The sequence below is a fragment of the Sphingomonas pollutisoli genome (genome assembly GCF_029167165.1).
Taxonomy (GTDB): domain Bacteria; phylum Pseudomonadota; class Alphaproteobacteria; order Sphingomonadales; family Sphingomonadaceae; genus Sphingomonas; species Sphingomonas pollutisoli.
This window is the reverse complement of the sequence record NZ_JARFNJ010000007.1, coordinates 1-57,501: the sequence shown is the minus strand read 5'-3', so window position 1 is coordinate 57,501 and position 57,501 is coordinate 1. Positions and strand designations below refer to the sequence as shown.

Here is a 57,501-nt window from a genome sequence, read left to right as displayed (position 1 = left end):
CTCGCCCGGATAGGTCATCCAGTCCTGACCCGCCCAGGGTTCGAGGTTGGAGGCGCACACGCCGCACCCCTCCAGCCGGATCCGCACCTCGCCCGCGCCCGGGGCAGGTGCGGCCACCTCGTCGATCCGGATCACGCCGGGTTTGTCCAGCACGGCTGCACGCATCATATTTCCTTTTCCTGCAACTCTTTGGCGACCTGTCGATTGCCGCCTGCATGACCAGCCCGACGCCACAGATGATCGAAACGCTGCGCGACAACATCGCGCGGCTGACCGCACGCGAACGCGCCGAGGCGCAGGCCGCGCCGCTCAGCGAACGTATCGCCGGCCAGATCACCGCCTTCACCGGCTCGATGCGCTTCGTCGCGCTGCATCTCGCGGTGTTCGGGGTGTGGATCATCGTCAATCTCGGTGTCGTGCCGGGTGTCCCGCGCTTCGATCCCAGCTTCGTCGTGCTGGCGATGGTCGCCTCGGTCGAGGCGATCTTCCTCTCCACCTTCGTCCTCATCAGCCAGAACCGGATGGCCGCCGCCGCCGATCGTCGCGCCGATCTCGATCTTCACGTCAACCTGCTCGCCGAACACGAACTGACCAAGCTCGCCGAACTCGTCGCGCGCATCGCGGCGAAGCTCGACGTACCGGTCGACCGCGCCGAATTCGGCGAGATCGAGACCGACGTCGAGCCGACCGCCGTACTCGACGCGCTCGACCAGCGCCGGCGCGAGGAAGGGCTTACCCAATGATGCCCCCGGCCCGCGCGCGTCAGTTCGCGCGCGGGTCGATGAACGCTTCGAGCGCGGCGTGCGCCGCATCATCGGGCATCTGCACCGGCGGGTGCTTGCAGAACCACGCGGCGGCCGGCAGCACCGGCCCGGCCATTCCGCGATCCTTCGCCACCTTGGCGCAGCGGATCATGTCGATCGCGACGCCCGCGCTGTTCGGGCTGTCCTCGACCGACAGGCGCAGTTCGAGGTTCATCGGCACGCCGCCGAACAACTGCCCTTCCATGCGCAGAAAGCAGACCTTGTTGTCGTTCTGCCACGCGACATAATCCGACGGCCCGACATGGATGTTCTCATCCTCCAGCCGCGCCTGCGCGACCGACTGCACCGCCTCGGTCTTCGACTCCTTCTTCGACGCGAGCCGCGTGCGGTTGAGCATGTTGAGGAAGTCGGTGTTGCCGCCGGTGTTTAGCTGATAGGTGCGGTCGAGCTTCACCCCACGCTTCTTGAACAGATCGGTCAGCACGCGGTGGACGATCGTCGCGCCGAGTTGCGCCTTGATGTCGTCGCCGATGATCGGCACGCCCGCCTTGGTGAAGCGATCCGCCCATTCGGGGTTGCTCGCGATGAAGACGGGGATGTTGTTGACGAAGGCGACTCCGGCTTCGAGCGCGCATTCGGCGTAGAATTCGCTCGCCGCCTGCGACCCGACCGGCAGATAGTTCATCAGCACGTCGGCCTTGCTCTCACGCAGCAGCGCGACCACGTCCGCCTTGCTCGGTTCGGCGGCGTCCGCGACGCGGAAGGTGCGCTCGTCGGGGTAGTCGGCCATGTGATCGGCGACGCCATCGAGCACCGGCCCCATCCGCACCTCGGCGCCGGTCGGCTCGACGCTCGCACAGAAGACGGCGGTGCAATTGGGCTTGGCGAAGATCGCCTCGGCCACGTCGCGGCCGACCTTGCGCGCATCGACATCCCAGGCGGCGACGACACGAATGTCGCTCGGCTCATAGCCGCCGAGCTCCTGGTGCATCAGTCCGACGGTGTCGTTGGCACCGGCGCGATAATGTTCGATGCCCTGGACGAGCGAGCTGGCGCAATTGCCGATGCCGGCGATGGCGACGTTGATTCCACGACGGTCGGGGGAAAGCATCAGGCGGCGCTCCGTTCGGCGGCGAGACGCTCGTCGCGGTTGAAATCGAGAGGGGTGAGTTCGGGCACGCGCGGCGGCACCGGTGGCGTTTCCGGCGCGGCGATGCCCGTGCTGGTGGCTCCGGCGGGCGCGTAGCGGTCGATCATCCACGCGCAGAAATCGGCGAACTGCTGCGGGTCGCGCGCCGGACTGGTGTGGTGCGGCGCGACGCCGAGATGCTCGGGGGTGAAGCAGAAGGTGACGGTGACGTCGAAATCGGCGAGCGCCTCCATCTGCCGGTCGAACCAGTCGACCGCATTGGGACGGAAGCTGTCCGCCCATGACAGGCCGGTGCGGATGCGCCGCGTGCCGAGCCGCTTCATCCACGCCACCGCCTCGTCGAGCCGGGGATCGTGGAAATGGAACCACTGCATCAGCCCGATGTCGGCGGCATGCTGCGCATAGGTTTCGAGCGCGGGCTTGGGCGTGCCGTCCTCGCGGATGAGGCCAAGATAGAAATGGCGGTAATAGGACGACCCTTCCGCCTCGCGGTGGCGCGTCTCGGCGCCCCAACTCATCGGCAGATCGAACAGCGAATACCAGAACACGCGTGGTGCCACACCTTTCAGCAGGCTCGCGGTGCGCTCCAGCCCGAACACCTGCACCTCCTCGGCACCGAACGAACTGACGCCGACCTCGGTCACCCACACCGGCTTGTCGGTGACGGCCGTGATCTCGGCGATCTTGTCCGGCCAGGCCGAGAGCGGCCACAGGTTCCAGTCGAGCGGGAAGCCGTGGACCGCGACCACATCGACCGCGTCGAGCGCGCCATGTCCCTCCATCTTGCCGAGCCAATGCGGGTCGATCGGCGACATGCCGCCGAGCACGCGCGTCACCGCCGGGTTGATCGCGTGGATCGCATCGCCGGCGCGCACGACATGCTCGGCGAAACGCTGCCAGTCAGGGTCGAGCGCCGGATCCCAATGCGATTTGTTGTTCGGCTCGTTCCAGAGCATCGCCGCTTCGATCATGTGAGCCCCCCCTTGGCTGGATAGACCGCCGCCGGGCCGTGCTCGGCGTACGGCACGGGCGCGGTGCGGCAGAGATAGACGTCGGCCTCCGGGTTGGCCTTGATCGTGAAGCCGGCGGCGCGCAGCATCGCCTGGCTGCACGCCGCGTTCGGCGCCCACCAATTGGTCCAGTCGTTCGCGAACGCGTGCTCGATGAAGTGCATCTTGGGATAGCCGGGATCGTCGAAATAGGCCGGCGGCGTGTAGGTGCCGGGCACGAAGAACGGATGATCCGCCGGCACCTCGGCGACCGTGTTCGCGCCTTGCTGAAGCGTCTGGAACAGCATCAAATCGCCCGCGACATGCTCGCGGATCAGATCGAGCGCGAGCAGCGGATGGCGCAGATGGTACAACACGCCCATGAAGATCACGAGATCGAAGCGTTCGCCGATCGCGGCGACATCATAGACCGAGAGATTGGCGAACTCGACGCCGTCGAAGCCGAGCGCCTCGCTCGCCAGCCGCGCCTGCGCCAGATAGCGCTCGTCGCTGTCGATACCGAGCACGCGCGCGGCGCCGCGCCGCTTCATCTCGACCGAATAGAAGCCGGCGTTGCAGCCGATATCGAGCACGGTCTTGCCGGTGAGATCGGCCGGGATGACATGCGCGAAGCGTTCGTATTTGAAGGTCGGATAATCACCGAGGAAATGATCGGGTGCGGTCGTCACGCCGCCGCCGAGATCGATATTGTGGAACCACGGCCCGAGCGCATCGATCCGCGTGCGCAGCGCGGCGGCATCCAGCGCGCTCGCGCCCTGTCGGGATAAATGATGCAACGTGCAGCCTCTCGGAAAAACTTCAGATTCGTTACGCCAACGAACATTGAACCATGCTGTTCCGCGATCAGCAACAAAGCGTCGCAACTTGATCTATGTAAACTCGCACCCTTAACTTAGATAAGGCTGAGCAGCTTTTTACAAGAACTTGGGAACCGTTACGGCTCCGCGAAGATTGCTTCGCGCATGGCGGACCGGATGGCACTTTGGGTCGCGGCGATGCGCGCGGGGGACTATGACGCCGCCTGGGCGCTCGCTGCGCGGACGCTCGCCGAACGCGACCCCGCGACCCGCGACGATCCCACGCTGCCCTATCATCTGCGCTGGGTGTGGGACGGGCGCGCGATCGACGGGCGCGACGTGCTGGTGCGCTGCTATCACGGGCTTGGCGACACCATCCAGTTCGCGCGCTTCCTGCCGCTGCTGGCAGCACGCGCGGCAAGCGTGACGGTGGAGGTACAGCCGCGCCTGTGCGATCTGGTCGCCACCGTGACGCGCGGGATCACGATCGTCCCGTTCAATGTCGCGCGTCCGCTGCCGCCCGCCGAGGTCGACATCGAGATCACCGAACTCGATTTCGCGCTTCGCCTGCCGCCGGATGCGACCCCGCACCCTTACCTCCGTGCGGCGCCCGCGTCGCTGCCGCGCGGCGCGGTCGCGCTGTGTTACGGCGCCGGCGATTGGGACGGCGAACGCTCGGTGCCGCCCGCGCTGTTCGCGCCGCTTTGCCGGCTCGCGCCCTGTTTCACGCTGATGCCCGAACCGACCCACCTCGCCGTGCGCAACCCGCAAGGCTGCCCGTTCGACATGGCGCACACCGCCGCGCTGGTCGTAGGCGCCGATCTCGTCATCACCGTCGACACGATGATCGCGCATCTCGCCGGTGCGCTGGGCAAGCCGACGTGGCTGCTGATTAAGGCGGAGCCGGATTGGCGCTGGTCGCCGCACGCACGGCGCAGCGCCTGGTATCCGACGATGCGCCTCTACGCCCAGCCGCGCGCGGGCGATTGGGGCACCGTCATCGCCGATGTCGAACGCGATCTCGCCGCGCTCGGCCTTCCCGCACTGGAGGATAGCATATGAAGCATCTGGCAAGCCCGGCGGTGCCGGTGTCGTGGGGCGAACTGCTCGACAAGATCAGCATCCTCGAGATCAAGCGCGCGCGGATCGCCCGGCCCGAAGCCCGCGCGAATGTCGAGAAGGAACGCAGCCTGCTCGGCGCGATCGGGGCGAGCGCGCTCGGGCGGGCCGATGTCGCGGCGCTGTTCGCCGAGCTTCGCGCGGTCAACGAGGCGTTGTGGGACATCGAGGACGCGATCCGCGAGAAGGAGGCCGAGGCGCGGTTCGGCGCCGAGTTCATCCAGCTCGCGCGCTCGGTCTATCGGCGCAACGACGAGCGCGCCGCGATCAAGCGGCGGATCAACGCGGTGCTCGAGTCCGATTTGGTCGAGGAGAAAAGCTACGCCGGCATCGCCGCCGCGCCACGAGCGCTCATGGCCGCACCCGCTCATTGAGCGCGATCACGCGGCCGCTATCGAGGTCGATCGTGGTGCGCGAGGCGGGGTCGCATTCCAGCGCGAACAGCCGCTCGAAGCCGATGCCGAGCTGCTGGACGACGAGGCCACGGATGACGTCGCAATGCGTCACGCACAGCGCCGGGAAACGGTCGGGCGCGAGCTGCGCCAAGTAACGCTCGGCGCGCGCACAGGCTTCGGCCATGGTTTCGCCGCCCGGGCAGCGCGCGGTGGCGCGCTCGGCATTCCAGCGGAACCATTCGGGATCGCCATCAAGATCGGCGAAGGCGCGGCCGGTGAAGGCGCCGAAATCAATCTCGTCGAGCGCCGGCGCGATCTCGGCGGTGAGGGCGCGGCGCGCGGCGAACGGCGTCGCCGTCTCCCGCGCGCGACGGCACGGGCTGACATGCAGCGAGGCGACCGGCGTCCCGTCGAGCGCCGTGGCGAGCGCCGCCGCCTCGGCCCGGCCACCCGCGCCGAGCGCGATTTCGGAGCGCCCGCTCAGGATTTGGCCGACTTCGGCGTGCGTGCCGTGCCGCACCAGGATGACGATCCGCATCGGCGCATTCCACCAATATTTTGCCAGCTAAGTTGTTGATCGTTTCCGATCGGGAACAAAGAGGAAGAAGAAGCATTGCCACTGACAAGAAAGCGCAACAAATCTTCACAATCAAGCGCATTTACCGATCTTGATCTGGATTAATCATTTTTCCTGATCTGGATCAACATCAAATTAGGAGGCCATGGCTTTGAGCGAGACAGTCCTGATTACCGGTGGCGCGGGCTTTATTGGCCGCTTCGTCTCGCGCGAGCTGTTGCGCCGTGGCAACCGTGTTCGCGTGCTCGACGCGCTGATCCCGCAGGTCCACGGCGCGGGCGAGCGCCCCGCCGATATGCCCGTCGAGGTCGAGCTGATCCAAGCCGACATCCGTAACGGCGACGCGGTGGCGGGCGCGCTGAAGGGCGTCGACAGCGTGATCCATCTCGCCGCCGAAGTCGGGGTCGGCCAGTCGATGTACGAGGTCGAACGTTATACCTCCACCAACGACGTCGGCACCGCCGTGCTGTTCGAGCGGCTGATCGACCATCCCGTGCGGCGCGTCGTCACCGCCTCGTCGATGAGCATCTACGGCGAGGGCCTGTACCGCGACGCCGAAGGCGCCCTCGTCGAGACCGCCGAGCGCGGCATGGTCCGCGACGGGCAGAAGATCTGGGATCCGCTCGACGCGCAGGGCCGCCCGCTCGCGCCGGTCGCCACGCCCGAGTGGAAGCGCCCCAGCCTCGCCTCGATCTATGCGCTCAACAAGTTCGTGCAGGAACGCACCACGCACATCATGGGCGCGCCCTATGGCATCGAGAGCGTGTGCCTGCGGCTGTTCAACGTCTATGGTCCGGGACAGGCGCTGTCGAACCCCTATACCGGCGTGCTGGCGATCTTCGCGTCGCGGCTGCTCAACGGCCAGCAGCCGATGATCTTCGAGGATGGCGAGCAGCGCCGCGATTTCGTCCATGTCAGCGACGTGGCGCGCGCGTTCGCCGATGCGCTGGTGCTGCCCGAGGCGACGGGCCAGACCTTCAACATCGGCTCGGGCGAGGACCGTTCGGTCACGCAGGTCGCCGAGGCGCTGGCGCGCGCGATGGGCAAGAACAGCATCGCCCCCGAGATCGTCGGCAAGGCGCGGATCGGCGACATCCGCCATTGCTTCTGCGACACCAGCCTCGCCGCCGAGAAGCTCGGCTTCGAGGCGCGGCAGGATTTCGAGGAGGGGCTCGCCGAACTCGCCGAATGGGTCCAGCGGCAGACCGCCGAGGATCGTGTCGCGCACGCGCGCGCCGAACTCGAAGCGCGCGGGCTGGTGGCATGAGCGCGGACCGTCGCCCGATCCTCGTCACCGGCGGCGCGGGGTTCATCGGCTGCAACATCGCCGACCGGCTCGCGCGCATGGGCCATGACGTGATCGTCTATGACGCGCTCGCCCGCGCCGGGGTGGACCGCAACGTCGCATGGCTCAAGGAGCGGCACGGCGACAAGATCGAGCTGATCGTCGCCGACGTGCGCGATGCCGACACGCTCGGCAGCGCAGCGCGGCGCGCGGGCGCAGTATTCCACATGGCGGCGCAGGTCGCCGTCACCACCAGCCTCGCCGATCCCCGCGAGGATTTCGACGTCAATATCGGCGGCACGTTCAACCTGCTCGAAGCGGTGCGGCAGACCGGCGCGCCTGTGCCGGTGATCTTCGCCTCGACCAACAAAGTGTATGGCGACCTGATCGACCTCGATTTCGACGCGACCGAGCACGGCTATCTGCCCGCCGATGCGACCTTGCGCGCGCACGGCATCGGCGAGGCGCGCCCGCTCGATTTCCACACGCCCTATGGCTGTTCGAAAGGCGCGGCCGACCAATATGTGCTCGATTATGCGCGCAGCTTCGGCGTGCCGGCGGCGGTGCTGCGAATGAGCTGCATCTACGGCGAGCGCCAGATGGGCACCGAAGATCAGGGCTGGGTCGCGCATTTCCTGATCCGCGCGCTCGAAGGCCAAACCATCACCCTGTACGGCGACGGGCAGCAGGTGCGCGACATCCTCGAAGTCCAGGACGCCGTCGATGCGTACATGGCGGTGTGGCGCGATATCGATACGGTCGCGGGCCGCGCGTTCAACCTCGGCGGCGGCCCCGGCAACGCGGTGAGCCTGCGCACGCTGCTCGACCATATCGGCGCGCTCGTCGGTGCCGCGCCGGACGTCCGGTTCGACGACTGGCGCGCGGGCGACCAGCGCTATTTCGTCGCCGATACGCGCGCGGCGCAAGCCACGCTGGGCCTTGGCGCACCGACGCCGTGGCGCGAGGGCGTCGCCCGGCTGGCGCACTGGCTCGCCGTCGAACGCGGGCTGCCGATCGACGCCGAACAGGTCGCGGCGCAGTGAGCAAGGGCGCGCGCGCGGCGGGCTTGCGGGTTCTGCTCACCGTCGATGCGGTCGGCGGGGTGTGGCAATATGGCCTCGATCTCGCGCGCGGGCTGTCGGCGCGCGGGGCGGTGCCGGTGCTCGCGCTGCTCGGCCCGGCGCCATCCACCGCGCAACGCGCGGAGGCACGCGCGATCGCGGGCGCGACGCTGATCGAAACCGGATTGCCGCTCGACTGGCTGTGCGACGGCCCCGCGCCGATCCGCGCAGCGGGCGCGGCGATCGAGGCGCTCGCGCGCGACCTCCGCTCCGATCTCGTCCAGCTCAACATGCCGACGCTCGCCGCGACGCCGCACGCCGTTCCGACCGTGGCCGTCACGCACGGCTGCGTCTCGACCTGGTGGCGGGCGGCGCGACCCGGCGAGCCGCTCGATCCGCAATTCGGCTGGCACCATGACATGATGGCGACCGGCTTGCGCGCCGCCGACCGGCTGGTCGCCCCGACCGCGAGCTATGCCGCGCTGATCGCGCGCCACTATGCGCTGCCGCGCGCGCCGCAGGTCGTCCACAACGGGCGCGCGCCGCTTGGCCAGCCCGGCGCACTCCGCGACGAAGTCCTGACGGTCGGACGGCTGTGGGACCGGGTCAAGCGCGCCGAGTTGCTCGACCGCGTCGCCGCGCGGCTGGCGGTGCCTTTCAGCGCGGCGGGCGCGGCGACCGGGCCGCATGGCGAGCATATCGACCTCGCCCATCTCCATCTGCTCGGCCAGCTCGACGCGGATGCGCTCGGGCAACGGCTGGCGGCGCGGCCGGTGTTCGTCTCGGCGGCGTCTTTCGAGCCGTTCGGGCTGGCGGTGCTCGAAGCGGCTGGCGCGGGCTGTGCGCTGGTGCTGTCGGACACCGAGGGATTCCGCGAGCTGTGGGACGGCGCGGCGGTGTTCGTGCCCGGCGACAACGAGGACGGCTATGTCCGCGCGATCGAATCCGTGATCGGCGATGCGGCGCTGCGCCGCCGGCTCGGCGAAGCCGCGCGCCGCCGCGCCGCGCGCTACGCGCCGCAAGCGATGGCAGACGGGATGCTGGCGATCTACGCTGACCTGCTCGGCGCGGCCGTCCCCGGCGGGAGGATCGCGGCATGAAGATCGTCTATTTCACCCATTCGCTCGCGTCGTGCTGGAACCACGGCAACGCGCACTTCCTGCGCGGCGTGCTGAGCGAGCTGATCGCGCGCGGGCATGACGTGCAGGTGTGGGAGCCGGCGGGCGCGTGGAGCCTCGCCAATCTGCTCGCCGATCATGGCGAGGCGGGGCTGGACGCGTATCGCTCCGCCTACCCGGAATTGTCATCGACGGTGTATCCGGCCGATGCTTCGCCCGAGGCGATGGTCGAGGGGGCCGATCTGGTGATCGTTCACGAGTGGAACGACCATGATCTCGTCGCCGCGATCGGCCGGCTGCGTGCGCGCGGCGGACGCTTCACTCTGCTGTTTCACGACACACACCACCGCGCGGTGAGCGAACCGGAGGCGATGCGCGCCTACGATCTGTCGGGCTACGACGGCGTGCTGGCGTTCGGCGAGACCTTGTCCGAAGTGTATCGCGGCTGGGGCTGGCAAGGCCGCGTGTGGACGTGGCACGAGGCCGCCGATCTGCGCCGCTTCCATCCGCCCGAGCAAGAGCGCGCGCGCGAGGGGCTCGTCTGGATCGGCAATTGGGGCGATGGCGAGCGCACCGAGGAGCTTGAGCGCTTCCTGTTCGGGCCGGCGCAGACCGCCGCGCTGCCGCTCGACGTGTACGGGGTGCGCTATCCCGATGACGCCAAGGCGATGCTCGCGCGCTACGGCGTGCGCTATCACGGCTGGGCCGCGAACGCGCGCGCGGGCGAGATTTTCGCGAACCATCTGGCGACGGTGCATGTGCCGCGCCGCTATTATGCGACGATCCTGCCCGGCATCCCGACGATCCGCGTGTTCGAGGCGCTCGCCTGCGGGATTCCGCTGGTCTCGGCACCGTGGAACGACGCCGAAGGGCTGTTCCGGCCCGGCGAGGATTATCTCGTCGCCCGCGACGGCGACGAGATGACGCGACAGCTCACCGCGTTGCGCGACGACGCCGATCTGCGCGCGAGCCTGGTGCGCAGCGGGCTGGAGACGATCCGCGCGCGGCATAGCTGCGCGCACCGCGTCGACGAACTGCTCGCCATCGTGAACCACATCACGTCATCCCAGCGGAAGCCGGGATCTCTTGAGGCCGATCGCGCGGCCGCCGCCGAAGACCCCAGCGTGCGCTGGGGTGACGAAAAAGCACAGGAACCCGCCGCATGAAAATCGCCTTCTACGGATCAAGCCTGTTGTCGTCCTACTGGAACGGCGCGGCGACCTATTATCGCGGCATCCTCAAGGCGCTCGCGGCGCACGGCTATGACATCACCTTCTACGAACCCGACGCGTTCGAGCGCCAGCAGCACCGTGACATCGATCCGCCGCAATGGGCGCGATCGGTGGTCTATCCGGCGACGGAGGAAGGCTTGCGTTCGGTCCTCGCCGAGGCGGGTGGCGCGGACATCGTCGTCAAGGCGAACGGGGTCGGCGTGTTCGATCGCGAACTGCTCGAAGGTGTGGTCGCGTTGAGCCGGCCCAATGCCTTGCGCATCTTCTGGGATGTCGATGCCGCCGCCACGCTAGACGAGATGCGCGGCGATCCGTCGCATCCGGTGCTGGCGGCGCTGCCCGATATCGACATGGTGCTGACCTATGGCGGCGGCCCGCCGGTGATCGATGCGTACACCGGCTTCGGCGCGGCCGAGTGCGTGCCGGTGTACAACGCGCTCGACCCTGAGACGCACCATCCGGCGCCGCCGCAGCCGCGCTTCACCGCCGATCTCGGCCTGCTCGCCAACCGCCTGCCCGACCGCGAGGCGCGGATCGAGGAGTTCTTCCTCCGCCCCGCCGCCGCGCTGCCGAAGCGCAGCTTCCTGCTCGGCGGCAATGGCTGGCACGACAAGGGCATGCCCGCCAACGTGCGCGCGATCGGCCATGTCGGCACGGGCGATCACAATGCGTTCAACTGCACGCCGCGCGCGGTGCTCAACGTCGCGCGCGATTCGATGGCGCATATCGGCTTCTCGCCGGCGACGCGCGTGTTCGAGGCGGCGGGCGCGGCGGCGTGCCTCATCACCGATGCGTGGGAGGGAATCGAACAGTTCCTCACCCCCGACGAGGAGGTGCTGGTCGCGCGCGACGGGCAGGATGTCGCCGAACATCTCGCCGCGCTGACCGAGGCGCGCGCACGGGCGATCGGCGCGGCGGCGCTGGCGCGGGTGCGCGCCGAGCACACCTATGCGCTGCGCGGCGAGCAGGTCCACCGCATCTTCCAGCAACACCGCCAGCGCGTGACGGAGGCCGCATGAAGCTCGTCGTTCTCGGCCTCAGCCTCGGCTCGTCCTGGGGCAACGGCCACGCCACAACCTTCCGCGCTTTGCTCGCCGCCTTCGCCGCGCGCGGGCATGACGTGCTGTTCCTCGAGCGCGAGGTGCCCTGGTATGCGGGCGCGCACCGCGACCTGGTCAATCCCGATTTTTGCCGGCTCGCATATTACCAAGACCTCGCGGACCTCGAACGCTGGCGCGGTGAGATCGCGCAAGCCGACGCGGTGATCGTCGGCTCCTACGTCCCCGAGGGCGTCGCGGTGGCGCGGTTCGTGCAGGACGCGGCGCAGGGCGCGACCGCCTTCTACGACATCGACACGCCGGTGACGCTCGCCAAGCTCGCGCGCGGCGATTTCGAATATTTGTCGCCCGAGGTGATCCCAGGCTTCGACCTCTACCTGTCATTCACCGGCGGACCGACGCTAGCGCGGATCGAGCGCGACTATGGCTCGCCCGCCGCGCGCGCGCTCTATTGCTCGGTCGATCCGCAAGCCTATCGTCCGCTCGACCTGCCCAAGCGCTGGGATCTGACCTATCTCGGCACCTACAGCCCCGATCGCCAGCCGACGCTCGAACGGCTGCTGATCGAACCCGCGCGCCGCCGGCCCGACCTGCGCTTCGCGGTGGCGGGGCCGCAATATCCGGCCGACATCGACTGGCCGGCGAACGTCGAACGGATCGAACATCTGCCGCCGGCGCAGCACGCCGAATTCTACAGCACGTCGCGGATGACGCTCAACGTCACGCGCGCCGACATGATCGCGGCGGGCTGGTCGCCGTCGGTGCGGCTGTTCGAGGCGGGCGCGTGCGGCACGCCGATCCTGTCCGACCGCTGGGACGGCATCGACAGTCTGTTCGCGCCCGACACCGAGATCGTGCTCGCCGACACCACTGAGGACGCGATCGCGGCTTTGTCGCGCCCCGCCGAGGCAATCGGCACGGCGGCGCGCGCCCGCGTGCTCGCCGCGCATACCGCCGCGCACCGCGCCGAGGAACTCGAAGCCTATTTGACCAAAAGAACGGCGCAATCAGCGCCGCACGAGAGGATCGCCACCATGTCCCCCCAGAACCCGCCCCTCACCCTTGTCGCCGGCGGCGCCGGATTCATCGGCTCGCATCTCTGCGCCGAACTGCTCGCGCGCGGCGAGCATGTCGTCTGCCTCGACAATCTCCAGACCGCGCGCCCGTCCAATCTGCGCGTGCTGGAGGCGCACCCCAATTTCACCTTCGTCGAGGGCGATATCGTCAACCCGCTGCCGGACGCGATCGTGGCGCTGACCGACCGGTTCACGCGGATCTACAATCTCGCCTGCGCCGCCTCGCCGCCGCAATATCAGGCCGATCCCGAGCACACGATGCTGACCTGCGTGACCGGCACCAGCCATTTGCTGCGGCTCGCGGAAAGCTCGGGCGCACGCTTCCTGCTCACCTCGACCAGCGAGGTGTATGGCGACCCCGAAGTGCATCCGCAGCGCGAGGGTTATCGCGGCTTCGTCAACTGCACCGGTCCGCGCGCCTGCTATGACGAGGGCAAGCGCGCCGCCGAGGCGATGACATTCGATTTCGCGCGGATGGGCCGCGCGGCGGTGCGCGTCGCGCGCATCTTCAACACCTATGGCCCGCACATGCACCCCGATGACGGGCGCGTCGTCTCCAACCTGATCTGCCAGGCGCTCTCCGGGCGTAAGGTCACGATCTACGGCGACGGCAGCCAGACGCGCAGCTTCTGCTACGTGTCGGACATGGTCGAGGGGTTGATCCGGCTGATGGAAAGCGACGCCGACGGGCTCGAGCCGACCAACCTCGGCAACCCCGAGGAGCGCACGCTCACCGAGCTGCTCGACGAAATTCTCGCGGTGACCGGCGGGCCGGTCGCGATCGACTATCTGCCGCTGCCCGTCGATGATCCGCGCCGCCGCCGCCCCGACATCTCGCGCGCGCAGGCGCTGCTCGGCTGGCAGCCACGCGTGTCGCTCGCCGAAGGACTCGCGCGGACCTGCGCGTGGTTCGCTGAGGAGATCGGTTCGGCCGATGTCGAGCGCAAGCTGACGGTCGCGGCCGAATAGCGGGGAGCGAGATGTACGACGCCCAGCATCCCGACCCGGCGACGGCGGCCACGCGCGACCAGAAGCCGGAGCGGCCGGCGCTGCTCATCATCGACATGATCAACCGCTTCGATTTCCCGCAAGCCGACCAGATCAAGCCGGGCGCGCTCGCCGCCGCGCGGGTCATCGCGAAATTGCGCGAGACCGCCGAACGCGCGGGCTATCCGGTGGTCTTCGTCAACGACAATTTCGGCGAATGGCATTCCGAACGCTCGCGCCTGATCGACAGCGCGCTCACAGACGAGAACGATATCAGCGCCGCGCTGCGGCCGAACGACGACGATTATTTCATCATCAAGCCACAATTCTCCGGCTTCTACGCGACCAACCTGCCGGTGCTGCTGCCCAAGCTCGGCGTCAACCGGCTGATCCTGACCGGAATCGCCACCGACATCTGCGTGCTGTTCACCGCCGCCGACGCGCACATGCGCGACTATGATCTGTGGATCCCCGAGGATGCGGTCGCCGCCGAAACGGCGGAGCGCGGGCGGTGGGCGCTCGAGATCATGGCCAACAGCATGACCGCCGAGACCCGGCCGACCTCGGACCTGTCGCTCGACGCGTGGGTGTCGCGCGCGCAAGCCGACGCGCCCGCGCAACCATGATGGCCGCTTACGTGTTGAACAACCGCCACAAAGGGAGTTCGACATGTCGCATCAGCCACCCGTGCCCGAAGCCAACACCTCGCCCTACCCGCTCCAGCCGCCGCCGCTCGCGGCGTTGAAGGCGACCACGCCGCGCGGGGCCTCCCCCGCCGATGAAGGCAGCGCGGCATCGGGCGGCCTGTCCACAACGGTGCTCGGGATCGGTGCGGCGCTTGGCGTCGGCGCGGTGGCCGCGATCGGCGGCGTCGTGTTCGCGCGCCGCCGGGCGGCGACGAAATCGAGCGCGCGCAGCGGCGACGACAAGAGCAAGCGCGGTGCGGCCGATCGCCGCCGCGTGGCCGCGAACCAGCCGTATGAAGTTTCCTACTTCGCGCGCAAGCACAAGATCAGCACCGCCGAAGCGCGCGACATCATCCGCAAAGCCGGCCCCGACCGCAAAGCCGCCAACGCGCTCGCCAGCAAGCGCGCCGCCGCCAGCGTCCACTGAGCCGGGGTGAACCATCCTCCGTTCGTGGCCGGGCGACCCGCAGGGTCATCCGCCCGGCACGAACGGAGGCGGTGGTTCAAACGCGGGAATACAGCCTGCCCGCGCCGCGCGGGCAGGCTGCGCGATCATCAGGCCTTGAGGCCCTTTGCCATGTTGAGGTGCGCGGTGACGATCGGCACCAGATCGCTCGCGAAGGTCTTGAGCGCAGGCACGTCGCCGCCGGTCGCATAGGTCTTGAGCGCATCGAGCGTCTGCTGGTGGCCGGCGGTCTGCGCGTCGATATACGCCTTGTCGAACTCCGCACCCGACAGCGCCTTGAGCGCGTCGAGCTTCTGCTGCTGTTCGGGCGTCAGCGTCGGGTCGGGGGTGATTGCCGGGCTGAGGCCGGCGGTGACCTTCTTCAGCTTGGCGGTCGAGTCGGTGTGGGCGTCGATCATCTTCTGCGCGAACGCCTTCACCGATGCCGATTTGGAGGTGTCGAGCGCGGCGCGCGACGTGGCGATTTCGAACGCGTCGCTCGCGGCGGCGGTGTTCGCGAAGGTCTGGCCCGCCGCCGGCGCCGTCGCCATGTCCGTGCCGTTCATCGTGTCGGCACCGTTGACGGTATCGGTCTCCGAAATGGTGGTGGTGTTGGCAGACACGGTGCTCGTGTCGGTCTTCTGGCCACAGCCCGCCAGCGCGAGCGTCGCTGCCGAAAGCAGCGTCAAGCTCTTGATCTTCATACAAGTCTCTCCTGTTGAGCGCGCCGGGCGCGCGCCTCCCCAACGGCTCGCCGCGGCAGGTGTTCCGTGCGCCGTCGGCGCCGCGATGCCAGTGCCGGCGCGGACCTTTGCTCCGCGCCTTTCGTTTCACCCCCCGGTAGCCGGCCACCGGCGATATGGAGGACCATCACACATGAGCATCTTCGGCAGCATCATGGGCAAGATCTTCGGCCACAAGACCGCCGCCCCGGCGGCGGCGAACGCCGCGCCCGCCCCCACCCCGACACCGGCGGCCGCGCCGGCACTGACCCCCGCCGCCGCCCCGCAAGCCGCGCCCGCTCAGGCGGTGGATGTCGGCGCGGTGCTGTCGGAAATGGCATCGATGAAAAACGGCGGCGGCAACTATCAGTCGTCGATCGTCGACCTGCTCAAACTGCTCGATCTCGATTCGAGCCTCGATGCGCGCAAGCAACTGGCGGGCGAACTGAACGTCCATGCCGGCGCCGATGGCAGCGCGGAGCAGAATATCGCGCTCCACAAGGCGGTGATGGCGAAGCTCGCCGAAAACGGCGGCGTCGTGCCGGACAGCCTCCGCGGCTGATTCAGGGGCGGGCGGGGCCACGGCTCCGCCCGTTCGCGCCGCTCGCGCAGCGCCGCGTCAGTGCGTGAGCGCGCTTTCGCTCCAGCCGAGCGCCTGCGCGGTCACCGCCAATTGGGTGCGGTTGCGCACGTCGAGCTTGCGCATCAGCGCGGTCATGTGCGCCTTCACGGTCGCCTCGGCGATGCCGAGATCGAACGCGATCTGCTTGTTGAGTTGCCCCGAATAGACGCCGTCGAGCACCTTGCGCTGCGTCGGCGTGAGCCGGGCGAATGGTGCCGAGCGGTCGGTCGCGGGCGCGGTGTCGGCCGCCAGTGGTTGCTGCCTCATCGTCTTCACACAGCCTCTCCCCATTTATGGCATCGCCCGGCGGGACTTTCGACCGCCGGATCGGGCCACGCACGCGGTGCTCGTGGTGAGTCTCCGCGATCCGATGCTATGCGAATTGGTTGGACAGATTCAAGCGACGATTTGCGCGACGCGCCTCCGTCTAGAGAATTTTCCATGGATGTTTGCCGATGTTGTCGTACAGATCACCATGTCCGAAGGGGTTTTGATCCTGATCGCCATCCCCTAATCTGCAACCACGGCCGCCCGCCCGGAGGCGGCGACGCGGAGAGCAATGATGAGCGAAGGGCGCCTGGCCGACCGGGCCTATGCCGGGATCGTCGAGATCATCAACGGCGATGCGCTGGCGGTCGGAGACCGCCTGCCCTCCGAGGCGCGGCTGGCGGAGATGTTCGGCATGTCGCGCACGATCGTGCGCGAGGCGCTGGTCCGGCTGGCGGCGGACGGCATCACCGAGGCGCGGCGCGGCGCCGGCTCGTTCGTCAAGAGCCGCCCGTCCGACCGGCTGATCGCCTTCATGCCGATGGATCACATGTCGGCGACCTTCGGCACCTATGAAGTGCGCTTCGTGCTCGAGGCCGAAGCCGCCCGTCTCGCCGCCACGCGCCGCTCGGCGGAGGAGATGGCCGGGATCGACGCGGCGATGCAGGCGCTGCGCACCGCGCTGCTGTCGAGCGCGCCCGCGCATGACGAGGATATGGAACTGCACCGCCGCATCGTGCTGGCGACCGCCAACCCGGCCTTCCTGATCGCGTTCGAGGCGCTGTTCGCCGATGTCGAGCGGATCATGCGCGCGGGCGTCGATATCTCGCGCTCGCGCCCGCCCGAGGTGATCGGCGCGATGTTGCGCGAGCATGAGATGCTGGTCGATGCGATCCGCGTGCAGGACGCCGACGGCGCCGCGCTGGCGATGCGCTGGCACCTGTTTGAGGGCCGCAAGCGGCTGCTGCCTTGAAGAACGATGACCTTAAGCGTTCGTGCTGAGTAACGACCTCGATACGCCTTCGGGCTACTCGGCCGTTACTCAGCACGAACGGAGCTATGTAAAGCCGCCCCCGAACTATTTCGTCGTGCTGTCCGGCGTCGCGCGCGCGCCGCCGCCGCGCACCAGCCAGCCGCCGTCGCCCAGCCAGTCGGCGAGCCGGTCGGGCCAGTGTTGCAGCGCGACGCGCTCCGAATGCATCGCGACGTTGAAGCCGTGGCCGGTGTCCGCGAACAGGTGCAGCTCTGCGGAGACATGCGCCGCGCGCAACTGCTGGTACAGCGTGATGCTCGGGTCGGCGCAGCATGCGTCGAGCGTGCCGGCGGCGAGGAAAGCGGGCGGCGCGCCGGTCGCGGCGGGCGCGGGGATGCCCAGCGGCCCCGGATAGATCAGCACCTGGAAATCGGGCCGCGCGTCGGCATGGTCGATCGCGTCCGCATCGGGGGCGAGCGGCGGCGCGGGCGCGTCCGCCACGCGCGAGACGAGTTCGCCCCCCGCCGAAAACCCCATCAGCCCGATCCGGTGCGGATCGACCCCATATTCGGCGGCATGCGCGCGGACGAAGCGCACCGCGCGCCGCGCGTCGGCCACCGCGTCGCGCTCGATCTGGAAGATTGATCCCGCCTCGCGCGCGAGCCGGTATTTGAGCACGAACACGGTGATGCCGAAGCGGTTGAGCGTGCGCGCGGGCATCACGCCTTCGTTGACCCACACCAGCATGCGGTGGCCGCCGCCGGGGATGACGATCATCGCCGCGCCGTTGGCGTGCGCGGGATCGGCGCGAAATACCGTCAGCGACGGGCGGTGGACGGCGCGGACATAGCTGTTCTCGACGATCTCGGGCGCATCGCGGCGCGGGTCGGCGCCGGGCGGACCGTTCGGCCACAGCGGCACCGCCACCGGTTCGGCGGCGGCCGCCGCCTGCCCGGCGAGGCCGAGCGCGAGCGCGATCAGGCGCCGCCGCATCATCCGCCCGCGCCGCCGGTGTAGCGCGCGGCGTCGGCGGCGCCCTCGCCTTCAAGCCAGGCGAGTGCGGCATCGCGCAGCGCGTCCGGTGGCGCGGCGGCGTCCAGCGTCGTCGCCGCCTCGTCGGGCAACGGCGGCTCGAGCGTCGCCAACTGGCTGTCGAGCAGACTGCTCGGCATATAATGCCCCGCACGCCGCGCGACCCGCTCGCGCAGATCATCGGCCCCACCGGCGAGCAAGATGAACCGGGTCGGACCGTCTATCGCGCGCACCAGCCGGTCGCGGTAGCAGCGCCGCAACGCCGAGCAGGCGGCGACCACCAGATCGTTCGCGCGCAGCTCCGCGCCGATCGCGGCGCCGAGCCGGTCGAGCCACGGCCAGCGATCCGCATCGGTGAGCGGGTGGCCGGCGCGCATCTTGGCGACCGCCGCCGCGTCGTGGAACGCGTCGCCCTCGATGAACGCGGCGCCGAGCGCCTCGGCGAGCGAAGCCCCCAGCGTCGACTTGCCGCTCCCGCTGACCCCCATGACGATGATCGCCATCGGTGCGATCCCGCTGTGACTGACTGGCCGTTCCACATGCGTTTCCCGATCCGGACGGCGCCAGGCCGGGCGGTTTCGAGTCGCTAGGTATCGCCGCGTCCGCGGCGCCGGAACTACGACCTTGGTCGCGGATGCCGCACGCCAGCAAGCGGCGTATCAAGCGATCGACCAGGCGCACAAGCGCTGGTCGGGAGGAGTCCACGTGCGGAAAACAGCGGCTCTGTTGGCGACGGCGGCGATCGGATTGGTCGCTGCTAGCGCGCGCGCCGCCGCGCCATCGAACCTCGCCACCAGCCCCATCGACGCCAAAGCTGTTAACGTTACCACCGCCAACGACGGTCGTACCGACGCGACCGCCGCGATCCAGCAGGCGATCGACGCCGCGCACGGGACCGGCGGCAACGGCATCGTCTTCCTGCCCTCGGGCCGCTACCGGCTGACGCGCAGCATCTTCGTGCCGCCGGGCGTGCGGATCTTCGGGGTCGGGCCGACCCGCCCGGTGCTGGTGCTCGCCGACGCGACGCCCGGCTTCCAGAGCGGCGTGGCGACGATGGTCGTGTTCACCGGCGGCGATCAATATGCGGTCGGCAAGGTGCCCGTGCCGGTGCCAACGGTCGTGCCGCCCCGCGACGACGTGCGCGATGCCAATTCGGCGACCTTCTATTCGGCGATGAGCAACATCGACGTCGAGATCGGCGCGGGCAATCCTGCGGCGGCGGCGGTGCGGTTCCGCGTCGCGCAGCACGGCTTCCTCAGCCACATGGACTTCCGGCTCGGCTCGGCGTTCGCGGGCGTCTATCAGGCCGGCAACGTCATGGAGGACGTGCATTTCCACGGCGGCCGCTACGGCATCGTCAGCGAGAAGACTTCGCCCGCCTGGCAATTCACGCTGATCGATTCGAGCTTCGACCATCAACGCGACGCCGCGATCCGCGAGCATGAGGCGGACCTGACGCTCGTCAATGTGGCGATCAGCGACACGCCGGTCGGGATCGACATCGACCCCGGCTATAGCGATTCGCTATGGGGCAAGCACGTGCGGTTCGAACGCGTGTCGCGCGCGGGCGTCGTCATCAGCCGCGAGAACAGCGCGTTCACGCAAATCGGCTTCGACAATGCGATAGCGAGCGACACGCCGGTGTTCGCGCGGCTCCGCGAGAGCGGCAAGACCGTCACCGGGCAAGGCCGCACCTACCGCGTGGCGGCCTTCTCGCACGGGCTGACCGTGCCGACGCTCGGCGCCACGGGCACGATCGCGACCGAGGCGCAGATCACGCCGCTCCGCACACTTCCACCGCTGCGCGCACCCGCGATCCGCGCGCTGCCGGCGGTGGCGCAGTGGAGCAACGTACGCGATCTGGGGGCCACCGGCGACGGCAAGACCGACGACACGCACGCGCTGCAACGCGCGATCGACACGCACCGCGTGCTGTATTTCCCGACCGGCTTCTACCGCGTCACCGCGACGCTCAGGCTGCGCCCCGACACGGTGCTGCTCGGGCTGCACCCGGCGCTCACCCAGATCGTGCTGCCCGACAACAATCCCGCGCACGCCGGGGTCGGCAGCGTCGTGCCGATCCTCGCGACGCCGAAGGGCGGCGACAACATCCTCTCGGGGATCGGGCTGTTCACCGGCCGCGCCAACCCCCGCGCGAGCGCGCTGCTGTGGAGATCGGGCGCCGGCTCGCTGGTCGACGACGTCAAGATCATGGGCGGCGGCGGCACACCCACCGCCGACGGCCTGCCACTCGGCGCGCTCAACGGGCACAGCGGTGATCCGGTCGCCGACAATCGCTGGGACGCGCAATATCCGAGCATCTGGGTAACGGACGGCGGCGGCGGCACTTTCGCCGACGTTTGGACGCCCAACACCTTCGCGCAGGCCGGTTTCTACGTGTCGGACACCAGCACGCCGGGGCACGTCTATGAACTGTCGGCCGAGCATCACGTCCGCAACGAGATCGTGCTCGACGGCGTGCGCAACTGGGAGTTCCTCGCGCCGCAGACCGAGCAGGAAGTCGGCGAGGGCATGGACGCGACCTCGCTCGACATCCGCAATTCGCGCGATCTGCTGTTCGCCAATTACCACAGCTACCGCGTGACGCGGACGTTCCACCCGGCGGTGTCGGCGGTCAAACTGACAAACGCGTCCGACATCCGCTTCCGCAACGTCCATATCAACGCCGAGAGCGGCTTCGCCACCTGCGACGCGAACGGCTGCGGCACCTATTTGCGTGCGAGCAAATTCCCGTTCGAGAACGCGATCCAGGACAAGACGCGCCATCTGGAGGTGCGCGAGCGCGAGTTCGCGCAGCTCGACATCCCCGCGACGCCGCCGCCCGCGCCCGCAGCCGCGCCGGTGCCCGGCATCGGGCCGGTCGCCAAATTGGAAAGTGGCTTCTTCTCGATCTCGGGCGCGGCGACCGACGCCAAGGGCGCGCTCTATTTCGTCGAGCATCGCTTCCAGCGCATCTACCGCTGGAGCGCGGCGGGCGGGCTCGAGATCGTCCGCGACGCCCCGCTCGATCCCGTCAACCTCGCGGTCGAACGGTCGGGCAAGCTCCTCGTGCTGTCCTCGCTCGGCGCGGAGGGCAGCGTCTATGCCTTCGATCCTGCCGGGCCGAAGGACGCGGTGACGGTGATCGCGCCGACCCCGGTCGCGCGGCACGACCGGGCCGATGTCCTGCTGCCGGGCAATTGGTGGAACAACGGCGAGTTCCGCGACCAATATGACGCGAAGACCGACCATTTCACCACGCTCGGCGAGATGTTCGCCCGCGACGCCGCCGCGCCCAAGCCCCGCGAATATGTCTCGCCCGATGGCAGCCTTGTGCTGCCCGCGTTCCGCGTGTTCGAACAGGGGCCGCGCGATCATATCGGCTGGCGCTTCTCCGACACGCTCGATGCATACGGCTTCGCGCGCGCGGCGATCGGCGAGCGTGCGTTCGTGACCAACGAATCCGAGGGCCGCACCTATAGCGGGCTGGTCGGCGCGGGCGGCACGCTCTCCGATCTCAAGCCTTTCGCCGAACGGGGTGGCGAAAGCGTCGCGGTGGCGCCTGACGGCCGCGTGTTCGTCGCGAACGGACAGGTGTTCGTTTACGCGCCCGACGGCCGCGAGATCGGCCGGGTCGACGTCCCCCAACGCCCGCAGCAACTGGTGTTCGGCGGCGCCGACGGCGCCACGCTTTTCATCCTGACGCACCACGCGCTCTATGCCGCCCCCGTGCGCCCGGGCTGAACGCCACGAAAAACACAAAAACAGGTGAGGATATCATGACCGAGATCGTACCCGAGGACACCCACAGCCCCTTCTCGCACCGCGCGCGTACCCTGCTGACAGCGAGCCTCGTCTCGCTGATCGCGGTGACGATCGCCAGTCCGCTGGCCGCGCAGACGGCGCCACCGCCCGAACCATCCGCTCCGCCCGCCGAGGCGGCGCAAGCGGCGACGCAGGACATCGTCGTCACCGGTTCGCGCATCACCACCGGCGGCTTCAACGCCCCCACGCCAACGCAGACGATCGGCGCCGCCGACATCGCGCGCAACGCCGAACCCAACGTGTTCACCACGATCGCGCAATTGCCCTCGCTGCAAGGGTCGAGCGGCGTGACCACCGGCACCAACAGCACGTCGAGCGGGCAGCAGGGTCTCAGCTCGTTCTCGCTGCGCGGCCTCGGCACGATCCGCACGCTGACGCTGCTCGACGGCCAGCGCGTCGTCGGCGCGAACGTCACCGGCGTGCCCGACATCAGCCTGTTCCCGCAATTGCTCATCAAGCGCGTCGACGTGGTGACGGGCGGCGCCTCGGCGTCCTACGGCTCGGACGCGGTCGGCGGTGTGGTCAACTTCATCACCGACAAGCGCTTCGAGGGGTTCAAGGCCAATCTCCAGGGCGGCATCACCACCTACGGCGACAACAAGCAGGTGCTGTTCCAGGCCGCCGCCGGCCGCGCGTTCTTCGACAACCGGCTGCATGTCGAGGTGAGCGGCGAATACGACCATGAGGACGGCGTTCCCGCCGGCGGCTTTGGCGAGCAACTCGCCAACGGGCGGAGCTGGTATCGCACCACCACCTTCCTCAATCGCAACATCAAGAACGACGGATCGCCGCAATATCTCGTGCGCGATCACGCGCAGGCGTATCAATATACCAAATACGGGCTGATTTCGGCCGGCCCGCTTCAGGGTATCGCCTTCGACGCCGCCGGCAATCCGTTCCAGTTCCAATATGGCTCGGGCGGCGTTCCCTCCAAGACGGCGGCGGGCACGGTGTCGGGCTGCTACACGCAAGGCGGCTTCTGCGAGGGCGGCGATCTGTCAGGCAACGTCGGCATCGGCACGACGCTGCAATCGCGGCTCGATCGCTACAACGGCTATGGCCGGATCGGCTTCGACATCGATCCCGACAATGAGATCTACGCGACCGTCAACATCGCGCAGGTCGATACGATGAACCAGCCCAACCCCGGTGCGACCAAATCGGGGCTGACGCTGCAATGCTCGAACCCGTTCGTGCCCGCCGTGATCCAGACCGCCTGCGCGAACGCCGGCATCACCAGCTTCCAGTTCGGCACCAGCAACGGCCAGTTGCCCAAGAACATCACCGTCTATCCGACGCGCAAGCAATATCGCTTCGTCGGCGGCGCGGCCGGCAAGGTGCAGGTGTTCGGCACGCGCTGGAACTACGACCTGTCCTATGAGCATGGCGAGAACATCACCGACATTCACGTCAAGAACATCACGCTCACCAACCGCTACAATGCCGCGATCCAGGCGATCAGCCTCGGCGGGCAGATCGTCTGCGCCGATCCGGTCGCGCGCGCGAACGGCTGCGTGCCGATCAACATCATCGGCGGCGCGGCGCCCAGCGCCGCCGCGCTCGAATATATCGAGCCGAGCAACGGCCCGTTCCAGCATACCCGCCAGACGCAGGACGCGTTCAACTTCAGCTTCAGCGGGTCACCGCTCAGCCTGTGGGCGGGCCCGGTGTCGGTCGCGGCGGGCGCCGAATATCGCAACGAATTCTACCATGTCGTCGGCGATCCCTATGGCAACGGTGTCTCGGCCGAAACGCCTTACACCAGCGCCTATCCGGCCGATCCCCTGCTCAACACCGCCGGCTCCAACTGGTACGCCGGCAATTACCACGCCGGGCGCGGCAGCTATCACGTCGCCGAAGGCTTCGTCGAAGTGAACCTGCCGTTCCTCAAGTCGGACGTGCTCGGCAGCGCGAACCTCAACGTCGCGGGCCGGGTGACCGATTACAGCACCTCGGGCACGGTCTGGGCGTGGAAGATCGGCGGCACGTGGGACACGCCGATCGACGGGGTGCGGCTGCGCGCGGTCACCTCGCGCGACGTGCGCGCGCCAAATTTGTCCGAACTGTTCGCCGCGCCGATCACCACCACCGTGCCCAATTTCACCAACTCCGATCCGAACCGCCCGGCGGGCGTTCCCTCGACGCTCACCATCCTGCAAAACGCGATCGGCAACACCGCGCTGAAGCCCGAGATCGCGCGCAACACCACCGCCGGCATCGTGCTGTCACGCCCGCAGTGGTTGCGCGGGTTCAGCGCGTCGTTCGATTACTATCGGATCAAGGTCAACGGCGTCATCTCGACGCTCAACGCGCAGCAGGAGGTGGACCTCTGCTATCTCAACAACATCACCACGCTGTGCGGCGCGTTCAACCTCAACCCCGGCGGCGGCGTCGCGCCCTATGTCAACCTGCAGGCGTTCAACCTCGCCTCGATCTTCACCGACGGCTTCGATATCGAGGCGAGCTATCAGTTCGACGCCAGCCGGTTCGGCGTGCCCGGCCAGTTCGCGCTGCGTGGGCTCGCCACCAACGTGAAGAACTTCATCACCGATCCGGGCGTGCCGGGCACCATCCCGACGCAGGGCGCCGGGGTCAACGCCGGCAACACGCCGCATTGGAAGCTGCTCGCCACCGAAAGCTGGAGCACCGACCGGTTCAGCCTGTCGGTGCAGCAGCGCTGGTTCAGCGACGGCGTCTATAGCAACGAATATATCGTGTGCAGCCCCGGCACCTGCCCGGTCTCGACCACGCAGCATCCGACCATCGACAACAACAGCATGCCCGGCGCCTTCTATCTCGATCTCGGCGGCTCGTTCAACGTGACCAAGAAGCTCAACGTCTATTTCAAGATCGACAATCTGCTCGATCATGATCCCGAACCCTCGCCGCAGACCAACACCGGCATCGACGTCAACCAGGCGCTATATGATACGCTCGGGCGCCTGTTCCGGGTTGGCGCGCGCTACAATTTCTAGGAACAAACTCCCCCAGCCCCGGCCGGTGGCCGGGCGCCCCCTCGTCCCGGCCGATTGGCCGGGACATCTTTATCAAGGATATGCCATGTCCGGCTGGCTTACCCCGTTCCGCGCCACGCTCCTCGCCACGCTCGCGCTGGCGACCGCGCCGGCCGCCGCCTCACCCTCGGCCTATCTGACCGCGCCCGACGATCCGCGCGCCGTCACCGTCGCGGGCGCGCGCGACGGGCGCGAGGACGACACGCAAGCGCTGCAAAGTGCGATCGACGCGGCGGCGGACAAGGGCGGCGGCGGGATCGTGTTCGTGCCTTCGGGGCACTACCGGATCAGCCGCACGCTCTACATCTGGCCCGGCGTGCGCGTGTTCGGCGTCGGCAAGACCCGCCCCGTCATCGTGCTCGGCGATGCCACGCCGGGCTTCCAGCAGGGCGTCGCCAACATGGTGATCTTCGCGGGCGCGCGGCCCGGCGAGGCCGGGATTCGGGGCGGCGAGCGGCTCAAGCCGGCGCGCGTGCCCTTCCCGCCGCCCGGCAGCGTGCCGTTCAATCCCGACATCGCCGATGCGAATCCCGGCACCTTCTATCCCGCCCTCTCGAACGTGGATTTCCGGATCGGCGCGGGCAATCCGGCGGCGACCGCGATCCGCTTCCACGCCGCGCAACACGCCTATCTCGCGCATATCGACTTCGAGCTCGGCTCGGGGCTGGCCGGGCTGTACCAGGTCGCCAATCAGGCCGAGGATCTGCACTTCCACGGCGGCCGCTACGGCATCCTCACCGAAAAACCGTCGCCGGCATGGCAGTTCACCTTGCTAGATTCGAGCTTCGACGGGCAGCGCGAGGCGGCGATCCGCGAACATGAGGCGAGCCTGACCCTGGTCAACGTCGCCTTCCGCGACGTGCCGACCGCGATCGACATCGACCGCGGCTATGGCGACTGGCTGTGGGGCAAGGATGTCCGCTTCGAGAACGTGTCGAACGCCGCCGTCGTCATCAGCAACGAGACCAACGTCTATACCCAGATCGGCTTCGACAACGCGCTCGCCAGCGCGACGCCGATCTTCGCGCGCTTCCGCGACAGCGGCAAGACGGTCGCGGGCGCCGGCGGCAGCTACCGCGTCAGCCGGTTCGGCTATGGCCTGATGCTGCCCGGCCTCGGCACGACCGGGCAGTACGAAACGGTGATGCAGGCCGCGCCGATCGCCCGTCTGCCCGCACCGCCGCCGCCGGCGATCCGCGCGCTGCCGGCGACCACCGGCTGGGCGAACGTCCGCGCGCTCGGCGCCAAGGGCGACGACCGCACCGACGACACCGCCGCGATCCAGCGCGCGATCGACACGCACCGCACCGTCTATTTCCCCGCCGGGCGCTATGTCGTCACCGATACGCTGCGATTGCGGCCGGACAGCGTGCTGGTCGCGCTCCACCCCAGCCTCACCCAGATCATTCTGCCCGATCGCACCCCCGCCTTCCAGGGCGTCGGCAATGCCAAGCCGCTGATCGAGAGCGCGCGGGGCGGCGACGCCATCGTCTCGGGCCTGGGGCTGTTCACCGGCGGGATCAAACCGCGCGCCACGGCTTTGCTATGGCAAGCCGGCGCGCGGTCCCTGGTCGAGGACGTCAAGTTCCAGGGCGGCCACGGCACCGATCTCGCCGACGGCAGCCGCTTCGATCCCTATAATGCCAACCACACCGGCGATCCCGATCCGGCCAAACGCTGGGACGCGCAATATCCGAGCCTGTGGGTGCGCGGCGGCGGCGGCACCTTCGCAAACCTGTGGAGCCCCAACACCTATGCGCAGGCGGGGATGCTCGTGTCCGACACCGACGTGCCGGGTCATGTCTATCAGATGTCGATCGAGCATCACGCCCGCGCCGAATTCGTGCTCGATCATGTCGCCAATTGGGAGTTCCTCGCGCCGCAGACCGAGGAGGAGGCCGGCGAAAGCCAGGACGCGGTCTCGTTCGACATCCGCCACAGCCGCGATCTGCTGATCGCCAATCTCCACGCCTACCGCGTCACCCGCTCGCTCAAGCCAGCGCCGACCGCGGTGCGGCTGACCGACTCCGCGGGCATCCGCTTCCGCAACATGCACGTCAACGCCGAGAGCGGGCTTGGCACCTGCGACGAGAATGGCTGCGCGACCTATTTGCGCGCGAGCAAATTCCCCTACGACACCGCGCTTCAGGACGTCACCCACGGGCTGGAAGTGCGCGAACGCGAGTTCGCCGCGCTCGATGTTCCCGCCGATCCGGTGGCGCCGGCGCCGAGCGGCGCGTTCGCGAATGGCAAGGTCGAACGGCTGGCGGACGGCTTCTTTTCCGCAGCGGGCGGCGCGGTCGATGCGCAGGGCAAGCTCTATTTCGTCGATCACTGGAAACAACGCATCTACGCCTGGTCGCGGGCGGACGGGCTGGCGGTGGTGCGGGATACGCCGCTCGATCCGGTCAACCTCGCGGTCGATCGCTCGGACAAGCTGCTGGTGCTTTCATCCGACGGGCGCAATGGCACCGTCTATAGCCTCGATCCCGCCGACCGTGACGGCACGATCACGGTGATCCCGCCGACCCCGGCCGCCAATCATCCGGGCGCGGTGACCGCGCTGCCGGTCAACTACTGGGTCAACGGCGAGTTCAAGGACCAACTCGACACCAAGACCTTCACCTATCCGACGCTCGCCGATATGTTCGCGCGCGATATCGGCACGGCGAAGCCGCGCGAATATGTCTCGCCCGACGGCAGCCTGGTGCTGCCCGCCTACCGGACGTTCCAGCAGGGGCCATCGAACTTCCTCGGCTGGCGCTTCTCGGACGCGCTCGACAGCTACGGCTTCACCACCGCGCGCGCGGGCGCGGACGTGTTCGTAACCAACGGATCGGAGAACAAGACCTATCGCGGCCGCCTTGCCCCCGGCGGCGCGCTGCGCGATCTCACCGCATTCGCCGATCGCGGCGGCGAAAGCGTGACGACCGACGCGCAGGGCCGCGTGTACGTCGCCAACGGGCAGGTGTTCGTGTACGATCGGGCAGGCACCGAGATCGGCCGGATCGACATCCCCGAACGGCCGTTGCAACTCCTCGTCGGCGGCGCGCAGGGCAAGACGCTGTTCGTGCTGACGCATCATGCGCTCTACGGCGTCGCACTGGAGTGATCGGGGCGCTGGATTGATCGGGCCCATGCAGCCCGTCGTCGTTTCGTGCGTTCCGTAACGGCAGCGTATCGGAAACCACGAGGAGCCTTGCATGAAATCGATCTTCGTTCTGGCCCTGGCCGCCACCGCCGCCTTCGCCACCCCCGCCGCCGCGCAGACCTCGCCCAATCTCTCGGCGACGTTCACCGGCTGTCTCGCCCGTGCCGGCGGCAACACCGTCCAACGCAACATCTGCGCGCAGCGCGAGGTCGGTTCGCAGGACGATCGCCTCAACAAGGCCTATCAACGCGTGATGCGGCAACTGGCCAGCGACCCGGCCAAGAAGCTGGCGCTGCGCGATCAGGAGCGTCGCTGGATCGCCGAGCGCGACTATAGCTGCAAGGTCAACGACAACACCGTCGACAACAGTTGCGTGGTGATGAAGACGGCGGCGCGCGCCGATGAACTGGAAAGCCAGGTCAAGTTCTGAGGCCGAACCAGCCGCGAGGGGCCGCGATGCACAAAAGGTCGATGATCCTCATCGCTCTGGGCTTGGCGCTGCTCGCGGCGGGGGCGGTGTTGCGGCTTTCCGGCGGGCCGCCCGAGGCCAGCGCCGCGCAGGCGCAGCTCTGCCGCGACAAGATGAAGGACACTGGCGCGGATATGATCGCGCGCTGCGATCAAGCCGCCTTCGCCGCCCAAACGACCGCAACCGACGCGGGGTCCGCCGCCCGCGCGATCAGCGCCGCCAATACGAGCGAGATCGCGGGAAACGCGCTAGCGATGGGGTTGATCGGGCTGGGCGTAGCGCTGCTGGTCGGCGGTGTCGTGCTGTCGCGCCAGCGGCGGTGATGCGAGGAGCCATCCGCATCGCGACGACCGACGGAGGCCCGCGCAGTCAATCCCCGGCGGCGGGTATCGGGACGATCGACCGGAATCGCGCAATAGCCGCCGTTCATTAAGCTGCTATGATGGCGCTTTCGGGAAGACAACTGAATGCGCATCGATCTCAGGGCGACATCATATCCAAGCCTATTAGAGGTGGTTGGCTTGGCGATCATACGTTGTGATGAGATGGAGCGCGCGATACCCGGCGTTTTTCGCGCCGCCTTGAACGTCAGCCTCGACTTTCAGCGGGAAATCTTCGATGCGACACGAGGGCTCGAAGTTCATCTAAAACTGACTGAGGCTGCGGTCCGGGAGGGAGCAGCAGAGTTTCTGGGAAGATGGCAAGAACTCGCATCTCGAGTGCGTTCGTCAGCCGGGATGCGAGGCAAGGTAGCCCATGCTGGCCTCTCCATCTATGGCGGCGGACTTATTGTCGAAGTGGATGAGGACGGTGTTCCAACCGGGATCGCTAGGCGAGCGGGTCCGCCCGTGGCTTCGTTGTCCAAATACACACGCGCCGGCCGCGAAGAGATCAAAGAATCAGAAATAAGGGGTCTGGCCGAGCGCGTCCTGAGCCTCGAAAACGAGATTCGGCAATTGGCGGGGGCTATAGCTGGGAGAAGGTCACAGTAATTTGATCTGCTGGCACACCACCACCTTCCACCATTCGCCAACCACCGCCTTTGAACCTGTCCTACACGCACGGCCGATGGCATACTCCGGCCCCGCTCTTTGACAGTGTCAGCACCAACCATAATCGTCGCCGCTTCGCACCGTGCGAGGGGTGTGCCCGCCCGCCGGGTACGCGCCAAAAGTGACACTCCCCAACGGCGCCTCCGATGGACAACCTTTGCGATGAACCCGGCCAGCCACCGCCAGCCGGGTTCATAAACATCAGGCCAGCGTCCGCACGTTCGGCTCGCGATCGTAGAAGCGGTGCTTGGCCGCCGTGATGAAGGCCGCGCCGAGATCGGTCACGCCCGCGTCCGGTTCGACCCCGGCCTTGTCGAGCAACGGCTTGGCCGCCGCGCTCGCGCCGATCGCCTTGAGGTGCCCGAACGCGTCCATCGCGAACTGGACCGCCGCCGCTTCTTTCACCAGCGCCGCGCAGCCTGCGTCCGACAGCACGATCGCGACCGCGTCGAAGATCTGGCTCGGCGAGCCGGCGAGCTGGCCATCGGCCTTGCGCACCGTCCCGTCGGACAGCTTGGCGCCGCCGACCTTCGGAGCGACGACAACCGCGCGCGCCTTCTCCGCCTCGACCGCCTTGATAACCGCGTCGAGCTCCGCGGCATCGGTGCCGTCGGCGATGAGGATGCCGACCGCGCGGCCTTCGAGCGTCGGCTTCATGTTCTTGTGGATCGACAGCGCATCGGAAGGGGCCATATCGACCGGCGCCTTCGCCGCCTTCGACTTCTCCGGCAGCTCGATGCCAAGACCATCGGCGACCCGCTTGGCGAGATTCTCATCGACGTTGCGCAGGTTCGCCACCATGCGCGGCGGCACCTGCTCCAAAACTCCGACCTTGGACAGTTCGAACACAAACGACGAGGCGATATGCGCCTGCTCGTGTTCGTCCTGCGAACGGTAGAACAGCCGCGCCTGGCTATAGTGATCGGCGAACGTCTCGGCGCGGATGCGCAGCTTGTCACCTTGCTCACCCGGCCCGGTCGCAGCATTGGCGGTGGCGAAGCCGGCGGGCGTCTCGCGCGGGCCGCCGTCCTCGCCATGCGCGGCGAGGCTGTTCGGCTCGTAATTGGCGCGGCCCTTGGGCACGTGCGTCTGCATCAGCCCGTCGCGCTGGAAATTGTGCATCGGGCAGCGGGGTGCGTTGATCGGGATCTGGTGGAAGTTGGTGGTGCCCAGCCGCGACTTCTGCGTGTCCATATAGCTGAACAGCCGCCCCTGGAGCAGCGGATCGTTCGAGAAATCGATGCCCGGCACGATGTTGGTCGGCAGGAACGCGACCTGCTCGGTCTCGGCGAAGAAATTGTCCGGGTTGCGGTTGAGCGTCAGCGTGCCGATGATGCGGACGGGAATATCGTCCTCGGGGATCAGCTTGGTCGCGTCGAGCACGTCATACGGCTGCGCCTCGGCGAACGCCTGGTCGAACACCTGGATGCCGAGATCCCACTGCGGGAACGCGCCGGTGTCGATCGCTTCCCACAGATCGCGGCGGTGATAGTCGTTGTCGGCGGCCTGGAGCTTGAGCGCCTCGTCCCAGATCGTCGACTGGATGCCGAGCCGCGGCTTCCAGTGGAACTTGACGAAGCTCGCCTTGCCCTCGGCATTGACCAGCTTGAAGGTGTGGACGCCGAACCCCTCCATCATCCGCAGCGAGCGCGGCAGCGTGCGGTCGGACATCGCCCACATCAGCATGTGCGTGGTCTCGGGCATCAGCGAGGCCCAGTCCCAGAACGTGTCGTGCGCGCTGCCCGCCTGCGGATAGGCGCGGTCGGCCTCCATCTTCACGGCATGGACGAGATCGGGGAATTTGATCGCGTCCTGGATGAAGAACACCGGGATGTTGTTGCCGACCAGATCCCAATTGCCTTCGCGCGTGTAGAATTTCACCGCGAAACCGCGCACGTCGCGCGGCGTATCGACCGAACCGGCGCCGCCGGCGACGGTCGAGAAGCGCACGAACACCTCGGTCTTCTCGCCCTTGGTGAACACCGCCGCCTTGGAGAGATCGGAAATGTCGTCGGTCGCCTCGAAGACGCCATGCGCGCCCGATCCGCGCGCGTGGACGATCCGCTCGGGGATGCGTTCATGGTCGAAGTGAAAGATCTTCTCGCGCAGCACGAAATCCTCGAGCAGCGTCGGCCCGCGCTCGCCCGAGCGCAGGCTGTTCTGATTGTCGCTGACGGGAACGCCGTGGTTGGTGGTGAGCACCGGCGCATCGCCCGATGCCTGTTGGTGGGTCTCGCCGCCGTTACCGGTCGATGTCGTCACGTCGCTCATTTCGCTGTCACTCCAAGAGGAATTTCGCTCACGTGGATCAGTAACACGCAGCACGCGATCCCGCTCCGCTGGCGCGTGATGATCGACAAATATCATCAGTATCGTGGTGGCCCGGCGCTTATGGTAGGCGGACCGCCATGGTCATGAGAGAGATTGAAAGCGCGCGTTCGGCCGGGCCGACGTTCGGCGATCCGCCACTCGATTTCGTCGTCGTCGATGTCGAGACCGCCTGTGCCCGCGTCAGCAGCATCTGCCAGATCGGCATCGTCGGGTTCAGCGGCGGCGAGGAGGTGCTGAACTACGAAAGCATGGTCGATCCGCGCGACGACTTCTCGCCGTTCAACACCCGCATCCACGGCATCAGCGCCGATCACGTCGCTGGCAAGCCGTGCTTCGGGCACATTCATTCGACGGTCGCGGCGCATCTCTCGGGGCGGATCACGGTCGCGCATTCCAATTTCGACAAGGGCGCGCTCGCCGCCGCGTGCCGCGTCCATGATCGCAGCCCGATCAAGGCGACGTGGCTCGACAGCGTGCGCGTCGCCAAGCGGGCGTGGCCCGATCTGCCCAGCCATCGCCTCAACGTCCTGACCAAATATCTCGGCATCCGGCACAAACACCATGACGCGCTGAGCGACGCGCGCGCGGCCGGGCTGGTGGTGGTGCGCGCGATCGAACATACCGGCATCGATCTCGCCGGCTGGCTGGCGCCTTACGGCACGCGCGGCGGGGCGGCGCCGAAAGCGGCGAAAGACGGCCCGCTCCACGGCGAACGCGTCGCCATCCTCGGCGCCCCGCGCGACGGGCCGCTCGGCCGCCAACTCGCGGAGGCCGGCGCGCGGGTATTGTCTTCGGTCGGGCTTACCACGACCATGCTCGTGGTGAGCGACGAGCAGCCCTATGGCCGGTTTTATCACGCCGCCCCCGCCTATCGACGTGCGGAGGAATTGCGCCGCGCGGGGTCGTCGCTGGCGATCCTGAGCGAGGCGGAGATCGGACGCCGCCTCGCGGCGCCCTGACACGCCACCCGGCGCGACACGCTGGTGCGCGGCGTGGAACGAAATAGCCCCCTTTCCCGTTGAGCCGATCGCCTAAAGATCGGAGATATATGCATTTTCTTGTCGCGGAGAGTGAACCGCCAAACGCCCGCGAGCGGCGGCGCAAGAGTGTCGGCAAGAGTTCCGGCGAGACGTTCGTCGATATGCTCGCCGAGCTCGTGCCCGGCGCGCGATGCGACCGCGTGACGCCCGCCGACGCCGATGCGTCGCCGCCCGATGCGGCTGCGATCGAACGCTATGACGCGGTGTTCCTCACCGGCTCGCCGCTCCATGTCTATGAGGACACGCCCGAGGTCGCGCGGCAGCTCGCCTTCATGCGAGAGGTGTTCGCGTCCGGCACGCCGGCGTTCGGGTCTTGCGCCGGTCTGCAAGTCGCGGCGGCGGCCGCTGGCGGGACGGTGCGCGCGATGGGGCCGCGGCGCGAGGCCGGGTTCGCGCGGCGCATCACGCCGACCGAGGCCGGGCGCACGCACCCGCTGCTCCGCGGCCGCCCGGCGGCGTTCGACGCACCGGCGATCCACACCGACGAGGTCGCGGACTTGCCGCCGGGTGCGCTGCTGCTCGCCTCGAATGGCGTAACCCGTGTTCAGGCGGCGGAAATCCGCTTCGCGCGCGGGGTGTTCTGGGGCGTGCAATACCACCCGGAACTGTCGCTGGCCGAGGTCGCCGCGGCGTTGCGGCGGCAATCCGACGACCTCATCGCGCACGATCTGGCGCGCTCGACCGACGACGTCGAGCAGATCGCCGCGCTGGTCGACGCCCTCGGCGACGCGCCATGCCGCGTGGATCTGGCGTGGCGGCTCGGTCTCGACGCGCAGGTGATCGACCTCGCATGCCGGCGGCTGGAGCTGCGCAACTTCATCACGTTCCTGGTCGAACCGACGATGGCCGAGCGTGGCCGCACCCCGGAGCATTTCGTGCAGGCGGACGCGGCCCCGCAGACCGCCAGCGCGCCCTGCCGCGCGGAGACGGACACGCCGCGCCCGGAACGGCATCGTCCCCCGTACGCTGAAACCGGGCAAACGGGAGAGTGCGTTTGATCCACGCGGGATGTGCATCGTGACCAGCGCCCGGTTGCCGAGCCGGCTGTGGATCGTCCGCCACGGCGAAAGCGCCGGCAACGTCGCGCGCGACGCGGCGCATGCCAGCGGCGCCGACCGGATCACCCTGTCGGCACGCGACGTGGACATTCCGCTCTCAGCCCGTGGCGAGGCGCAGGCGCGCGCTCTGGGCGCGCGGTTCGCGAAGGCGGATGCGGGCGACCGGCCCGATGTGCTGCTGGCCTCGCCCTATGTCCGCGCGCAGGACACCGCCCGTCTGTTCCGCGCCGCCGGGGGTGCCGAGGGCGACGAACCGATCTGCATCGACGAACGGCTGCGCGAGAAGGAGTTCGGCATTCTTGACGGGCTGACGACGCGGGGCGTGGCGTCGGTCTATCCCGATCAGGCCGAGTTCCGGCGGCTGCTCGGCAAATTCTATCACCGCCCGCCAGGCGGTGAGAGCTGGTGCGACGTGGTCGCGCGGCTGCGCTCGGTGATGGACACGATCGCGCTCCATCACGCCGGGCGGCGCGTGATGATCGTCGCGCATCAGGTCGTGGTGCTGTGCCTGCGCTACGTGATCGAGACGCTGTCCGAGGCCGAAATCCTGGCGATCGACCGCGCTGGCGACGTCCTCAATTGCTCGGTCACCGAATATCGGTTCGATCCCGATATCTGCCGCGCGGGCGGGTTGGCGCCGCTACGCTACAACATCGCCGATCATCTTGAGGAAAGTCCGGCGGCGGAGGTCACCGCCGAACCCGAACGGACGGCGGGGGTGCGCGGATGAACGGAGAGGCGATCGCGCTCGACAGCGGCTGGATCGCGGCCAATCCGCTGCCGGTGCATGGCGCCGGCACCACCAAGAACAGCCGTGGCCGCGTCGTCGTCGTGGGCGGCTCGCGGCTGGTGCCCGGTGCGCCGCGCCTGACGGCGGAAGCCGCGCTGCGGGTCGGCGCGGGCAAGGTGCGGATGGCTACCGTGGCGGCGGCGGCGCTCGGGCTCGGGCTGATGGTACCGGAAGCGGCATCGGTCGCGCTGCCCGAGGACGGCGACGGCGAGATCGGCGCAGGCGCGGCGGAATGCCTCGAACGGTCGCTCAAGGCGTGCGACGCGCTCGTGGTCGGCCCCGGCATCGGCACCGCGGACGCCGCCGCCCGGCTCCTGCGCGCGGTGCTGGAGCAGCGTTGCGAAGACACCGTCCTGGTGATCGACGCGATGGCGATCGGCTGCGCGCGCGACCTGAAAGGTGCGCTCGCGCGCTTCCGTGACCGGCTGATCTTCACCCCGCATCACGGCGAGATGGCGCTGCTGACCGGGCGCGACGAAGCCGACATCGCCGCGCACGGCGCCGGCATCGCGCGTGACGCCGCGGCGGAGCATGGCGCTGTCATCGTGCTCAAAGGAACCGATACCCATATCGCCGCGCCCGACGGCGCGCTGCTCCACCACGGCGGCGGCGGCAGCGGGCTGGCGACCGGCGGCTCGGGGGACGTGCTGGCCGGCGCGATCGCCGGATTGCTGTCGCGCGGCGCCGCCCCGCCGGTCGCCGCCGGCTGGGGCGTGTGGCTGCACGGCCAGGCCGGCCGCCGCGTGGCCACGACACGCGGACCGATCGGCTTTCTCGCCCGCGAACTCGCCGCCGAATTCCCGCGCCTGCTCCCGCAGTGACCGGCGGGGTCCGCCTCAGCCGCCCGGCACGGGCGCGCGCCCGCGCCGCCGGTCCCGTTCGGCGCGGTGGCCGACGACACGGACTTTGAGCAGGTCGTGCCGGGAGAGGATGCCAACCACCCGCCGCGTGGCGGGATCGACGATCGGAATGCGCCCCGTCCCCGATTCGACCATGAGATCGGCGACCCTCCCGATCGGGGTGGCCGGATGGGCGAGAGGTTGCGACGCATCGGAAAGCGCCTCGGCGAGCGTCGTTTCGGGGAGCGCGCCCGAGACCTGCCAGCGCAATGCGTCGGAGCGGGACGCCAGCGCGAGGAGCCGGCCGTCGCGATCGACCACGGGATAGCTGCGGTGGTCGGCGCGCGTGAAAAAATCGATCGCCGCGCCGATCGGCATGTCTCCGGCCAGCGTGACCGGATCGGCGGTCATCACCGTTTCCGCCTGGAGGAATTCGAGCGGATCGACGCTATATTCCTGCAGGATGTGCCGCCCCCGCCGCGCGATCTTCTCGGTCAGGATCGAACGCCGCATGACGAGCACGCTGACCGCATATGCGCCCGCCGCCGCGGCGATGGTACAGGGCAGCGCGTCGAAATGGCCCGTCAGTTCGACGACGAAGACCGCCCCCGTCAGCGGCGCGCGCATCGCCCCGCTCAGGATGCCCGCCATGCCGATCAAGGCCCAGAAGCCGGCCGGGCCGGGCAGCACCTGGCCGGCGAGCGCGCCGAGCGCCCCGCCCAGGATCAGCAAGGGCGCGAGCACGCCGCCCGACGTACCGGAGCCGAGCGCGACCAGCCAGACGATCGCCTTCACCACCAGCAGAGCGAGCACGACCCGCAGCGTCAGCGCGCCGTCGAGCAGCGCCTGGATATTCGCATAGCCGGCGCCGAGCACATGCGCGTCGATCAACCCGCCGAGGCCGACCACCAGCCCGCCGATCGCGGGCCACCACATCCAATGTACGGGCAAGCGATGGAAAAGGTCTTCGACCCGGTACAGCAGCGATGACAGCACCGCCGCTTCGACGCCCAGCACCATCCCCAAACCGAGCGACAGGCCCGCGGCCTGCCACATCATACCGATCGGTGCGGCGGCGAACGGGAACAACGGCCCGGCACCGAGCAGGAAGGGCCGCGCGCCGAACGACACCAGCACGGCGATCACCACCGGCACCAGGCTGCGCGGCTTCCATTCGAACAGCAGCACTTCGAGCGCGAGCAGGATGGCGGCGAGCGGCGTGCCGAAAATGCCGGTCATGCCGGCGGCGGCGCCCGCGACCAGCAGGGTCTTGCGCTCCGCCGCGCTCAGGCTGAAGCATTGCGCGAACAGCGAGCCGATCGCGCCGCCGGTCATGATGATCGGGCCTTCGGCGCCGAACGGCCCGCCGCTGCCGATCGAGATCGCCGAGGACAGCGGCTTGAGGATCGCGACCTTCAGCGACAGGCGGCTTTCGCCGTACAGGATCGCCTCGATCGCCTCGGGAATGCCGTGCCCGCGGATCTTGTCCGAGCCGAACCGCGCCATCAGCCCGACGATCAGGCTGCCCGCGACCGGAATGGCGACGACCGCGATGCCGACATGCGCGGCGGCGGGATCTGCGCTCGCCACGGACATCCGGCCGAACCAGAACAGGTTGGTGGCGAGCGCGATCAGCGTGAGCAGGAGCCACGCGCCGCCCGCCGCCGCGAGCCCGATCAGCGACGCGGCGCCGGCCAGCACGATCATGCGGCGATCGGCGCTGTGGTCCCGCAATTGGCGCGCGGGGGGAACCGGATTAGGGGAAAGCATCATGAGGACTCGCCGACGGGTAAGGCGGCAAATTATATCGCATTGCGATATAAAACAAGGACAGGACGATGCGATGCCCGGCTCGGAGACGTTGAACGATGCCGATTATCGCGCGCTGGCGGATTTTCGCTACGCGCTGCGGGTGTTTCAGGCGTTCAGCGAAAGCCGGGTCGCTGAACACGGGCTGACGCCGCAACAGCATCAGGCGCTGCTGGCGATCCGCGGCGCGGCGCCCGCAGCCGTGGTGAACGTCGGCTTCATCGCGGATCGGCTGATCCTCAAGCCGCACAGCGCCTCCGGCCTCGTCATGCGGCTGGAGGCGATGGGGCTGGTGGTGAGGACGCCCTCCCCGATCGACCGCAGGCAGACGGTGATCGCGTTGACGCCCAAGGCCCGCGCCCTGCTCGAACATCTGTCGGAGGTTCACCATGAGGAGATCGTCCGGCTGCGCCCGCTGCTCAAGACGCTGCTCGACACGTTCGTGTGACCGCCAGCACTCGCCGGCTCATCATGTCGCGACATGACGCGTTTGCCCCTCCTGGCCGCGTGATGCGACTATCCGTTGTGCGATCGCACCCGCCCGGTCTATGCGGCCCGGGCGGGAGGCCGATCGTTGCGGATTGCGATAGTCGATGAAAGCGCGGGCCGCGCGGCGGTGATCGAGGAAGGGCTGCGCGACGCGGGCCTCAGCGACGTCACGATCTTCGTCGAGCGTCGCGGCATCGCCGCCCGGCTGGAAGCGCTGTCGCCCGATGTCGTGCTCATCAACCTCGCCAATCCGCACCGCGACGAGCTGGAGGAGCTGTTCGCGCTGTCGCGCGCGATGGCACGCCCGGTCGCGATGTTCGTCGATCAGAGCGATACGGCGGGGATCGAGGCGGCGGTCGATGCGGGCGTCTCGGCCTATGTCGTCGATGGTCTCAAGAAGGAGCGCATCCGCCCGATCCTCGAACTCGCGATCCGCCGCTTCCGCGCCTATTCGCGGCTGCGCACCGAACTGGACGAAGCGCGCAGCGCGCTCGCCGAGCGCAAGGCGATCGACCAGGCGAAGGCGTTGCTGATGCGCAAGCGCGGTATCGACGAACCCGCCGCGTACGCCGCGCTGCGCAAGGCGGCGATGGATAGCGGGCGGCGGATCGGCGATGTCGCCGACGCGATCGTCACCGCCGACCGGCTGATGGGGGATTTATGACGCGCACGCCGTTCCGCATCGGTTTCCTGCCGCTGGTCGATGCCGCGCTGCCGATCCTCGCGCGCGAACTCGGCTTCGCCGAGGACGAGGGCATCGATCTGTCGCTGGTCCGCGACCTGAGCTGGGCCACGGTCAACGACCGGCTGCTCTATGGCCATAGCGACGCGGCGCACCTGCTCGCGCCGCTGGCGATCGCGACCACGCTCGGGCTCGGCCGGCCGGCGACGCCGCTGTCGGTGCCGTTCGTGCTCGGGCTCAACGGCAACGCGATCACGCTGCGCCCCGATCTCGCCGCGCAGGTGACGCGGGTGGGCGCACCGGGCGACGTCGCCGCGATCGGCGCGCGGCTGGCGGCGGTCGCGCGCGCTGGCGGGCGGCGGCTGCGCTTCGGCGTGGTCCATCGCTATTCGAGCCATAATTACATGCTGCGCTACTGGCTGATCGGCTGCGGCATCGACCCGGACCGCGATGTCGAGATCGTCACGGTCGCACCGCCGTTCGCGGCCGATGCGCTGGCGGCGGGCGAGATCGACGGCATCTGCGTGGGCGAGCCGTGGAACAGCGTCGCGGTCGATCGCGGCGTCGGCGTGATCGCCGCCGTCACCTCGCAAATCTGGCTGCGCGGCGTCGAGAAGGTGCTGGCGATGCGCACCGCGCGGATGGAGGAAGACCCCGATCTCACCCACCGGCTGCTCCGCGCCCTGTACCGCGCCGGGGTCGCCTTCGTCGATCGCGCGCGCCGCGAGGAGATCGCGGCGATCCTCGCCCGGCCCGACTATCTCGACGGATCGGCGACGTTGATCGGCCACGCCATTTCGGACCGGATCGTGTTCGCGCGCGGCGCCGACCCGGTCGACGTGCCCGATTTCATGTTCCAGCACCGCGAGGCGGCGAACTTCCCCTGGGTCAGCCAGGCGGCGTGGCTCTATGCGCAGATGCGCGTGGCCGGGCATGTGCGCGCGGACGCGGACGACTATCTGACCGCGCAGCGCGTGTTCCGCCCCGATGTGTACCGCGCGGCGCTGCGCCCGCTCGGCGTGCCGCTGCCCGGCGCGAGTTCGAAACTCGAGGGCGGGATCGTCGACGCGCTCGGGGTCGGCACCACGCAGGGGCGGCTGATCCTCGGCGCGGACCGCTTCTTCGATGCGCGCAGCTTCGACCCCGCTGAGCTGGACGCCTATCTGGCGGAGACACCCGTCCCGTAACCGGTACGAAGCAGCTTTCTTTCGCGTCAATCACGCTGCGCCGCAAAAAGCGCTTGCGTGCCGCGCTGATCGCGGGCAATTTCCCCGCATCGCCAATTGGCTGCAACGAGGCAGACGATTCGGCACCACCAACATTCTGGCAAAGCTGCCGTCGCGTCCCGTGAGCATAACGGGCGCCGCGGCGGCTTTTTTGCGTTTGCTCGAAGGGGATCGAGACGATGACGCAAGCACAGGTGCGGTTCGACGCCCGCTATCTCGAAAACAGCCCCGCCCCGGCGGCGGCGACGCAAGCTGCGCCGCTGGGGCATGGTTTCTGGCAAAGCGGCCATCGCCCCACGCTGATCGCCGCGTTCCTGTATTTCGATCTCGCGTTCATGGTCTGGGTACTGCTCGGCCCCCTCGCGCCGATCATCGCCGCCGATCTCGCGCTCAGCCCCGCGCAAAAGGGCCTGATGGTCGCGGTGCCGACGCTGACGGGCGCGGTGCTGCGCCTCGTCAACGGCGTGCTGGTCGATCGGATCGGCCCCAAGACCACCGGTGCGATCGGGCAGATCATCGTCATGTCCGGGCTGGTGAGCGCATGGGCATTCGGCGTCCACAGTTTCGGCGCGACGCTCGCCTTGGGCGTGGTGCTCGGCTTCGCGGGCGCGAGCTTCGCGGTCGCGCTGCCGCTCGCCTCGCGCTGGTATCCGCCCGAACATCAGGGCAAGGCGATGGGGATCGCGGGCATGGGCAATTCGGGCACGGTGTTCGCCGCGCTGTTCGCGCCGCTGCTCGCCAAGGCGTTCGGCTGGAACACGGTGCTCGGGCTGGCGGTGATCCCGCTGGCGATCGTGTTCGTCCTCTACACCGCGCTTGCCAAGGACGCCCCCAACCCGCCCGCGCCCAAGCGCCTGCCGGCGTATCTCGCGGTGCTCAAACAGGCCGACGCATGGTGGTTCATGCTGTTCTACGGGGTGACGTTCGGCGGGTTCGTCGGTCTCGCCGCCAGCCTGCCGATCTATTTCACCGATCGCTTCGCGCTCAGCCCGGTGAGCGCGGGCTATTGCACCGCCGCCTGCGTGTTCATCGGCTCGCTGGTGCGCCCGCTCGGCGGCGCCGTGGCGGACCGGATCGGCGGAATCGCGACGCTGACGCTGGTGTATGCGGTGGCCACCGCCCTGCTCGTGGCGATCAGCACCAATCCCGCCTCGCTGGGCCTCGCGCTCGCGGTGTTCCTGCTGGTGATGGCGACGCTCGGCTTCGGCAACGGCGCGGTGTTCCAGCTCGTGCCGCAGCGCTTCCGCGCCGAGATCGGCGTGATGACCGGGCTCGTCGGCTTCGGCGGCGGGGTGGGCGGCTTCTATCTCGCCTCCTCGCTGGGCTTCGCCCGGCAACTGACCGGCAGCACATCCCCCGGTTTCCTGATCTTCGCGGGGCTCGCGGCGGCCGCGCTGGTCGGGCTGCTGTCGGTCAAGGCGCGCTGGCGCGCGACCTGGGGCGCCGCCCTTGCCGGGGTGCGGATCTGATGAAGGCGATCACAAGGACCATCGACATGACCAAGCCACATCTCATCGTCATCGGCAACGGCATGGCCGGATGCCGCGCGGTCGAGGAAATCCTCGCGCGCGACCCCGCGCGTTACCGCATCACGATCTTCGGCGCCGAGCCGCACGTGAACTACAACCGCATCATGCTCTCGCCGCTGCTGGCGGGCGAAAAGGCGTTCGACGACATCGTCATCAACGATCTCGCCTGGTATGCCGACAACGCCATCGACCTCGTCACGAGCGATCCCGTCGTCGCCATCGACCGCGATATCCAGACCGTCACCGCGCGTTCCGGCCGCGTCGAGCGCTACGACACGCTGATCCTGGCGACCGGCTCGGACCCGTTCATCCTTCCGGTGCCGGGGCACGATCTGGAAGGCGTGGTCAGCTTCCGCGACATGGACGATGTCGGCGCGATGCTGCGCGCGGCCCACGCCGGCGGCGACGCGGTGGTGATCGGCGGCGGGCTGCTCGGGCTGGAGGCCGCGCACGGGCTGTCGCTGCGCGGCATGAAGGTGACGGTGCTGCACATCATGCCCACGTTGATGGAGCGCCAGCTCGACGAGGCCGCCGGCTGGCTGCTCAAGGCCGCGCTCGAAGCGCGCGGGCAGACGATCCTGACCGGGGCCGAAACCGCCGAAATCTACGGCCAGGGCAAGGTCGAGGGCGTACGCCTGAAGGACGGGCGCGAGATTCCCGCCGCGCTGGTGGTGATGGCGGTCGGCATCCGCCCCAACGTCAGGCTCGCGCGCGCCGCCGGCCTCGCGGTCGGGCGCGGCGTGCATGTCGACGATCATCTCGTCACCTCGGACGCGAACATCCTCGCGGTCGGCGAATGCGTCGAGCATGACGGCCTCGTCTACGGCCTCGTCGCGCCGCTCTGGGAGATGTGCCGCAGCCTCGCCGACGCGCTGGTCGGCACACCCTCGGGCTATCGCGGCTCGGTCACCTCGACCAAGCTCAAGGTGTCGGGCATCGACGTGTTCTCGGCCGGGGACTTCTCGGGCGGCGCGGGCTGTGAGGACATCGTGCTGCGCGACGCGTCGCGCGGCGTCTACAAGCGCGTGGTGGTGAAGGGCGACCGCGTGGTCGGCGCGGTGCTCTACGGCGATACGCAGGACGGCGCTTGGTATTTCGACCTGCTCAGGCGCGAGGCCGACGTGACCGAAATCCGCGACGCGCTGATCTTCGGTCAGGCCTTCGCAAACGGAGGAGCGGCATCGGCAAACCCTAACGCCGCGGTCGCGGCGCTGGCGGACGACGCCGAGATCTGCGGCTGCAACGGTGTCAGCAAGGGCAAGGTGATCGGCGCGATCGCCGGCGGCGCGGTGACGCTCGATGCGGTGCGGAGCTGCACAAAGGCATCGGCGTCGTGCGGATCGTGTACTGGCCTCGTCGAGGGGCTGCTCGCGGTCACGCTGGGCGACGCGTTCGACGGCGAGCGCACCGCGCCGACGGTGTGCAAATGCACGAGCTTCACCCATGAGGATGTCCGCCGGCTGATCGTCGAAAAGCGGCTGAAGGCGATCCCGCAGGTGATGCAGGAACTGCACTGGAGCACCCCCGACGGCTGCTCGTCGTGCCGCCCCGCGCTCAATTATTATCTGCTGTGCGCGTGGCCGGGCGAGTTCGTCGACGATAACCAGTCGCGCTTCGTCAACGAACGGCTGCACGCCAACATCCAGAAGGACGGCACCTATTCGGTCGTACCGCGGATGTGGGGCGGCGTGACCACGCCGGCCGAATTGCGCGCGATCGCCGATGTCGCCGAGAAATACGCGGCGCGGATGGTGAAGGTGACGGGCGGGCAGCGGCTCGACATCTTCGGGATCAGGAAGGAGGATCTGCCCGCCGTCTGGGCCGATCTGGGCGCGGCGGGCATGGTCAGCGGCCACGCCTATGCCAAGGCGCTGCGCACGGTGAAGACCTGCGTCGGTTCCGAATGGTGCCGCTTCGGCACGCAGGATTCGACCGGCCTCGGCATCAGGATCGAACAGATGACCTGGGGCAGCTTCATGCCGCACAAGTTCAAGATCGCGGTGTCGGGCTGCCCGCGCAATTGCGCCGAGGCGACGATCAAGGATTTCGGCGTGATCTGCGTCGAGAGCGGTTACGAACTGTCGATCGGCGGCAACGGCGGGATCAAGCTGCGCGGCACCGATTTCCTGTGCAAGGTCGCCACCGAGCGGGAGGCGCTCGACTATTGCGCCGCCTTCATCCAGCTCTACCGCGAGGAAGCGCGCTATCTCGACCGCACCGCGCCGTGGGTCGAACGGGTCGGGCTCGATTACATCAAGCGGCGCATCGTCGAGGATGCGCAAGGCCGCGCGGCGCTCACCGCGCGCTTCCATCAGTCGCAGGCGTTCCTGCAAGACGATCCCTGGGCGAGACGTGCGGCGGGCGAGGACCATAAGCTCCACCAGCACCTCGCCGAAATCCGCCCCGCGCCGCGCACGCTGGAGATGGCATGATGCTCCCCGAATGGCTCGATATCGGCCCGGTCGATCAGCTTCCCGCGCTCGGCGCGCGTACCCTGCCCGTGCGCGGCGGGCGTGAGATCGCGATCTTCCACACCGCCAAGGGCGAAGTCTATGCGCTCGCCAACCAATGCCCGCACAAGGCGGGCCCGCTCAGCCAGGGCATCGTCCACGATACGACGGTGACATGCCCGCTGCACAATTGGCGCATCTCGCTTGTGACGGGCGAGGCGCTCGGCGAGGACAAGGGCTGCGTGCCGGTCATCCCGGTCAAGATCGACGGCGGGCGCATCCTGATCGGGCGCGCCGCCGCGCTGGCCGGGGTGGCGGCGTGACATCGCCCCTCCCGCCTGCGGGAGCGGGGACGGTCAGGACCACCTGCGCCTATTGCGGCGTCGGGTGCGGCGTGCTGGCGACGCCGACGGGGGCGCGCACGGCGACGATCGCCGGCGATCCCGATCACCCCGCCAATGCCGGCAGACTCTGTTCGAAGGGCACGCACCTCGGCGAGACGATCGGGCTCGAAGGCCGGTTGCTGCACCCGATGATCGGGTCGCGGCGGGTGGACTGGGACGTGGCGCTCGATCTCGTCGCCAGCCGCTTCGCCGCGACGATCGCCGAGCACGGCCCCGACAGCGTCGCCTTCTACGCCTCGGGCCAGATGCTGACCGAGGATTATTACGTCGCCAACAAATGGATGAAGGGCTTCGTCGGCACCGCCAACATCGACACCAATTCGCGGCTGTGCATGGCGAGCGCGGTCGCCGCGCACGTCCGCGCGTTCGGTGAGGATGTCGTGCCGTGCGGCTATCACGATCTCGACGCCGCCGACCTGATCGTGCTGGTTGGATCGAACACCGCCTGGTGCCATCCCGTGGTCTGGCAGCGGATCGAGGCCGCGCGCGCGCGCCGTGGCACCAAGCTGGTGGTGATCGACCCACGCCGCACCGAAACCGCCGAACGCGCCGATCTCCATCTCGCGATCGCGCCCGACAGCGACGTCGCGCTGTTCACCGGATTGCTCGCGCACATGCGCACGACCTGGCGGCTCGACGGGCGCGCGTTGGCGGAGCGGGTCGCCGTGCCCGAGGGCTTCTGGAAGAGTCTCCCCACCGGCGACGTCGCGCGCACCTGCGACATCTCGCCCGCCGATCTCCATGCGTTCTACGCTCTGTTCGCCGAGCATCCGCGCACGATCACCCTGTTCAGCCAGGGGGTGAATCAATCGACCAGCGGCACCGACAAGGCGAACGCGATCATCAACCTCCACCTCGCCACCGGCCGGATCGGCAAGTCGGGCGCGGGGCCGTTCAGCATCACCGGACAGCCCAATGCGATGGGCGGCCGCGAAGTCGGTGGGCTCGCCTCGATGCTCGCGGCGCACATGGGGTTTTCGGCGGCCGAACGCGACCGCGCGCGGCGCTTCTGGCGCGCGCCGACGATCTGCCCCGGCCCCGGCCTCAAGGCGGTCGACATGTTCGACGCAATGGCGAAGGGCCGGATCAAGGCGGTGTGGATCATGGCCACCAATCCGGCGGTATCGATGCCCGATGTGCGCATGGCGCGGGTCGCGCTCGCCAATTGTCCGTTCGTGGTCGTGTCCGATTGCATCGCGGACACCGACACGCTGCGGTACGCGCAGGTCAAGCTGCCCGCCCTCGGCTGGGGTGAGAAGGACGGCACCGTCACCAACTCCGAACGCCGCGTGTCGCGCCAGCGCGCGTTCCTCGCCGCGCCCGGCGAGGCGCGCGCCGACTGGTGGGCGGTGGCGGCGGTCGCGCGCCGGATGGGCTTCGCCGGCTTCGATTATGCGAACGCGGCGAGCATCTTCCGTGAATTCGCTGCGCAGACCGAGTTCGAGAATGGCGGCACGCGGCTTCTCGACATTTCCGATCGCGCGGCGATCAGCGACGCGGCCTATGCCGAAATGGCGCCCTTCCAATGGGGCGGCGCCTCACCGTTCGCCACACGCGCCTTCGCGACGCCCGACGGGCGGGCGCGGCTCGTGCCGGTCATGCATGTGCCGCGCGACGACGCCACGCGCGGCTATCCGCTACGGCTCAACACCGGCCGCTACCGCGACCAATGGCACACGATGACGCGCACCGGGCTCTCGGCCAGGCTGTCGCAGCACCGCCGCGAGCCGCTGGTCGAGGTCCATCCCGACACCGCGCGGCGGCTCGGCCTCGGCGACGGCGGGCTGGCGCGGGTCGAGACGCCGCACGGCGCGAGCATCTTCCGTGTCGCCGCCACCACCGACCAGCGCCGCCACGAGCTGTTCGTACCGATCCACTGGAGCGACCAGACCAGCGCGGGCGGGCGCGCCGGGCTGCTGCCCGGCGCGAACCGCGATCCGCATTCCGGCCAGCCCGGCTTCAAGAACACGCCCGCGCGGGCGCGCGCCTATCGGCCGGGCTGGACCGGCTTCCTGATCGCGCGCGAACGCACCGCGCCGCCCGACTGCACCTATTGGACACGGGTGCGCGCCGCGCATGGCTGGCTGACCGAACTGGCCGGCGACGGCGATCCCGCCGCGCTCACCGGCCTGCTGCCGCCGGGCGAACGCGCCGAGATGATCGACGCGCGCCGCGGCGTGATCCGCGCCGCGGTGGTCGCGGAGGGGTGTTTGCAGGCCGCCTTGTTCATCGCGCGCGGCACCGGCCTGCCGGCCCGCGAGTGGCTGCTCGCGCGGCTCGGCGCCGTCGACGCGACCGCGTTCGAAATCCTCGCCGGCCGGCCGGTGGCGCCCGCGCCCGATCGCGGCGCGATCGTCTGCGCGTGTTTCGATGTCGGGCTCAACACCCTGCTCACGGCAATCACGGAGCGCCGGCTGGTCAGCGTCGAGGCGGTCGGCGCCGCGATCAACGCCGGCACCAACTGCGGGTCGTGCCGTCCCGCCATCGCCAAATTGCTCCCCAAACAGGAGGCCGCTTATGTCTGAACCGATCGCCCCCGGCGAGGTCTGGCTGGTCGGTGCCGGCCCCGGCGATCCCGACCTGCTCACCCGCAAGGCCGAACGCCTGATCCGCGCCGCCGACATCGTCTTCCATGATGCGCTGGTCGGGCCGGGCGTGCTCGCGCTGATCCACCCGCATGCCGAGCGGGTTTCGGTCGGCAAGCGCTCGGGCCGGCATTCCCGGACGCAGGCGGCGATCGATGCGTTGCTCGTCCAGGCGGCACGGGCGGGTAAGCGCGTGGTGCGCCTCAAGGGCGGCGATCCCTCGATCTTCGGCCGCTCGACCGAGGAGATCGCCGCGCTGAGCGACCACGGCATCCGCGTGCGGATCTGCCCCGGAATCACCGCCGCCAGCGCGGCGGCGGCCCACGCCGGCGTCTCGCTGACGTTGCGCGGCACGGCGCGCCAGTTGCGCTTCGTCACCGCGCACGCGCGCGCCGGCGAAACGCTCGACCTCGATTGGGCCGCGCTCGCCGATCCGGGCGCGACACTGGCATTCTACATGGGGCGCGCCGCCGCGCCCGACATATGCCAGCGGTTGATCGCGCATGGCCTCGCCCCTACCACGCCGGCGCTGATCGCGAGCGACGTCAGCCTCGCATCGGAATGCCTCGTCCATACCCGCCTCGACCTGCTCGCGCTGGCGATCGACCGGACGCCGGGGGCGGCGCCCGCGCTGATCCTGATCGGCGAGGCGATGCGCGCACCGCCGGCGACCGCCGTCACCGAGGCGCTAGAGACCGTCGCACGGCGCGAGTGATCGCCCGCGCACCGATGTTCCGCGCCTTCTACGGAAAGGATTCCGGGCAGACGCCCACCACCGTTTCCTTCAACGGCGCCCGGACCGGCGTGCTGACACACAAGCGCTATGACGGTACGCTCGCGCTCGAAGCCTACGGAGCGGAGATCGTGAAGTGATCGCGCACACCAGGACAGCGGAGATACGCATGAACGAGCACTCACGATGGAGGTGCGGCTTCGCGCGGGCGGCGTCGGGATCGGCGGCGCTTTGCCTATTGAGCGCGGTCTCGAGCGCGTCTGCGCAATCCGCCACGCCGGTGCCGCGGATCGAGAGCCACGACGGCCACCATGCGTTGATCGTGGACGGTGCGCCGTTCTTCATGCTTGGCGCGCAGGTGAACAATTCGAGCAACTACCCGGCGCCGCTCGCGACCGCCTGGCCGGTGCTCGATCGGATCGGTGCGAACACCGTCGAGGTGCCGATCGCCTGGGAGCAGATCGAACCGAACGAGGGACAGTTCGATTTCACCTTCCTGCAAACCTTGCTCGATCAGGCGCGTGTGCATCATAAACGGGTCGTGCTGCTGTGGTTCGGCACATGGAAGAACACCTCTTACTCGTACACGCCGGCCTGGGTGAAGCTCGACAATCGCCGCTTCCCGCGCATGCGGACCAAGGACGGCCGCGATCATGGCGTGCTGAGCGCGCACGGGGACGCGACGCTCGCGGCGGACAAGCGCGCGTTCGTGCAGATGATGACGTACCTGCGCGACCATGACCCGCAGAATACCGTCATCATGGTGCAGGTTGAAAACGAGACGGGCAGCTACAAGAACCCGCGCGATTTCTCGGCCGTAGCGAACGGCCTGTTCGCCAGGCCGATCCCCGACACGCTCGCCAAGGTCATGAAGAAGCGCGGCACATGGAGCGAGGCGTTCGGCGCACAGGCCGATCGCGCCTTCAACACATGGTATGTCGCCGCCTATGTCAACGCCATCGCCGCGGCGGGCAAGGCGATCAAGCCGCTGCCGATGTACGTCAACGCCGCTCTCGCCGGCCCGTCCAACGTGCCCGATCCTTATGGTGTCTCCAGCGGCGGACCCCAGCAGGACGTCCTCGATATCTGGAAGGCAGCCGCGCCCGCGGTCGATCTCCAGGCACCGGACATCTATGACAAGACCAGCGCGAACGTCATGCAATATCTCGACAAATATGCGCGGCCCGATAACGCGCTGATGGTGCCGGAAATGGGCAATACGCGCGACTTCGCGCGCTTTTTCTGGCCGGTGGTCGGGCGCGGTGCAATTGGCTTCTCGCCGTTCGGCATGGACGCGACCGGCTACGCCAATTATCCGCTGGGCGCGAAGGATCTTTCGCCAACGACACTCGACGCGTTCGCACTCCCCTATGCGGCAGTCGGCTCGATGATGCGCGACTGGGCTCGGATTGCCTACGAGAAGCCTACCTGGGGCGTGGCCAAGCCCGACGACGGCGCCGCCCAGTCGACGCGCATGGGGGATTGGACGATCACCGCCGCCTGGGGCGAGTGGCAATTCGGCATGCGAGACTGGGCGTGGTTGAAGGGCGACGCGCCCCCCTGGGCTAGCGAACCTGTCGGCGGCGTTGCCGTCGCGCAGCTTTCAGCCGACGAGTTTCTCGTGATGGGCGACCATGTTCGGGTCTCCTTTGCACCCGCGCCAGGCTCACCGGCTAACGGCATATTGGTGCGGGTCGAAGAAGGCCGTTTTGAAAACGGTCGATGGCTGATGAGCCGAATCTGGAACGGCGACCAGACGGATTATGGCTTAAACTTTGTGAACCAACCAAACGTTCTTAAAGTGACGATGGGACATTATCGTTGAAGGATGGCCTGACAACCATTCGCCCCGCGCGCAGCCAGACCGCCGACGTTGATGATCCGCTCCAGCCGTTCGCGACCAGATGCGGCGGCGCCGTCGCCGCGACGAGGTGATCGACCGCTGCATCGTCGCGCGTATCGGCGGCCTCGGCATGGACCTCGCCGCCGGCGACGAGCGCGCGCTTGCTGATGAGTCTCAGATCCATCGCACCGCCCTTCCCGTGTTCGACAGCGCCGCAGATACGGATAATCGCAGGTCTAGTTCATGAAGAATAATCAAAGATGCATGACGAATACTGATAGGATCATATTGCGATAAACAATAGGAATCCCGAGGCTTCTCATTCGCCATCACGCCTACGTGCCTTCTATCAGAATGCACCCGATTTCGGGAACGATAGAAAGAGGTGCCTCATGTCCACCGCATTTGCGCAAGTGCTCGGCTCAGACAGCAAAATCGAGATTCGCCCGCTTCAACCCACCATCGGCGCGGAAATCGGTAATATCGATCTCGGCCAGCAGCTCTCGCCTGCCGATCGCGATGCGATCCGCGCCGCCGTGCTCAAATACAAGGTCGTCTTCTTCCGCGACCAGACGATCGACAATGCCCAGCACGCCGCCTTCGCGCGCGAATTCGGCCCGCTCTACGTCCATCCGTCCAACAAGCATGACGACAAGATCGCGCCGCTCCACAAGATTTCCGCCGAAGACGCGGCGCGCTACGAGGATCGGGTGCGCAAATATGTCGCGCCGGGCGACGCATATCACAGCGATACGAGTTGGCGGCTGGTGCCGACCTGGGGCGCGGTGTTGCGCGCGGTGAACCTGCCGCCGGTCGGCGGGGACACGATCTGGGTGGATGCCAACCTCGCCTATGAAGGGCTTTCGGACGAGGTGAAGGCCCGGCTCGAAGGGCGCTATGTCACGCACGATTTCCTCGGCGCGCTCAACGGATCGGGGCATGACTATCCGATCGTCTCGCATCCGGTGGTGCGCACCCACCGCGAGACCGGGCAGAAAATCCTGTGGGTCAACTTCACGCAGAAATCCCAGATCCTCGGGCTGGAGCTGGCCGAGAGCCGCGCGCTGCTCGACGAGGTGCTGCGCCAGTACAAGCGGCCCGAATTCCAGGTACGCTTTTCGTGGCGGCCCGGCTCGGTCGCGTTCTGGGACAATCGCGGCGCCGTTCATTATGCGGTCAAGAATTACGGCGACTTTCCACGCGTGCTCGAACGCATCCTGATCGCCGACGAGCCGCTCTACGCCGATCTCTGAAGTCTTCCGACCCAAAAACTCTCAGCCCGCGGCGCCCCGCGGGCTTCTTCTTTGTGCGGAACGGACGTATCTGCAAATGTCATATGTAGTTTTCCGTCGCTCATTATAACAACTCTATGCGTGAGTTGAGAAAACCCGCTTTGTGCGCACCGCATTTGTCGTGAACGTTGCGCCGAGTTCACAAAGGGGTTTTCAATGCGGTCACGGCGTTTCACCTTCCTGTTCCTTGCGGGTGTCAGCGGCCTGGCCACGGCTGCGCACGCTGCCGATGCGCCTGCCGCGGCCGCCGTCGAGTCCCCGGCGGCGGAACCGGAAGAAATCACCGTCACCGCACGCCACCGCGTCGAGAAGGCGCAGGACGTACCGATCGCGATCACCGCGCTGTCCGCCCGCGATCTCGCCGCGACCGGCAATTTCTCGATCCGCGCGATCCAGCAGCAGGTGCCGAGCCTCCAGATCCTCGGCTTCAATCCCCGCAACATCACGATCCAGATCCGCGGACTCGGCACGACGGCGGGCACGGTCAACAGCGGCATCGAGCCGGGCGTCGGCGTCTATGTGAACGGGGTCTATAACGCCCGTCCATCGATCGCGGTGTTCGACGTGTTCGATGTCGCCAGCATCGACGTGCTGCGCGGGCCGCAGGGCACGTTGTTCGGCAAGAACAGCGTGGCGGGCGTGATCGACGTCCACACCAACCCCGCCTCCTACACGCCCGAGATCAGCGGCGAGGCGAGCTACGGCAATTACAATTTCTCGCAGTTCAAAATCGCCGCCTCCGCCCCGCTCGGCGACAGCGGCTTCGCGGTACGGGTCGCCGGGATGAAGAGTGACCGCGACGGCTGGATCTACAACACCCGCTTCAAACAGGGTTGGCAGGATTATCACAACCAGGCGGTGCGCGGCGAACTCGACTATCGCAACAGCGACGAAAGCTTAACCGCACGGCTGATCGGCGATTATAACGATCAGCACGAATATTCCGGCTTCGCGCTCACACGCGGCGTGCTGCCCAAGACCCGCGCCGACGGCAGCGTCGCCACGACGCGCGATTTCTATGCGCGCGCCGCCGATGCCGGCTACACGCCGCTGCCGATCGATCCGTCCGCGCACCGGACCGATCTCAACACACCCTTCACCGTGGTCATGAACACCGGCGGCGTCTCGCTCGAACTCGACAAGAAAGTGCTTGGCGGGCACACACTAACGTCGATCACCGGCTGGCGGTTCTGGAACTGGAACCCGTCGCTTGATGGCGACCGGATCGGTGCCGCAGTCAACACCGCGAGCAATCTGCCAACCTACCAGCGCCAGTGGAGCGAGGAACTGCGCATCGCCTCGCCGAGCGGAGGGGCAGTCGAATATACCGCCGGCGTCTATTATTTCTGGCAGAGCAACCGCGAAAATCCGTTCAACACCTATGGCGCGGACGCCGCGAAATATCTGCTCGGCGCCGCCTATCCCTCAGAGGCGCTGAACAACGTCAGCCAGACCGGGCTGCAACTCGCCCACACGGCCAGCTATTCCGGCTTCGCCAACGCGACCTGGCACGTGACCGACCGGCTCGCAATCACGGCGGGCGCGCGCTACACCTACGAGAAGCGGACCGGCTCCTATTCGAGCTACCAGATTGGCGGCACACCGCTCACCGATCCGGTGTTCGCACGGCTGACGGCGACGCAGCTTTCCACCATTGCCGCGCGCCGCGCCAGCTTCGCGCCGACCGCATCCTATGACGTGTCCGCCAAGGCCGGCCGCGTCTCCGGAACCGTCAACGCGCTCTACAAGTTGACCGACGAGGTGAACGTATATGCCGGCTATTCGCGCGGCTTCAAATCGGCGGGCATCAACCTCGTCACGCCGGTGCAACTCGCCAACGGCCCCGCCCCGCAGACCTTCCGGCCCGAGACGGTCGACGCCTATGAGATCGGCCTCAAGAGCGAGTTGATCCACAACCGGCTGACGCTCAACCTCGCGCTGTTCCGCTCCGACGATTACGATTATCAGGCCAACCAGTCGGTGCTGGTCGCCACCGCGACCGGGCCGATCATGCGCAGCTACATCACCAATGCCGGGCAGGTGCGGACGCAGGGCATCGAGGCGGACCTGCGCGCCACCCCGATCGACGGGCTGACAGTGAGCGGCGGCGCAACCTATGACGACGCGACATTCGTCCGCTACGTCAATGGCCAATGCCCCTATCTCGAGGTGACGGCCGCGAACGGCGGCGTGTGCGATCTGTCGGGCCGACCGCTGACTGGAGTCTCCAAGTTCGTGTTCAACGTCTCGGCCGAATATGCGCGGCCGGTCGGCACACTGTTCGGCGGCAGCACGGTCGCCTATATCGGCGGCGATTACAGCCATCGCAGCAGCGCCTATGGCACGCTCAACGACGATCCGTACGGCCGTATCCCTGGCTACGGCCTCACCGGATTGCATCTCGGCATCCGCGACGAAGGCGGCAAATGGGATCTGAAAGTCTGGGCACGCAACCTGTTCGACACGCTGTATTACGTCAACACCTCGGTCGATAGCGCCACCACCTACAGCTATGCCGGGTCGCTCGGCGAACCGCGCTTCTTCGGCGGCTCGCTCGCTTTCAAGCTTTGAGGAGACAGTCGATGGCATCCTCCCGCAAGCTGTGGACGGCGGGTGCCGTCGCCCTGCTGGTGATCGCGCTCGCCGCGATCCTATGGCTGCCACGCCCACACGGCGCCGCGCCGGCCGATGCGCTCGTCCTCAAGGTGGGTGACCAAAACTGCAACGCGCAGGCGCTGCTCGAGGCGGCGGGCGAGCTGAACCATGTTCCCTACCGGATCGAATTTGCGCTGTTTCCGGCCGCCTCGCCGCTGCTGCAGGCGCTGGGCGCGAATGCGATCGACATCGGCGGCGTCGGTGGCGCGCCGTTCGCCTTCGCCTATGCGAGCGGCCAGCCGATCAAGGCGGTCTATGCCTATCAGGTCGATGCGGACAAAGCCGGGAGCGCCTCCGCAATCATTGTGCGGGCGGGCTCGCCGTTGCGGCGCGTGGCGGATCTGAAGGGCCGGAAGATCGCCACGGTGCGCGGTTCGGCCGGGCAAGACCTCGCGCTCCGGCTGATCGAGCGCGCCGGTCTGAGTGCCAAGGACGTGCAGTGGGTCTATCTCGACAACGGCCAGGCCAAGGCAGCGCTGGCCTCGGGCGTCATCGACGCCTGGTCGACCTGGGGCAGCTATGTCGGCATCGCGACGCTCGAAGATCACGACCGCGTGCTCGCCGATGGGCGCGGCATCACGCCCGGCACCGGCTTCTACGCCGCGAGCGACACGGCGATCACGGGCAAGCGCGCGCAGATCGCCGATTTCCTGACACGGCTGGAACGCGCGAGACGCTGGGCGCACAGCCATCAGCGCGACTATGCCAAAGCACTCGCCAAGGACACCGGCATTTCGGTGCCGGTCGCGCTGGTCGCGCTGGAGGCCAATCTCGGCCACGGCGTGCCGATCACCCCGGCCCTCGTCGCCGAACAACGCGCGATCTTCGAACGCTACCGCGCCGCCGGCATCATCCCCTCCGTACCCGAGGTGGCGGGCGGGTACGACGCCTCGTTCGACGGCGTACCGACGCACAAATAAGCCACAGCGACCGGCTTGCGCGGTTGGCGCTGTCGGGCGTCAACGTGATCGTGCTGCTCGCGCTCACCGACACCGGCGGGCCCTCCTACGATCCCAATCTCTCGGCGCAGCTCGCAACGTTCGGCATACCCCTTTCCGCCTGCACGCCCGATCAATTCCCCGAATTGATGGCGACCGCACTTCGCCGCGAGGACGTGCATGGCTGGACTGTGGATCGTGATATCAAGATGGTCCGTTCGGACGAATGACTGCGCGTGGGGAGCGGAATAAGAGCGATGATCGCTACGACCAAGCCCCATTCCCGGCCTCTAGCACCGTCCCGGCCGCCGCCCGCAGACGGGACAGGTGTTCGGGGTCCAAAGGGGCGTCAAAAAACGGCGGAGGTCAACGGCGCCGGTCAGACTCAGGACTTTCGCCGCAGTCACGCGTTGAAATCGCGAGCCATGCCGATCAATGCCTTGAACGCGGCGGAAGGATTGCGCCTGCTCGGATAGTAGAGGCTCAGCGGCGCCAGTGGCGGCGTCCAGTCCTGAAGAACGCGGACAAGTCGTCCTGCTTCGATGTCTTCGCGCACGTCGGATGCCATGAAATATCCGATGCCGAGGTGATCCAGCACTGCGATCCGAGCGAGGCTCGCTTCGTCGAGCGTGATCGGTCCATCGACATCGATATGGAGCGGCTCTCCGTCTTTTTGGAACTGCCATCGGTGAAGCGCGCCGTTCGGCAGCCGAATGCGCAGGCAAGCATGCCGCATCAGGTCGGGGGGCACGCGGGGCTCGCCATTGGCTTCGAAGTAGGTCGGCGATCCGACCACGGCGAAGCTGCGTGGCGGGCCGACCGCGATGGCGATCATGTCACTCGGCACGAGGTCCGCGCTTCTGAGACCAAGGTCGAATCCGGCGTCGACGATGTCCACGATCCGCCCCTCGGTGACCAGATCGATATGCACCTGAGGATAGCGTCGCAGGAATTTGAGCAGAAGCGGACGCAGAACCTCGCGCGCCCCCGCCGCGAACGCGTTGATGCGAAGCGTGCCCGACGGCGTCTCCACCTGCGAACGGGCGACGCTCATCGCGTCGTGCAGCGTCCTTACCGCGGGCCTGATCTGTTCGACGAAGGTTTGTCCTGCATCCGTGAGCGAGACGCTGCGGGTCGTGCGATTGAACAGCCGGACACCGACCCGCCGCTCGAGCTTGCCGATCAGGTTGCTCAGGGCCGTTGCCGATATTCCGAGTTCCAGCGCGGCCGCGCGGAACGATCCCCGCCGGGCGATCGCGAGAACCGCGTCGAACTCGCTCAGACCGTCCCCGGCCATTATCCCGCTTTCCGCAACGTCAGATGCCGTTCTGTGTCGATTATCATCGACAATCATATCGCTAGATTGATCTCGTCCCGTCAAGGAGCCGAGCAATGACGATCGAACTTCCCAAACCTATCGCCGATTATGTCGCGGCGAACGCCCGTCTCGATGTGGACGGAATGATCCAACCCTTCGCTCCCGACGCTGTCGTCATCGACGCCGGCCTGGGCAAGCGATTCGAGGGGCAACGTGAACTGCGCACGCTGTTCGAGGACGAGGTTGTTCCGGTAAAGGCGATCTTCACGCCGGAAACGGCTCGCCATGAAGACGGCAAGGTGGTGATCGAGGGGCCGGCGCATGGCGACTTCAAGGGTAGCCCCATCCGGTTCACCTACAGCTTCACGCTCCAGAACGATGCGATCAAGGCGTTGGAGATTACGCTGTGAGCGCCGCGATCGATACGAAGGAATTCGCAGGCAAGCGGGTGCTCGTCAGCGGGGGTACCAAGGGATTGGGCCGGGCGACCGTCATGCGCTTCCTCCAAGGAGGAGCGCAGGTCATTACCGCCGCCCGGGGCGATGCCGATCCGATCGCGGGCGCCATCTTCGTCCGGGCCGATTTGACGACCGCCGAGGGCAGTGAGACACTCGCCAATGCGGCACGCGACAGGATGGGCGGGATCGACATTCTGGCGCATGTGGTCGGCGGCTCGGCGTCGCCCGGTGGCGGCTTCGTGGCGCTGACCGACGAGCATTGGCTCGCCGAATTGAACCTGAACCTGCTGGCCGCGGTCCGCCTCGATCGCCTGCTCGTGCCGCACATGATCGATCGGGGCGCCGGTGCGGTGGTGCACGTCACCTCGATCCAGTCGATCCTGCCGCTGCCGGAGTCGACCACCGCCTACGCCGCCGCCAAGGCCGCGCTCAGAACCTACAGCAAGTCCATCTCCAAGGAGCTCGGGCCGAAGGGCGTGCGGGTGAACGCCGTCTCGCCCGGCTGGATCATGACCGAGTCCACCGCCGAGTTTCTCGAGCGCCTACGGGCCGCCAATGGCGGCACGATCGAGGAAGCGCGGCAACGGGTGCTCGATGGTCTCGGCGGCATCCCGATCGGACGTGCGGCCGAGCCTCACGAGGTCGCCGATCTCATCGCGTATCTGGCCTCGGATCGCGCCGCAGCGATCCATGGTGCCGAGTTCATCATTGATGGCGGCACCGTCCGAACCGTTTGAAGCCCCAGCCCGGAGTGGATGCGCGCCGAGACGCGGTGCCATCCATCCGGGCCGTGAGACCGCAAGAGCGGAATTGAACCCGTCGAGCGTGGCAAGGCTGGGGCGGTTCAGATCGATCGGCTTGGGGGTCGGGCGCTGCGCGGCCGGGAGAACCCGTATCGAGGCCGAACCGCTGGCTGCAAACGGCATCCGGCCGGCGACAGCGAATAGACATGGTGGCATCCAGCGACATTTCGCCGGACTTGGGAGGTTGCCCAGAGGCACAAGGCAGGGAGAAAACGCACAAAAAAACCGCCCTGAGGTATCTCGGGCGGTTGCGGGCGTGTGGTGATTGGTTGCGGGGACAGGATTTGAACCTGTGACCTTCAGGTTATGAGCCTGACGAGCTACCGGGCTGCTCCACCCCGC

At 68.0% G+C, this 57,501-nt stretch carries 52 protein-coding genes (1 of these 52 only partly in view); 39 read left to right on the top strand and 13 right to left on the bottom strand.

Features of this window, described 5'->3' with window-relative positions:
* Positions 1-168, bottom strand: partial view of an MDR/zinc-dependent alcohol dehydrogenase-like family protein gene (locus PX554_RS16100; protein WP_093224329.1) — the 5' portion only. The gene continues 792 nt to the left of window position 1, outside the view; 168 of the gene's 960 nt are visible here — the first part of the coding sequence; its start codon is at positions 166-168; its stop codon lies off the left edge, out of view.
* A 47-nt stretch (positions 169-215) separates the two neighbouring features.
* Between PX554_RS16100 and PX554_RS16095 the strand changes: the two genes are divergently transcribed.
* The gene (locus PX554_RS16095) at positions 216-743 is read left to right on the top strand and encodes a DUF1003 domain-containing protein (RefSeq protein WP_093224327.1); all 528 of its coding nucleotides are present in this window, start codon (positions 216-218) and stop codon (positions 741-743) included.
* 19 nt (positions 744-762) lie between these two features.
* On the opposite strand, the gene PX554_RS16090 is transcribed toward PX554_RS16095, so the two are convergent.
* Genes PX554_RS16090 through PX554_RS16080 form a run of 3 tightly spaced genes read right to left on the bottom strand, consistent with a single transcriptional unit; the run spans position 763 to position 3,700 of the window.
* Positions 763-1,875, bottom strand: coding sequence for an inositol-3-phosphate synthase (locus PX554_RS16090; protein ID WP_093224325.1), 1,113 nt, complete (start codon positions 1,873-1,875; stop codon positions 763-765).
* A complete protein-coding gene (locus PX554_RS16085; protein ID WP_093224324.1) occupies positions 1,875-2,885 on the bottom strand; it encodes a glycosyl hydrolase in 1,011 nt (336 codons plus the stop codon). Before PX554_RS16085 ends, PX554_RS16090 begins: the two co-directional genes overlap by 1 nt.
* On the bottom strand, positions 2,882-3,700 hold the full coding sequence (locus tag PX554_RS16080) for a TIGR04290 family methyltransferase (RefSeq protein WP_256326222.1): 819 nt from the start codon (positions 3,698-3,700) through the stop codon (positions 2,882-2,884). Before PX554_RS16080 ends, PX554_RS16085 begins: the two co-directional genes overlap by 4 nt.
* A 198-nt stretch (positions 3,701-3,898) precedes the next feature.
* Here PX554_RS16080 and PX554_RS16075 point away from each other — a divergent pair, with 198 nt between their 5' ends.
* Positions 3,899-4,783, top strand: a complete 885-nt coding sequence (locus PX554_RS16075) for a glycosyltransferase family 9 protein (protein ID WP_275503419.1) — start codon at positions 3,899-3,901, stop codon at positions 4,781-4,783.
* Positions 4,780-5,214 carry a DUF6165 family protein gene (locus PX554_RS16070; protein WP_093224321.1) on the top strand — a complete coding sequence of 145 codons (435 nt, stop codon included), beginning with the start codon at positions 4,780-4,782 and terminating at the stop codon, positions 5,212-5,214. The genes PX554_RS16075 and PX554_RS16070 overlap by 4 nt, the downstream gene beginning before the upstream one ends.
* Here the strand turns inward: PX554_RS16070 and PX554_RS16065 are convergent.
* Positions 5,192-5,773 carry a histidine phosphatase family protein gene (locus PX554_RS16065; protein ID WP_275503416.1) on the bottom strand — a complete coding sequence of 194 codons (582 nt, stop codon included), beginning with the start codon at positions 5,771-5,773 and terminating at the stop codon, positions 5,192-5,194. The genes PX554_RS16070 and PX554_RS16065 overlap by 23 nt on opposite strands.
* Before the next feature lie 190 nt (positions 5,774-5,963).
* Between PX554_RS16065 and PX554_RS16060 the strand changes: the two genes are divergently transcribed.
* From PX554_RS16060 to PX554_RS16020, 8 genes are read left to right on the top strand one after another with little or no spacing between them, the layout of a single operon-like run.
* A complete protein-coding gene (locus tag PX554_RS16060; RefSeq protein ID WP_275503414.1) occupies positions 5,964-7,079 on the top strand; it encodes an NAD-dependent epimerase/dehydratase family protein in 1,116 nt (371 codons plus the stop codon).
* Positions 7,076-8,140, top strand: a complete 1,065-nt coding sequence (locus PX554_RS16055; RefSeq protein WP_275503412.1) for an SDR family NAD(P)-dependent oxidoreductase — start codon at positions 7,076-7,078, stop codon at positions 8,138-8,140. The genes PX554_RS16060 and PX554_RS16055 overlap by 4 nt, the downstream gene beginning before the upstream one ends.
* Positions 8,137-9,258: a glycosyltransferase family 4 protein gene (locus PX554_RS16050; protein WP_275503409.1), complete on the top strand. Its 1,122-nt coding sequence runs from the start codon at positions 8,137-8,139 to the stop codon at positions 9,256-9,258. The genes PX554_RS16055 and PX554_RS16050 overlap by 4 nt, the downstream gene beginning before the upstream one ends.
* A complete protein-coding gene (locus PX554_RS16045) occupies positions 9,255-10,442 on the top strand; it encodes a CgeB family protein (protein ID WP_093224315.1) in 1,188 nt (395 codons plus the stop codon). The genes PX554_RS16050 and PX554_RS16045 overlap by 4 nt, the downstream gene beginning before the upstream one ends.
* A complete protein-coding gene (locus tag PX554_RS16040; RefSeq protein ID WP_275503406.1) occupies positions 10,439-11,527 on the top strand; it encodes a CgeB family protein in 1,089 nt (362 codons plus the stop codon). The genes PX554_RS16045 and PX554_RS16040 overlap by 4 nt, the downstream gene beginning before the upstream one ends.
* Positions 11,524-13,611, top strand: a complete 2,088-nt coding sequence (locus tag PX554_RS26625) for a bifunctional glycosyltransferase/UDP-glucuronate decarboxylase (protein WP_338061603.1) — start codon at positions 11,524-11,526, stop codon at positions 13,609-13,611. The genes PX554_RS16040 and PX554_RS26625 overlap by 4 nt, the downstream gene beginning before the upstream one ends.
* A gap of 11 nt (positions 13,612-13,622) precedes the next feature.
* Positions 13,623-14,255, top strand: a complete 633-nt coding sequence (locus PX554_RS16025) for a cysteine hydrolase family protein (protein WP_275503404.1) — start codon at positions 13,623-13,625, stop codon at positions 14,253-14,255.
* Between the two features lie 43 nt (positions 14,256-14,298).
* A complete protein-coding gene (locus PX554_RS16020) occupies positions 14,299-14,742 on the top strand; it encodes a DUF3606 domain-containing protein (RefSeq protein ID WP_093224310.1) in 444 nt (147 codons plus the stop codon).
* A gap of 128 nt (positions 14,743-14,870) precedes the next feature.
* On the opposite strand, the gene PX554_RS16015 is transcribed toward PX554_RS16020, so the two are convergent.
* A complete protein-coding gene (locus tag PX554_RS16015; protein ID WP_093224309.1) occupies positions 14,871-15,464 on the bottom strand; it encodes a DUF4142 domain-containing protein in 594 nt (197 codons plus the stop codon).
* Between the two features lie 172 nt (positions 15,465-15,636).
* Between PX554_RS16015 and PX554_RS16010 the strand changes: the two genes are divergently transcribed.
* Positions 15,637-16,044, top strand: coding sequence for a DUF3597 family protein (locus PX554_RS16010; RefSeq protein WP_275503397.1), 408 nt, complete (start codon positions 15,637-15,639; stop codon positions 16,042-16,044).
* 57 nt (positions 16,045-16,101) lie between these two features.
* On the opposite strand, the gene PX554_RS16005 is transcribed toward PX554_RS16010, so the two are convergent.
* Positions 16,102-16,371, bottom strand: coding sequence for a helix-turn-helix domain-containing protein (locus tag PX554_RS16005; protein WP_256326238.1), 270 nt, complete (start codon positions 16,369-16,371; stop codon positions 16,102-16,104).
* A 295-nt stretch (positions 16,372-16,666) separates the two neighbouring features.
* Between PX554_RS16005 and PX554_RS16000 the strand changes: the two genes are divergently transcribed.
* The gene (locus PX554_RS16000; RefSeq protein ID WP_093224306.1) at positions 16,667-17,344 is read left to right on the top strand and encodes a FadR/GntR family transcriptional regulator; all 678 of its coding nucleotides are present in this window, start codon (positions 16,667-16,669) and stop codon (positions 17,342-17,344) included.
* Positions 17,345-17,449: 105 nt separating this feature from the next.
* On the opposite strand, the gene PX554_RS15995 is transcribed toward PX554_RS16000, so the two are convergent.
* Positions 17,450-18,340 (bottom strand): alpha/beta hydrolase, encoded by an 891-nt coding sequence (locus PX554_RS15995; RefSeq protein WP_275503392.1) that lies wholly within the window; start codon positions 18,338-18,340, stop codon positions 17,450-17,452.
* Positions 18,337-18,879: a gluconokinase gene (locus PX554_RS15990; RefSeq protein ID WP_275503390.1), complete on the bottom strand. Its 543-nt coding sequence runs from the start codon at positions 18,877-18,879 to the stop codon at positions 18,337-18,339. The genes PX554_RS15995 and PX554_RS15990 overlap by 4 nt, the downstream gene beginning before the upstream one ends.
* Positions 18,880-19,099: 220 nt before the next feature.
* Between PX554_RS15990 and PX554_RS15985 the strand changes: the two genes are divergently transcribed.
* The 6 genes from PX554_RS15985 (at position 19,100) to PX554_RS15960 (ending at position 29,827) form a co-directional block, all read left to right on the top strand.
* Positions 19,100-22,120, top strand: coding sequence for a glycosyl hydrolase family 28-related protein (locus tag PX554_RS15985; RefSeq protein WP_420833463.1), 3,021 nt, complete (start codon positions 19,100-19,102; stop codon positions 22,118-22,120).
* Positions 22,121-22,155: 35 nt separating this feature from the next.
* A complete protein-coding gene (locus tag PX554_RS15980; RefSeq protein ID WP_275503384.1) occupies positions 22,156-25,176 on the top strand; it encodes a TonB-dependent receptor plug domain-containing protein in 3,021 nt (1,006 codons plus the stop codon).
* Positions 25,177-25,261: 85 nt separating this feature from the next.
* Positions 25,262-28,327, top strand: a complete 3,066-nt coding sequence (locus tag PX554_RS15975) for a glycosyl hydrolase family 28-related protein (protein ID WP_275503376.1) — start codon at positions 25,262-25,264, stop codon at positions 28,325-28,327.
* A 91-nt stretch (positions 28,328-28,418) separates the two neighbouring features.
* Positions 28,419-28,796: a lysozyme inhibitor LprI family protein gene (locus tag PX554_RS15970; protein ID WP_093226413.1), complete on the top strand. Its 378-nt coding sequence runs from the start codon at positions 28,419-28,421 to the stop codon at positions 28,794-28,796.
* A gap of 26 nt (positions 28,797-28,822) precedes the next feature.
* The gene (locus PX554_RS15965; protein WP_093226415.1) at positions 28,823-29,158 is read left to right on the top strand and encodes a hypothetical protein; all 336 of its coding nucleotides are present in this window, start codon (positions 28,823-28,825) and stop codon (positions 29,156-29,158) included.
* 144 nt (positions 29,159-29,302) lie between these two features.
* Entirely contained in the window at positions 29,303-29,827 is a 525-nt protein-coding gene (locus tag PX554_RS15960; RefSeq protein WP_143023414.1) for a hypothetical protein, read from the top strand.
* 261 nt (positions 29,828-30,088) lie between these two features.
* Here PX554_RS15960 and PX554_RS15955 read toward each other — a convergent pair whose 3' ends face one another.
* Positions 30,089-32,158, bottom strand: a complete 2,070-nt coding sequence (locus PX554_RS15955) for a catalase (protein WP_275503368.1) — start codon at positions 32,156-32,158, stop codon at positions 30,089-30,091.
* A 143-nt stretch (positions 32,159-32,301) separates the two neighbouring features.
* Here PX554_RS15955 and PX554_RS15950 point away from each other — a divergent pair, with 143 nt between their 5' ends.
* From PX554_RS15950 to PX554_RS15935, 4 genes are all read left to right on the top strand, one after another.
* Positions 32,302-33,177, top strand: a complete 876-nt coding sequence (locus PX554_RS15950; RefSeq protein ID WP_093226451.1) for an exonuclease domain-containing protein — start codon at positions 32,302-32,304, stop codon at positions 33,175-33,177.
* An 89-nt stretch (positions 33,178-33,266) separates the two neighbouring features.
* A complete protein-coding gene (locus PX554_RS15945) occupies positions 33,267-34,256 on the top strand; it encodes a type 1 glutamine amidotransferase (RefSeq protein ID WP_093226418.1) in 990 nt (329 codons plus the stop codon).
* Between the two features lie 10 nt (positions 34,257-34,266).
* Positions 34,267-35,046, top strand: a complete 780-nt coding sequence (locus tag PX554_RS15940) for a histidine phosphatase family protein (protein WP_275503362.1) — start codon at positions 34,267-34,269, stop codon at positions 35,044-35,046.
* Positions 35,043-35,927: an NAD(P)H-hydrate dehydratase gene (locus PX554_RS15935; protein ID WP_275503360.1), complete on the top strand. Its 885-nt coding sequence runs from the start codon at positions 35,043-35,045 to the stop codon at positions 35,925-35,927. The genes PX554_RS15940 and PX554_RS15935 overlap by 4 nt, the downstream gene beginning before the upstream one ends.
* 15 nt (positions 35,928-35,942) lie before the next feature.
* On the opposite strand, the gene PX554_RS15930 is transcribed toward PX554_RS15935, so the two are convergent.
* On the bottom strand, positions 35,943-37,718 hold the full coding sequence (locus PX554_RS15930; RefSeq protein WP_275503359.1) for a chloride channel protein: 1,776 nt from the start codon (positions 37,716-37,718) through the stop codon (positions 35,943-35,945).
* 70 nt (positions 37,719-37,788) lie between these two features.
* Here PX554_RS15930 and PX554_RS15925 point away from each other — a divergent pair, with 70 nt between their 5' ends.
* From PX554_RS15925 to PX554_RS15880, 10 genes are all read left to right on the top strand, one after another.
* A complete protein-coding gene (locus tag PX554_RS15925) occupies positions 37,789-38,202 on the top strand; it encodes a MarR family winged helix-turn-helix transcriptional regulator (RefSeq protein WP_275503356.1) in 414 nt (137 codons plus the stop codon).
* A 126-nt stretch (positions 38,203-38,328) separates the two neighbouring features.
* Positions 38,329-38,907 (top strand): ANTAR domain-containing response regulator, encoded by a 579-nt coding sequence (locus PX554_RS15920; protein ID WP_093226427.1) that lies wholly within the window; start codon positions 38,329-38,331, stop codon positions 38,905-38,907.
* Entirely contained in the window at positions 38,904-40,112 is a 1,209-nt protein-coding gene (locus tag PX554_RS15915) for an ABC transporter substrate-binding protein (protein WP_275503354.1), read from the top strand. The genes PX554_RS15920 and PX554_RS15915 overlap by 4 nt, the downstream gene beginning before the upstream one ends.
* A gap of 218 nt (positions 40,113-40,330) precedes the next feature.
* Positions 40,331-41,620: a nitrate/nitrite transporter gene (locus tag PX554_RS15910; protein ID WP_275503351.1), complete on the top strand. Its 1,290-nt coding sequence runs from the start codon at positions 40,331-40,333 to the stop codon at positions 41,618-41,620.
* Positions 41,621-41,646: 26 nt separating this feature from the next.
* Positions 41,647-44,112 (top strand): nitrite reductase large subunit NirB, encoded by a 2,466-nt coding sequence (gene nirB, locus PX554_RS15905; RefSeq protein WP_275503349.1) that lies wholly within the window; start codon positions 41,647-41,649, stop codon positions 44,110-44,112.
* On the top strand, positions 44,112-44,453 hold the full coding sequence (gene nirD, locus PX554_RS15900) for a nitrite reductase small subunit NirD (RefSeq protein ID WP_093226453.1): 342 nt from the start codon (positions 44,112-44,114) through the stop codon (positions 44,451-44,453). The genes nirB and nirD overlap by 1 nt, the downstream gene beginning before the upstream one ends.
* Positions 44,450-47,059, top strand: coding sequence for a molybdopterin-dependent oxidoreductase (locus tag PX554_RS15895; RefSeq protein ID WP_275503348.1), 2,610 nt, complete (start codon positions 44,450-44,452; stop codon positions 47,057-47,059). The genes nirD and PX554_RS15895 overlap by 4 nt, the downstream gene beginning before the upstream one ends.
* Entirely contained in the window at positions 47,052-47,834 is a 783-nt protein-coding gene (gene cobA / locus PX554_RS15890; protein WP_275503346.1) for a uroporphyrinogen-III C-methyltransferase, read from the top strand. The genes PX554_RS15895 and cobA overlap by 8 nt, the downstream gene beginning before the upstream one ends.
* Entirely contained in the window at positions 47,831-47,992 is a 162-nt protein-coding gene (locus PX554_RS15885; RefSeq protein ID WP_275503344.1) for a hypothetical protein, read from the top strand. The genes cobA and PX554_RS15885 overlap by 4 nt, the downstream gene beginning before the upstream one ends.
* A 29-nt stretch (positions 47,993-48,021) precedes the next feature.
* Positions 48,022-49,677 (top strand): DUF5597 domain-containing protein, encoded by a 1,656-nt coding sequence (locus PX554_RS15880; RefSeq protein WP_275503343.1) that lies wholly within the window; start codon positions 48,022-48,024, stop codon positions 49,675-49,677.
* Here PX554_RS15880 and PX554_RS15875 read toward each other — a convergent pair.
* Complete coding sequence (locus PX554_RS15875) at positions 49,649-49,879, bottom strand: hypothetical protein (RefSeq protein ID WP_275503341.1); 231 nt, start codon at positions 49,877-49,879, stop codon at positions 49,649-49,651. The two genes, PX554_RS15880 and PX554_RS15875, sit on opposite strands and share 29 nt — an antisense overlap.
* Before the next feature lie 208 nt (positions 49,880-50,087).
* Between PX554_RS15875 and PX554_RS15870 the strand changes: the two genes are divergently transcribed.
* From PX554_RS15870 to PX554_RS15855, 4 genes are all read left to right on the top strand, one after another.
* Positions 50,088-50,948: a TauD/TfdA dioxygenase family protein gene (locus PX554_RS15870; RefSeq protein WP_275503340.1), complete on the top strand. Its 861-nt coding sequence runs from the start codon at positions 50,088-50,090 to the stop codon at positions 50,946-50,948.
* 195 nt (positions 50,949-51,143) lie between these two features.
* Positions 51,144-53,558, top strand: a complete 2,415-nt coding sequence (locus PX554_RS15865; protein ID WP_275503338.1) for a TonB-dependent receptor — start codon at positions 51,144-51,146, stop codon at positions 53,556-53,558.
* Between the two features lie 11 nt (positions 53,559-53,569).
* Positions 53,570-54,562, top strand: a complete 993-nt coding sequence (locus PX554_RS15860) for an ABC transporter substrate-binding protein (protein WP_275503336.1) — start codon at positions 53,570-53,572, stop codon at positions 54,560-54,562.
* 23 nt (positions 54,563-54,585) lie between these two features.
* Positions 54,586-54,810 (top strand): hypothetical protein, encoded by a 225-nt coding sequence (locus PX554_RS15855; RefSeq protein ID WP_275503335.1) that lies wholly within the window; start codon positions 54,586-54,588, stop codon positions 54,808-54,810.
* 173 nt (positions 54,811-54,983) lie between these two features.
* Here PX554_RS15855 and PX554_RS15850 read toward each other — a convergent pair whose 3' ends face one another.
* On the bottom strand, positions 54,984-55,877 hold the full coding sequence (locus PX554_RS15850) for a LysR family transcriptional regulator (RefSeq protein WP_275503334.1): 894 nt from the start codon (positions 55,875-55,877) through the stop codon (positions 54,984-54,986).
* A 95-nt stretch (positions 55,878-55,972) separates the two neighbouring features.
* On the opposite strand from PX554_RS15850, the gene PX554_RS15845 reads away from it, so the two are divergent.
* Complete coding sequence (locus PX554_RS15845; RefSeq protein ID WP_093226445.1) at positions 55,973-56,308, top strand: nuclear transport factor 2 family protein; 336 nt, start codon at positions 55,973-55,975, stop codon at positions 56,306-56,308.
* The gene (locus PX554_RS15840; RefSeq protein ID WP_275503330.1) at positions 56,305-57,093 is read left to right on the top strand and encodes an SDR family oxidoreductase; all 789 of its coding nucleotides are present in this window, start codon (positions 56,305-56,307) and stop codon (positions 57,091-57,093) included. Before PX554_RS15845 ends, PX554_RS15840 begins: the two co-directional genes overlap by 4 nt.
* Positions 57,094-57,501: the final 408 nt, after the last annotated feature.

Coding starts and splice junctions, on each gene's coding strand:
- PX554_RS16095 (WP_093224327.1), top strand. CDS start 216: ATGACCAGCCCGACGCCACAGATGATCGAAACGCTGCGCGACAACATC.
- PX554_RS16090 (WP_093224325.1), bottom strand. CDS start 1,875: ATGCTTTCCCCCGACCGTCGTGGAATCAACGTCGCCATCGCCGGCATC.
- PX554_RS16085 (WP_093224324.1), bottom strand. CDS start 2,885: ATGATCGAAGCGGCGATGCTCTGGAACGAGCCGAACAACAAATCGCAT.
- PX554_RS16075 (WP_275503419.1), top strand. CDS start 3,899: ATGGCACTTTGGGTCGCGGCGATGCGCGCGGGGGACTATGACGCCGCC.
- PX554_RS16070 (WP_093224321.1), top strand. CDS start 4,780: ATGAAGCATCTGGCAAGCCCGGCGGTGCCGGTGTCGTGGGGCGAACTG.
- PX554_RS16065 (WP_275503416.1), bottom strand. CDS start 5,773: ATGCGGATCGTCATCCTGGTGCGGCACGGCACGCACGCCGAAGTCGGC.
- PX554_RS16055 (WP_275503412.1), top strand. CDS start 7,076: ATGAGCGCGGACCGTCGCCCGATCCTCGTCACCGGCGGCGCGGGGTTC.
- PX554_RS16045 (WP_093224315.1), top strand. CDS start 9,255: ATGAAGATCGTCTATTTCACCCATTCGCTCGCGTCGTGCTGGAACCAC.
- PX554_RS16040 (WP_275503406.1), top strand. CDS start 10,439: ATGAAAATCGCCTTCTACGGATCAAGCCTGTTGTCGTCCTACTGGAAC.
- PX554_RS26625 (WP_338061603.1), top strand. CDS start 11,524: ATGAAGCTCGTCGTTCTCGGCCTCAGCCTCGGCTCGTCCTGGGGCAAC.
- PX554_RS16025 (WP_275503404.1), top strand. CDS start 13,623: ATGTACGACGCCCAGCATCCCGACCCGGCGACGGCGGCCACGCGCGAC.
- PX554_RS16020 (WP_093224310.1), top strand. CDS start 14,299: ATGTCGCATCAGCCACCCGTGCCCGAAGCCAACACCTCGCCCTACCCG.
- PX554_RS16015 (WP_093224309.1), bottom strand. CDS start 15,464: ATGAAGATCAAGAGCTTGACGCTGCTTTCGGCAGCGACGCTCGCGCTG.
- PX554_RS16010 (WP_275503397.1), top strand. CDS start 15,637: ATGAGCATCTTCGGCAGCATCATGGGCAAGATCTTCGGCCACAAGACC.
- PX554_RS16005 (WP_256326238.1), bottom strand. CDS start 16,371: ATGAGGCAGCAACCACTGGCGGCCGACACCGCGCCCGCGACCGACCGC.
- PX554_RS16000 (WP_093224306.1), top strand. CDS start 16,667: ATGAGCGAAGGGCGCCTGGCCGACCGGGCCTATGCCGGGATCGTCGAG.
- PX554_RS15995 (WP_275503392.1), bottom strand. CDS start 18,340: ATGATGCGGCGGCGCCTGATCGCGCTCGCGCTCGGCCTCGCCGGGCAG.
- PX554_RS15990 (WP_275503390.1), bottom strand. CDS start 18,879: ATGGCGATCATCGTCATGGGGGTCAGCGGGAGCGGCAAGTCGACGCTG.
- PX554_RS15980 (WP_275503384.1), top strand. CDS start 22,156: ATGACCGAGATCGTACCCGAGGACACCCACAGCCCCTTCTCGCACCGC.
- PX554_RS15975 (WP_275503376.1), top strand. CDS start 25,262: ATGTCCGGCTGGCTTACCCCGTTCCGCGCCACGCTCCTCGCCACGCTC.
- PX554_RS15970 (WP_093226413.1), top strand. CDS start 28,419: ATGAAATCGATCTTCGTTCTGGCCCTGGCCGCCACCGCCGCCTTCGCC.
- PX554_RS15965 (WP_093226415.1), top strand. CDS start 28,823: ATGCACAAAAGGTCGATGATCCTCATCGCTCTGGGCTTGGCGCTGCTC.
- PX554_RS15960 (WP_143023414.1), top strand. CDS start 29,303: ATGCGCATCGATCTCAGGGCGACATCATATCCAAGCCTATTAGAGGTG.
- PX554_RS15955 (WP_275503368.1), bottom strand. CDS start 32,158: ATGAGCGACGTGACGACATCGACCGGTAACGGCGGCGAGACCCACCAA.
- PX554_RS15950 (WP_093226451.1), top strand. CDS start 32,302: ATGAGAGAGATTGAAAGCGCGCGTTCGGCCGGGCCGACGTTCGGCGAT.
- PX554_RS15945 (WP_093226418.1), top strand. CDS start 33,267: ATGCATTTTCTTGTCGCGGAGAGTGAACCGCCAAACGCCCGCGAGCGG.
- PX554_RS15940 (WP_275503362.1), top strand. CDS start 34,267: ATGTGCATCGTGACCAGCGCCCGGTTGCCGAGCCGGCTGTGGATCGTC.
- PX554_RS15935 (WP_275503360.1), top strand. CDS start 35,043: ATGAACGGAGAGGCGATCGCGCTCGACAGCGGCTGGATCGCGGCCAAT.
- PX554_RS15930 (WP_275503359.1), bottom strand. CDS start 37,718: ATGATGCTTTCCCCTAATCCGGTTCCCCCCGCGCGCCAATTGCGGGAC.
- PX554_RS15925 (WP_275503356.1), top strand. CDS start 37,789: ATGCCCGGCTCGGAGACGTTGAACGATGCCGATTATCGCGCGCTGGCG.
- PX554_RS15915 (WP_275503354.1), top strand. CDS start 38,904: ATGACGCGCACGCCGTTCCGCATCGGTTTCCTGCCGCTGGTCGATGCC.
- PX554_RS15910 (WP_275503351.1), top strand. CDS start 40,331: ATGACGCAAGCACAGGTGCGGTTCGACGCCCGCTATCTCGAAAACAGC.
- nirB (WP_275503349.1), top strand. CDS start 41,647: ATGACCAAGCCACATCTCATCGTCATCGGCAACGGCATGGCCGGATGC.
- nirD (WP_093226453.1), top strand. CDS start 44,112: ATGCTCCCCGAATGGCTCGATATCGGCCCGGTCGATCAGCTTCCCGCG.
- cobA (WP_275503346.1), top strand. CDS start 47,052: ATGTCTGAACCGATCGCCCCCGGCGAGGTCTGGCTGGTCGGTGCCGGC.
- PX554_RS15880 (WP_275503343.1), top strand. CDS start 48,022: ATGAACGAGCACTCACGATGGAGGTGCGGCTTCGCGCGGGCGGCGTCG.
- PX554_RS15875 (WP_275503341.1), bottom strand. CDS start 49,879: ATGGATCTGAGACTCATCAGCAAGCGCGCGCTCGTCGCCGGCGGCGAG.
- PX554_RS15870 (WP_275503340.1), top strand. CDS start 50,088: ATGTCCACCGCATTTGCGCAAGTGCTCGGCTCAGACAGCAAAATCGAG.
- PX554_RS15865 (WP_275503338.1), top strand. CDS start 51,144: ATGCGGTCACGGCGTTTCACCTTCCTGTTCCTTGCGGGTGTCAGCGGC.
- PX554_RS15860 (WP_275503336.1), top strand. CDS start 53,570: ATGGCATCCTCCCGCAAGCTGTGGACGGCGGGTGCCGTCGCCCTGCTG.
- PX554_RS15850 (WP_275503334.1), bottom strand. CDS start 55,877: ATGGCCGGGGACGGTCTGAGCGAGTTCGACGCGGTTCTCGCGATCGCC.
- PX554_RS15845 (WP_093226445.1), top strand. CDS start 55,973: ATGACGATCGAACTTCCCAAACCTATCGCCGATTATGTCGCGGCGAAC.